Genomic DNA, 57671 nt, shown 5'->3' on the forward strand with positions numbered 1-57671 from the left:
GAGGAAGATACATATAAGAGAGTGGAGGGAAGTTATCATGAACTATAAACAAAAGCTTATACTGCCTATGTGTGCTGCCTTTTTACTGTATGGATGCAATTCAGCGGATGATTCAAATCAGGCCGATAATAATGCCGAGGACATGACTACAGCGGGACAAGGAACAGATACAGAGGTTGATCCGCAGGTGAAAGCGGAAGTTAAAGATGTAGAAGGTAAAACACTTGGAACGGTGAACTTTACCGCTGAAGAGAATTCTGTAGTGATCGAGACCGCTTTGGAAGGTCTTGAGCCAGGCTACCATGGATTCCATGTGCACGAGAACGCAGCATGTGAGCCGGATGCCAAGGATGGCCCTTTCACTACAGCGGGAGGACACTTCAACCCAACTGGTGAAACGCATTCTAAACACGCAGGTGATATGCCCCCTTTATATGTAAAAGAAGATGGGACAGCAAAATATACGGCAACATTGGATAACATGACAATAGACCAACTGAAGAAAGAAGAGCTGGCTGTAATCGTTCATGCTAACCCAGACAACTTTGCCAATATTCCTGACCGCTATGAAGCCAATGGGAAAAAAGGACCGGATGCAGATACTTTGAAAACTGGTGATGCAGGCGATAGACAAGCTTGCGGGATTGTTGTAAGTGCAGATGCAAAATAACATGAATGAAGAGCGATTCCTCTAAAGAGGAATCGCTCTTTTCATGCAGGTAAGACTGATGACCGCTAAAATCTAAAAGCGGAAACCATTCTTTTTACGTATTAAGAAGGTTTTTTCTATTGTGATATAGAAGTAAGAATGGAAGTAATATTGCAGTAAAAGCAGATGGCATTAAAGATCAAAGTTAATTCTTACAGTGGAATGAAGTCCAAGGCATAAGTTTAATATAGAAAAATAAGATTTGGTTTAATCGATAAAAAAACCCGAACAGGGATCATGTCCACTAATTCGGGTTTGCTAAAATCATTTTGCCATAATGGAATCTTCGATTAGCTGTAATCTCTCAGCCACTTCTTCTTCAGAAAGGTTATGCTCGACTACATAGCGATTACGCGGATGCACTCGGCATTCATGGGTACAGCTGCGCATATGTTTGTGTTCATTCTCTTCGCTGCAAAGGATTTTCTTGTTGCATTCAGGATTAGCGCAATTGACATAGCGTTCACAAGGTTCGCCGGAATAAATATCGCGTCCGACGATTACATGTTCCTTTTGATTGATAGGTACGGCAATCCTTTCATCGAAAACATACATTTGGCCATCCCATAGCTCACCTTGGACCTCGGGATCCTTCCCGTATGTTGCGATGCCGCCGTGCAGCTGGCTTACATCTTCAAAGCCTTCCTCGACTAGCCAGCCGGAGAATTTCTCACAGCGGATACCGCCAGTGCAATACGTTAGGATTTTTTTGCCTTCGAACATTTCTTTATTTTCCCGTACCCATTCCGGAAGTTCACGGAAATTCGTGATTTCTGGCTTGATTGCACCCCTGAAATGTCCTAAATCAAATTCATAGTCATTTCTGGCATCAAGGACGATGGTGTTTTCATCTTGCATTTGCTCGAAGAATTCCTTCGGGCTCAAGTATTTGCCTGTCGTCTTGTTCGGGTTGATGTCGTCTTCCAAGCGAAGCGTTACAAGTTCATTGCGTGGACGAACATGCATTTTTTTGAAAGCATGGCCTTCAGCTTCATCTATTTTAAACACGATATCGGCAAAGCGGGGATCGCTTTTCATCATGTCCATATATTTGTCGGTTTGTTCGATCGTACCTGAAACCGTTCCGTTGATACCTTCTGAAGCCACCAAGATACGGCCTTTCAATTCAAGGGCTTTACATGCCGCAAGATGCTCGGCTGCGAATACTTCGTGATTCTCGATAGGTACATACAAATAATAAAGTAATACTCTATATGGTTTTGTTTCCATTTTTTATTTACCACCTATGTTTTATATTTGCAAGATATAAAGGGTGATCATTTAGACACTTTTCTCTTACAGATAATCATTATACCAAGAAAACGTAAAAATGATAAGGGCATGAAGAAAAATCAAGAGGAGTTGTATCGAATGTTGAAAGAGTTAATGAGATACCCAATCATTCAGGCACCGATGGCAGGAGGAGCTTCCACTCCGAAGCTTGCGGCTTCTGTATCCAATGCAGGAGGATTGGGCTTTCTCGCAGCTGGCTATAAGACTGCGGAAGAGATGATGGACGAGATAGGGCAGACCCGTCAGTTGACTGAACGCCCTTTTGGCGTGAATGTATTTGTGCCAGGCAACGAGCCGGCGGATGAAAATATATTATCTGGCTATCGTGAAAAGATCGAAAAAGAGGCCGAGAGCGTTGGGGCTGAGATTGGAAAAGCCGATAGTGATGACGATGATTGGGGTAATAAACTAGATGTATTGAAGGAGGCTGGGGTCGCGGTCGTCAGTTTTACGTTTGGATGTCCAACGGAAGATGTAATAAGGGAGCTCCAAGATGTCGGTTCCCTTATAGCAGTGACAGTAACCAACCTTCAGGAAGCAAAAAAGGCGGCGGGAGCAGGCGCGGACGTTCTATGTGTGCAGGGGTTTGAAGCAGGGGGGCACCGGGCCAGTTTTGATGACCGCACAGAAGATGATTACGGCCTTTTAGTATTGATTCGGATGATAGGGGCTGAGCTGGACTTACCGATCATTGCCGCGGGCGGACTGATGCATGGAAAGGATATCGCAGCCGTGCTCGAAGCGGGAGCAACAGCGGCGCAATTGGGTACCGCTTTCCTTCGCTGTCCCGAAAGCGGGGCTAGTCCGGTCCATAAGGCGGCGCTGGGAAATCCCCGATTTACTAAGACTGCTGTTACCCGAGCCTTCAGCGGCCGAAGGGCACGTGGGTTGGTGAATCACTTTTTAACGGAATATGATAGCGTTGCACCGGTCGCCTATCCTTATGTCCATCACATGACCAAACAAATGCGAAAAGCAGCCGGACAAAAGAACAATCCTGAATTGATGGCTTTGTGGGCAGGACAGGGTTATAAGTTGAGCAGGGAACTTCCTGCATCGGAATTGGTTGAACTGCTTGTGGATGAATTAAACTGAGGAGGGTTTGGATGCTGATGGAGATAAGGGAATTATTCTTGGATGAGCCACCCCCGATGCATTTATTGCTTTTGGCAGATCCTTCAAGGAAATTGGTCGAGGAATATTTGGGAAGCGGAACGTGCTTTGTTGCCATGGGTGATAACCGGATGATCGGCGTTTGTGTTTTACTGCAAAAAGCCCCGGAACTGATAGAGATAATGAACATCGCGGTCGATGAACAGTACCATGGAAGAGGAATCGGCAGGCAATTGATTGAACATGCGATAGGCCATGCAAGGGAACAGGGATATAAAATGATTGAAATCGGAACGGGCAATTCGGGGATAGGGCAGCTTGCCCTTTACCAAAAATGCGGTTTTAGAATAACTGGGATCGATCGGGATTTTTTTACTAGAAACTATTCCGAGGCCATTTATGAAAATGGGATTCAGTGCCAGGATATGATTCGCTTGTCACAAAGCTTGGACTAAGCAGGGATCATTCAAGTCTGACGGAAAAGCTTTACAGACAAAAGGGTGCGTCGAATTGCTTAGGGGGTATGAACTTGTTCTTTGGTGATATGATTTATCTTCTTTTTGCTTTACTAATGCCATTTTTATTTGCGATTGGTGTTTTCATATTAATTCGATCAACGAAAAGGCAAAAGGATTCTTTATCGGAAATTCGTAAAGACTCACATGAAAAATAGCAGTAAGAGAAAAGAGTGCAAAACAATGGCACTCTTTTCTCATTTTCACCTTTCTAAAAAAGCTTCCAAATTCCTTTTCACACTGGGCCATTCATGCTCGAGAATACTATAGACCACCGTATTCCTGATCCTCCCATCTTGCAGCTTTTTCTCCATCCTCAAAATCCCTTCTTCAAGGGCGCCGAGCCTGGTTATTGCGGCACGTGATCTTTTGTTGCATTCGTCTGTCCTGAATTCAACCCGTTTCATTTGCCACTTTTCAAAAGCATGCTGCAATAACAAGTACTTACATTCAGTGTTAATGGCTGTTCGCCATTTGTCGGGATGATACCAAGTCGCGCCGATTTCCAGCGATTGATTATGAAAGTGAATATTCCTTAAGCTCGTGCTGCCAACTACCGAATCATCTGTCCGATCGATAACGACAAATGGATGATGAAGTTCCTGTTCCCTTGCTCGAATGCCTTCCTTTACATAGGAGATCGCCTCTTCATATGACAAAATCTTTGTTGCACTCCATGTCCATATTTCAGATGGCAGGGAAGCGGCGTATAGCGGTTCGATATGATGTTCCATTATCGGGGTGAGTATCACGTGTTTACCGTATAATTCGAAATGCTTCATAGTTTCCTCCTCTTGATTGATATCTTCATTATAAAAATATTCTGGTTCTGCAATAAGGACCAATGCTGATATAATTTATGGAACCAGTTTGAAGGAGGACCAAATGTTTGAAATCACTTTAACCCTAGATAAAACGAACAAAGAAGCTTTATATGTGCAATTGTATAAATACTTTATAAAGGAAATCCAGAATGGACAAATAAAGGCCGGAATGAAACTGCCTTCTAAACGAAAACTGGCCTTGCATTTAGGGATAGGCCTGAATACAGTTGATACGGCTTATCAGCAGTTGATGGCGGAAGGATATGTGGAAAGTCAATTAAGGAAAGGGTACTACGTAGCCGATTTAGAACCGATTTCAGCTTTGAATGAGCCATTGCCTGTAACAGAAGGGATAATGGACCCTCTGAATGAAAGAAATGAGATAGATTACAATCATGGCCGCGTGGACGTGGATTCTTTCCCGCATGCCGTATGGAAAAAGTGCTTGAATAATACGTTGTATCTACAGGAAAGGGAAATGTTCATGAGCGGTGATCCACAAGGGGAATGGGGGCTTAGGGCTGAGATTTCATCCTATCTATTCCAATCAAGAGGAGTTCGCTGCGGGGCTGATCAAATCATCATTGGGGCAGGTACCCAGTATTTCATCCATCTTCTGCGGTTACTACTTGGAAATGAGCGGGTATTTGGGTTGGAAGATCCTGGCTTTCATCGGGTAAGGGAGGTACTGAGGCTGGAGGGGGCGGTTACGGAATTCATACCTTTGGATGAAAGTGGAATGAGTGTGGACTCATTGAAAGAGAGTACAGCGGATGTAGCCTATGTCACACCTTCCCATCAATTTCCTTCCGGTATGATCATGCCGATAACTAGACGGGTGGAATTATTGAATTGGGCGGTGGAAAAAAAAGGTTATATTATTGAGGATGATTATGACGGGGAATTCCGGCATGCAGGCAAACCGATTCCGTCGTTGCAGGGGTTGGACACAAATGGAAGGGTCGTCTACCTAGGCACGTTTTCAAAGTCGTTCATCCCATCGATCAGGGTGGGATTTATGGTGTTACCCATGGAGTTGTCTTGCCGATTTCAGCAGAAGTTAATCGGATATAAACAGACCGTTTCCAGACTGATTCAGGAAACGCTCTGTCTTTTTATGAAAAATGGACATTGGGAACGCCATCTGAATAAAATGCGAACGATTTATCGTAAAAAGAATAAGGTGCTGCTGAACGCAATGGAAGCGAGCTTCCATGATCGTGTAACCATAATCGGTGAAAAGTCAGGATTGCACGTTCTTTTAAACGTAAAAAACGGAAGCAGTGAGGCAGAGCTCATCCAAAGGGCTGCCAGTGTAGGGGTTAAAGTCCACCCAACATCGGTTTATCATTCAAAGAAAGTGAAAGATCCGACTATTTTGATTGGGTACGGTGGTTTAACCGAAAGGGAAATCGAAGCTGGAATCCGGCTTTTAAAAAAGGCATGGCTATAGCTTGGTGTGAAAGTAAGGAAACTCCTTGCTTCACACTTATTCTAAAATGATACAAGCTACCCATTTTAGTTTCTTATATTATTGAGGATTTTAAGGACCGTCTGGAAAAATACTTCCTGTTCTTCTTCAGTAATGCCTTCCAAGGCCTTTCCTTCGATTTTTTCTGCAATCTTAAGACATTTTGTATGTACCTCTTTGCCCCGGGGGGTCAGTTCGATTCGTTTTTCCTGTTCATCTTTACCAGGAACTTGTTTAATCATATTATTCTGTTCCATGCTGTTGACCGAACGTGTGATGATCACACTGTCTACATCCAGGTAACTGCAAATATCGGGGATTGTGGAATAGCCACAGTTCTTTAAGTAATTCAGGATTGTCCACTGATTATGGTAAATTTCAAGGGCTGTAATTTGTTCATTCATTTTGCTGACTAATGATCTCGATACTTGTAAATATTGATGAAATAATTGAGTAGGGTTCGTCATATGATTCTCCTTTATAATGGTCGACCAGTCCATTATATTCTTTAATTCTTAAAAGTCTATTGTAAAGAATCATTTATTTCAGTCAATGTTTATTTTTGGAAGCAAAGCGGGGAAGGGTAAAATTCTGGCAATATGAATGAATTGAGGGAAAGCTCAGTCTTCCCAAATCTCAAACAACAAAGGGGGAAGCATCTGCACAATCACAAGCAGAACATCAATCATGATGGAATATATTTCAGCCTGGAGACAAAGTCGAGAATTCATGTTTACCTACAGTTTTTTTGTGGTTTGTCCATTTGGGCGTTTATTTCCGTTCCAGGCACTCGCTTTCCGCGGGCGGTCGGCCCTCGGCGCTTTTGCACCTGCAGGGTCTCCCTTGGAGGCGCTTTTCCCGCAGGAGTCCCGAACACCCGCTCCAATCAACTTTGTTATAAGATTTAGTTTAGTTAGAAACCATACCTGAGAGGTTGAAGGTGCTGCCGGTACATCAATTAAAGATAGATACACTTTCCGGATCCCTTTTAGTCTACTGCTTGTAATATATGATGGGAAGAATATATTACTCTTTGAAATGGTCCATAAGTGCCGACGAAATTGGTAAAAGTATAAAACGCGCTGAATGCAGTATATCCTGCAAACAAAAACCAGCCTCTAAAAAGTGGCTGGTTTTTGTTTAAAACTTCTCGCTGGTGGAGCGGTGTTTTGTTTCTTTTTTATTTCGTTCTTCTTGATGTTCATATTTAATTTCATCAATTGGTAAATCATCAATGGGCATGACCACTTGATCACGTTCCAGCTGTTTCTCCTGATTTTTCTTGAAGGCCTTGGATTTATCATTACGCTCCTCAAGATACTTTTCTTTATCTTTATTATCCAATGTGAATCCCTCCATCTCTTTGTATCTCTTTTTCCCCTTATTGAGAAAATAAAACGTATAAGCGAAATATATGTGTCCCCGTTTCATAAATATAAGGAGAACAGGAAGGTGCAAGGAGGGTTTGTTCAGTGAATGTCGCCGTCTTTTTTCGCTGGTTTTGGAGGGGAATACTCCTTCTAGTCATATTAATCGTCATTCCGTATTCATGGGCGTTGATTTTAGCGCTGCTCACCGCCATTCTTTTGGATGGATTGGTCCGCATGATTGGTGAAACGGCAAGGCTGCATCGTTTTTGGGCAGTGTTAATTTCATTTGTTTTATATGTAGGCGGGCTTATGAGCATCACTTATTATTCTTTTTCGGTATTAATCAAGAAGGTCATTGTCTATTCGGAAGAATTTCCCGGTTTCATACGTGAAGTGTATTTGACGGCTATATTGCCAGTCATTAGGCAATGGGAACGGTATTCGCAAACTTTGCCGACAAACCTCATTCAATCGGTAGAACAGACGATGGAAAAGGGAGTCATGGCTCTGGAGGGGTTCACAGAGGGCTTTGTTCAGGATATGGTCCAGTTCGTGACACTCATTCCTGGACTTTTCATTGACTTTTTAATTTACTTAATCGCTTTATTCTTATTCAGTCTTGAATTGCCTAAATTAAGAAAAAAGGCAGTCCTTTATTTAAAGACATCCACCTATCAAAAAATTTCGCTAGTTTATCAAGATTTAAGTATGGCAGCCGTAGGCTTCATAAAGGCACAAATCCTGTTGAGTTTAATAACGTTCATCATGGCTTATGGAGGACTATGGTTGTTAAATGTGAAGTATATGATTCCATTGGCACTGTTAATAGTGGTGGTGGACATTCTTCCTATCTTGGGGACGGGATCTGTGCTGGTTCCTTGGGCAGCGATCGTTTGGGCTCAAGGAAATCATCATCTTGGTGTTGGCCTCATCATTCTATTCCTGGTCATTACCATCATAAGAAGGACCATCGAACCAAAAATCTATTCAGCAAATATGGGGTTGAGCCCATTGGCATCGTTGGTCAGTCTTTATTTAGGGTTTAAGATGCTTGGTTTCCTTGGGCTTTTCCTTGGACCTTCGATACTGATTGTTTATGATACGCTAAAGAGGGCAGGTGTCATTAAAACCAACTTCAAAATATGAAAGATTATTAGATGTTTTTGGCCTGATTTCTTAAATTTGACATATCTTTTACCGCTTTACCTTGACCGTTGCAATGATTGCAGTCCCGGGAAAAGAATTGAAGATAACGGGTTTTCCCTTTCCCTTTGCAGTGCTGGCAAATGGTTATGAGTTTCATGATTCTTCACTCCTTCAAAAAGTATCGCTTTTTTAACAGTATGAAACAATAAAGGTAGAACTATACTTCATGTAATCATCCAATGTTAAATGAAGCAGGTTTTATATAATATGTATTTATTTTATTTCATGTACCAGTTGAAAAAAAAATAACCCCCGCTCCTATTGTATTAGGAACGGGGGTTATTATCATGAAACGATTTCGGTTTGTGATATGATCGGGAATTCTTTCACTTCGCTTACGACTTTTGCCTGTTTATATATTTCAATATAACGAATATGGTGATCTTCCATTTCCTTTATCCTGAAGTTATAGGGACCATAAGTCAGGATATCACCTTGTTTGGCCTCATAATCCTCTGTAAGGATCCATCCGCCCATCGTATCAATATCTTCATCATTGATATCCAATCCGAGTAAATCATTCACTTCACTTACTAATACCTTGGCATCGATGATGTAGTGATCTTCTTTTAATTTGCGGACATCGGGAACTTCATCCAGGTCGAATTCATCGCGGATATCGCCAACGATTTCTTCAAGGATATCTTCAACGGTAACCAAACCTGAGGTACCGCCGTATTCATCCATGAGGATGGCCATGTGGATCCGTTCCTTTTGCATTTTTAAAAGTAAATCGTGAATCGGGATACTGTCAATGACACGGATGATCGGACGAACATATCGGTCGATCGTTGACGCTGCCTGATTGTTTCTGTCTATCATTTCAGTGAATAGCTCTTTGATATTGACCATTCCGATAACATGATCCTTATCACCATCAATGACAGGATATCGCGTAAAATTCTCTTCCGCCATTACGGTGAAAAACTGCTGGATCGTATCATCTTTGGATACCGTGGCAATTTCTGTACGTGGAACCATGATTTCTTTTGCGATCCGATCATCGAATTCAAAAATCTTATTCACATATTTAAACTCTGATTGGTTAATTTCGCCACTTTTGTAGCTTTCGGAAACAATGATTCGAAGCTCTTCTTCTGTATGAGCCAAATCATGTTCGGAAACCGCTTTTAATCCTAGCATTCTTGTAAGCGTCCTTGCAGAGCCATTCAGTACCCAGATGAATGGATACATGACTTTGTTAAAGGCAATTAAAGGTTTCGAAACCAATAATGTTACTTGCTCCGCTTTTTGAATCGCCAATGTTTTCGGTGCCAATTCTCCAACAACGACATGTATGAACGTAATGAAAGAAAAGGCAATTGCAACCGAGAGTGCATGTGAAGCTGAATTTGGAAGATTCAATTGATTAAAGAGTGGGTGCAAAATTTTTTCAACTGTCGGTTCCCCAAGGAATCCAAGCCCTAGGGCTGTAACGGTAATTCCGAGCTGACAAGTTGAGAGGTATTCATCCAGGTTGGAGATGACCTTCTTTGCTGAAATGGCATTCCTCGTTCCTTCTTCAATTAATTGATCGACCCTCGTGCTTCTCACTTTAACAATCGCAAACTCCGTAGCTACAAAAAATGCTGTTAAAGCAATTAAAATGGCAATAAGAACCAAGTTTATTATGTCCAAATAGTCTCCCTTAACTCGCCTTCGAGACGAATAAGGAGTACACCTCCTACATTTTTAAAATATACAAGTATATTTTTTTTGCCGTGCTGAATATTTTCGGGATTGCTTCTGTGGCCATAGATGTGCAGCCGCTTGAACTCCCATTTCTTTTAGTGATGAAGAGAATAATAGTATATGCCGATTAGCGATGCGTAGACGGGAAATAGAAGAATTTCTGTCTGAAGGAGTGCAGCCATTTTCCAAAAGGACACATATCCGTTACGCAAAGCAGCGCCTGTCCGTCACAACGAACATTCTTTAATGCCCCATCAAATCACCTCAATCTAATTAATTTAAATACTTTCATTATAGAAAGAGTTAATCATTCAGTCAAACAGCTTACGGCACCTTAAATCCGGTAAATTGCTTGTAAAGGATCAGTTTGAGCTAATAAATAGCTGTTTTTGACTGTTTTCTCTACTTTATTGTAACATATTATAGAATATTCAGAAAAATGAGGGCCGTTTCATAAAAAATTGCTCAGTTTCATTATTTTTTTGCTGGTACAAACATATTCTATAGAAACCAAGACAAGTTTTAAATGCAAGAATTAAAGGGGGTGGCAGCCATGAAAATCATGGAACGGATGGCAGCGATCATTGCCGGCAGCATGCTTGTAGGTGTGGGAATCAATTTTTTTCTGATACCTTATCATTTATTGGATGGCGGCATGATAGGGATTGGGCTGATTTTTCATTACTATATAGGACTTCCGACAGGACTGGGTGTGATTTTGAGCAGCATTCCATTATATATATATGCTTGGTACTTTGAAAAAAAATTATTCCTGAACAGCTTGCATGGCTTGCTTTTTTCCTCTTTATGCATCGATATTTTTTCCGACGCTGTCACAGGATGGAACCTCCCCATTTATGTAAGTGCGATAATCGGGGGAGGGTTGATTGGACTTGGAATCGGTTTAATGCTTCGGTATGGGACCTCTACAGGCGGAACCGATATGTTGGCACAGATCCTTTCCAGGAAAAGTGGACTCAATGTAGGTCTGCTGATTTTTTTCATTGATGGGTGTGTACTGCTTTGCGGATTGAGCGTTGTGGGGACTTCAATCTTTTTATATTCATTTTTAACGATCATCGCGGTAGGCATGCTGACTTCAGTCACCGTAATGCGAACCATTTGATGTGAAATTATGTATAAAAATCTGAAAAAAGGAAAGGATGGGCAATATGAAGAGGACAGATTTTTAGTCTAATAAATAGTAAAGGGAAGTTCATATGAAAAAACTTTATATGTGTACTGCGTTGTTAGTTATGCTGGCAGGGTGTCAAGAGTCTGAAATGCCAGAGGATAAGGAAGTGAACAGTGCTGTTCCAGAGTCGATGGATGCATCAATTGTCATTAAAGGGAAAGTGGAGCCTGGAAAAGAAGTCATTCTTGAAACGGCAGTGAAACAGGGAAGCCAATTGGTGAATGAAGCTGATGAGGTGCTGTTTGAAGTGAGAAAGTCCGGACAGGATAAACGGGAAATGCTTGAAGCAAAGAATACTGGAAGTGGCATGTATCAAGTGATGCATACTTTTGAGGAACAAGGCAAATATATTGTAGTGTCCCATGTAACGGCTAAAGGCCTTCATGTAATGCCTGAAAAGGAAGTCGTCGTTCCAGGACATGAAAGTGAAGGTGCATCGGTTCACCCTAGTACGGATGTATCTATCGGGTTTCAAAGTAACCCTGTAAAGGCAGGAAACAGTTCGAACTTTGAAGCGACGGTTGAATTGAATGGGAAGCCGCTGACAAATGCAGATGTGAATTTCGAGGTGTGGAAGGAAGGCAGCGAAGAGAGTCATTTCACCAAGGCTGAAGAAGATGGGAATGGAACATATCTAAATAAGGTATCTTTCGAAGAAGCGGGAACCTATAAGGTCCAGGTCCATGTTGAAAAAGACGAAGTGCATGAACACCAACTGCAAACTATTCATGTCAATTGATTGTTTTTTGGATCGAATCGTTTAAATAGGTTTTATTACTTCGTTAAATGGGAAGTTAAAGGATAACGGTACAGCAGAAAAGGAGGGTAAGCATGAATAATCAAATAATCAACAAGTATAAAGATCTCGGGATTCATATTGAAAAAACGAAATCACGGCAGGAGATTTTCACTAATGTTTCACAAAATGATTCATCCTTACTCACTGCCGCTGTTTTTTCTCAAATTTCCCAAAAAGGGGAGCTAAAAGAATATTGATGTAAAGAGACCGGAGTACATAGCAGCTGGTCTTTTTTTGTGCAATCCTGAATGTGGTGCATTGTGAAACTGGATATGAAAAATCGAATAGAACGTTATGAGCTGAATAGGATAGAAGGACAAACAATTTGAAATTAGCGGTAAGGGGAGTCCGATAGCATGATATCACAGCTTATTATGACGATATTGAATTGGTTTGCGGAAATGGGCTATATGGGGATTTTATTGGGGCTGATGGTTGAAATCATACCGAGTGAGCTTGTTCTAGGATACGGTGGTTATGTGGTAGGCCTGGGGAAAATGAATTTTTGGGGAGCTGTTCTTGCCGGTGTGGCAGGCGGGACGATGGCACAATTATTTCTCTATTGGGCGGGGTATTATGGAGGAAGGCCCTTTCTCTTGAAATATGGAAAATATATTCTAATTAAAGAAAATCATATTGTACATGCTGAAGAGTGGTTTAAGCGGTATGGCGTGGGCGTGGTTTTTACGGCTCGATTCATTCCGGTTGTTCGCCATGCCATTTCCATCCCTGCCGGAATTGCGAGGATGTCAGTATGGAAGTTTATATTTTATACGGTTGCGGCTGTCATACCTTGGACCATATTGTTCCTGACCTTAGGAAGGATCCTCGGCGAGAATTGGCAGCAAATCCGGGAAATAACTGAACCTTATCTAATACCGGCTGCTGGTTTTTCCTTTATCCTCATCATGATGTATATCTTATGGAAAAAAAAGAGCACACCTCCAATCGTAACGGTCAAAAAAATGGGACGGTTTCCCGATAAATGAACAAATCGTTAAAAAACAGCCACGTAAAATAACCTTTTACGTGGCTGTTTTTGATCATTAACCTTGGGTACCTTCAAGAGGAAGATGTACGACCTTTTTTGTGACCTCGATGGAACGGATGGCGTGATCTTCCATTTCAATCACTTTAAAGCAGAATCCGTCTTTTTCCATGATGTCCCCTACCTTCACATCATAGTTTTCAGTAAGGACCCATCCGCCTATAGTATCGACATCATCTTCTTCCAAGTGAATGCCAAGAAGATCATTCACTTCCTTTACAAGAAGTTTAGAGTCCAAAATATAATGTCCTTCTTTAATTTTCCTGATTGAGGCAACTTCATCGATATCGAATTCATCACGAATTTCCCCAACGATTTCCTCGAGGATATCCTCGACTGTGACAAGTCCGGAAGTTCCGCCGTATTCATCCATCAAAATAGCCATATGAATGCGTTCTTTTTGCATTTTTAACAGCAAATCGTGAATTGGTATATTTTCCATTACCCGAATGATCGGACGAGCGTAATTTTCAATCGCTTTGATATGGATTTCCCGGTTCTTGATAAGATCCGAGAAAACTTCCTTTAAGTTCACTAGGCCGATGACATGGTCTTTATCACCTTCGACAACAGGATATCTAGTGTATTTTTCCAATTTGGCCACATCGACGAATTCCTGTACCGTTTCATCCTTGGATATGGTCATGATTTCTGTCCGTGGAACCATGATTTCCTTGGCAACTCGATCATCGAATTCAAAGATGTTATTTACATATTTAAATTCCGACTGGTTAATCTCCCCGCTTTTATAGCTATCTGACAGGATGAAACGCAATTCTTCTTCCGTATGGGCTATTTCGCTTTCGGATGCTGGCTTAAAGCCAAATAATCCGACAACGAATCGGGAAGAATGGTTCAAGGCCCAGATGAAGGGAAAGGCTATCTTATGGAAAAAAATCAGCGGGCCGGCAATTGCCAAGGTCACTTGCTCAGCCTTTTGGATGGCAACCGTCTTTGGAGCCAATTCACCTACAACCACATTCAGGAACGTAATCAGGGAAAATGAAATGACAAATGTCAGAATGCTTGTAACTTCCTGTGGGATATTCAAGGCATTGAATAAGGGCCCAACCATTTTGAGGACGGTCGGTTGTCCTAACCACCCCAGTCCAAGGGCAGTAACGGTAATTCCTAGCTGTGTCGCGGATAGGTATTCATCAAGATCGGATGTAACCTTCTTTGCCGCAATGGCTTTTTTGTTTCCTTCTTCAATCAGTTGATCGATCCTGGAGCTGCGAACCCTTATGATCGAAAATTCCGAAGCTACAAAAAAGGCTGTTAAAGCAATTAAAATAATGACAAATAAAAAACTTAATATGTCCAATTAGTGTGGGACTTTATTGAATCGCCAGATGTGCCGAACGATTTAATTATCCCAGTCACCTCCCAAAACCAATAATGAATGAAATGATATTAGTATATAAAATGTTAGATGGAAAAATAATTCGCTATCTTGTATGAAATCTGGTTTTTATTTTCAATCTATAGGATCATTCACCTCGATCAGTAGTGGAACCTTCCTATTAGTATAAGTAACTGGACGTCAATCAGTCAAAAATTTCACACTAAAACCCTAAGGAAAAAAGGATATTTATCCATTATTTAGTTTTTAATTGTATGGAAAAGGTCGTTAGGAAATCGGTAGAGTGACAGGATAATGTTCCTTGATGCTTTAAAACGATTTCTTTACAGACGAATAATCCCAATCCCGTTCCTCTTTTTTTTGTGGTGATGAATGGCTCAAAAATATTCGGCAGGACGTCGTCAGGTATCTTCGGCCCATTATTCGATATATTTAAAGTAAGAATGCCGGGTGGCGATTCAGAGCCTGAAATGTAAATGGATGGGGAAGGCATCCCTGCAACCACATCAAGAGCATTTAATATAATATTTAGTAAAACTTGACGGAATTCTTCTTTAGAACCCGAAATTACGGCATCCTCGGCAATATTGCATGTAATGGAAGCATTAACTTCCAAAATGCTGGGATATAAAAATTCGATCACCTCATTCACAAGCTGAGCAATGGAAAATAGATCAGGTTGTGTTGTTGAAGTCTCCTTTTTGGAAATATTAAGAAATTGCGTGATCCGGTAATTGAGCTGATCCAATTCCTTTGAAATGATATCAAGGTACTTTATCTCAGGTTGTTCTGCCTGTAATAATTGTATGAATCCCATGATGGAAGTCAGTGGATTTCTGAATTCATGGACAAAGCTTGAGGTCATTTGGCCAAGGAGCGTCAAACGGTCTTTATGGTTTGGGCTTATGAATTGATAGCGTTCTTCAAGTTCCATCGTTTTCAATTCGGTATAATGGGATAATGCAAAATGAATGAGTTTATCGAAGTAAACGTTTACCCGTTTTATTAGAGCCGATATTTCTTCTTTGTGTGCTCCGGAATTCAAAATGTGCTCTATGATGACGGATCTCCCGATGGTTGCAGTGGAAAAGAAATTTTCCATATCCAATTGCTTAGTAACGCGATCAGCCGCAATTTTTTCCCCTACGACCTTCAGTACATCGTCTATGTCAGTATCCGATTTTCCAACCTGCTCCATTAGCAAATTAAAAATATTTTCGACTTCTCCTTTGAAATACCCCAGATATCCGTCCGGTAAATGCAGCAACTCATCTTTCCATTTGGAAATGATACTGTTTTTTTGAGAAGATAAAAAGTGAATGGTCATTTCTCGATTAGATACCATTTTGCCCTCCATACTGTAGGAAAATGAATTTACTTTTGACCCAGAAAGTGCTTTATTTGAATAAAATTACAAAATATCAAAATAATTACAACTTGTTTTCATGATAACAGATTACTGTTCCTTTAACATGTGTCAATTGGATAAATATTCGGCAATCAATCAATAAATACCTTTTTTTGACACAGTTTTATTACAGTAATTACAGGAATAAATAACAAAAAAAGGTATCCGTAAAGTTAATGACGGTTACCTTTTTTATGAAATGCATATGGTTCGATGTGTACGATCACATGCTGGATATTATATTCCTTCAAAAGATTTTCTTCGATTCTAACTGTAATATCATGACCTTGAATGACGGTCAAAAGAGGGTTGACATGAACGGTAGTTTCGAGCAGGATTTCACTTCCGTGCATCCGTGCTTTAATTTCACTCATGTCTTTAACACCCTCTGTCAATATAATCGTTTGTCCGATCTTTTGCAGGAGCTGCTCGTCGAAACCATCGGTTAAAGAGATGGACGCATCACGAAAGATATCCCAGGCCGTTTTGCATATGATGACCCCAACGACTGCTGCAGCTATCGCATCCAGCCAAGGGATTCCCAACTTAGTACCGATGATTCCAATGAAAGCACCAACACTGACAAGGGCATCGGAACGATTATCCTGAGCAACGGCATAGATGGAAGAGCTGTTGATTTTTTTACTTAATGTAAGGTTATAACGGTAGATTCCGTACATGAAGATGGCAGAGAATAGAGCGACATAACCGGTCAGCATACTGGGTACGGTTGTTGAATCTTGGTGAAAGAAGGATTCAATGGCACTGTATACAACCTGAAGGCCCACAGTGATCATGATGAAGGCAGCTACCAATGACGCTACGGTTTCCGCCCGTAAATGACCATATGAATGATTATCATCAGGAGGTCTCTTTGAAATTTTCAAACCAATCAAAACGGCTATGGAAGCGATGATGTCGGTCGTATTATTTAAACCATCAGCCCAAAGCCCTTTAGAATCACCGAAATAACCAAATGACAATTTAAGAGCAGACAAGAATATGTAAGCGGCAATGCTTATGTAGGCGCCTTTTTCAGCTGATATCGAATGTTTATCCATGTCCATTCCCTCCCCAATGTAAATTAGGCTTTTAATGAAATCAAACCTTAGTGAGTCTATAGAAAAATTGTCGTATTCTAACTTGGTTATCGGCAGGTGTATTGAAAGTCTGTAAAGAAGTTGGATAAACGAAATGATATTTACATGAAATGGTAAAAAGGTGAGTTTCGATGACATGTACAGTTTTTCTTTAATTGGCATTTAAAGAAACTAATAGATATTCTAACCGATGATCGAAAATTAAATACTTCCACAAGGGAGCCTAAAGGCTGGGAGTGAACGGTTCTGGTTCAGCCATTTTGAACCTGATAGTCAGCACTGATGCTGGATGTGGTTTTGGGCAGCAATTAGCAACCCGGTGTTTTTCGGCTGCTCCGAATGTAATACTGAAAAAATCCTATTAACAAAAAGGCAGGATTCTATATGAATCCGGCCTTTTTCGGAGAATGTATGACTCGAACCACTCAGGTAGAAACCGTTCATTTTTCATTTTGCAATGAATACCGAACATGGTGCGTTTTTCGCAATGGAACTACTTGTACTGCCAAGGAAGAATTTTTCCAAACCGCTTTTATCGCTATTGCCGACAACGATAAGATCAGCTGAATTTCTCGCTGCAAAGTCACATACGCTATCTGGCGCATATCCTTCCAATAGTTCGAATTTCCCCGTCACTTGACATTCACTTAACAATCTCAACGTATTACTTTCTGCGTTCTGAATACTATTCTCGAGGGCGGAGGGGGTGTCATTTACCTTTTGATTTCTTGGCTGGTCAACCTCAACAACAGGATGTGTCTGGACTGGATCCACATAAAATCCGGCAGAGGGCACGAACCCCGGCGCGGAGGCGTTACCCATGATACGCTGTTCAACCTTATCATTTAGGACATGAACGACGGTCAACTCAGCTTTTGGAAATGCCTTTTTCAATGTTGCTCCATATTCGACGGCCCGTTTACTTTCTTCATTTCCATCAAAAGCGACGACAATATGTTTTAAGTCTTTCATTACTATCATCTCTCCCCTGTATAAGACCTTAATAGTGTTATACCCGCTTTTAAATGGCTTCACGCCTTTAATCGGTATATAGATTGCCTTTTACGGGTAAAGGATAGATATGAGCATAGTTAAAATGGTAGGATGAAAATTGGTCCTTCAGTTAATTGGCAGGCACAGACGATGAAGGGATATCATCGGTAAGGATGCCGATTCGCGTGTAAAGTGCTACAAGAAAAGAGCGCCTTTTATTCAATCGACGAGTTTTCTTTAACAAAAAGGGTAAAATATTTTTAATGAAACATGTCGCAGATGGGAAATTGGGGGTACAAATGAGAGGGTTAGTGAAATTAGGTCTAATTATAATATTGGCGATTGCAGTTGTAGGCGCCGGTTCACTATTGTATTTCAGGCAGGGTGCTGATATAAGTCATCTTGAAAATAGTCTTCAGCAACCGACAGGAATCTATGATCTGGATGGGAATCTAGCCAGTACGATCACGGCAAATAAATCCGAGGGCGTCTCGATAGATGAAATACCGGAACATATGAAACAAGCGGTGGTTTCCATTGAGGATCACCGTTTTTATGAACATCACGGCATAGATTATCAAGGGATCATGCGGGCTTTGGTTAAAAATGCGAAGGCTGGAAGTGTTGTTGAAGGCGGGAGCACGCTCACCCAGCAGCTTGTGAAAATCACGATGCTGGAATCGGAACGAACATTGAAGAGGAAGATAGAAGAGTTTTTTCTAGCCCAGGAAGTTGAAAATCAATATACAAAAGATGAGATCCTGGAAATGTACCTGAATCAAGTTTATTTTGGCCATGGGGCATGGGGGATCAAAAAGGCTGCAAATATTTATTTTTCCAAAGAGGTCTCTGAATTGACCGTTGCCGAGGCAGCTTTGCTGGCGGGAGTCATTAACTTGCCATCCAAACTTGATCCATACAAGAATTTGGACGGTGCAGTGAAGCGGCGTGATTTGGTTCTTTCGCGAATGGCGGAACATGGTTATTTGACGAAAGATGAAGAAGCGGCCGCAAAAAAAGATTCGGTGACACTTCTTATGGGGGAGAAGGAAACCGATCCATTAAGAGGTAAGTATCCTTATTATGTCGATCATGTTTTATCGGAAGCATCGAGTAAATATGGAATTAAACTTGAGGAGCTGCTTTCAAAGGGGTATAAAATTTACACGACCCTGGACCAGTCCATGCAGCAGGCTACAGAAAGCGTGTATGAGAATTCAGCCAATTTTCCGGTTGGAACGAGTACAGAGGAACTGGTTCAAAGCGGGTCTGTCCTTCTTGATCCTGAAACAGGCGGCATAAAAGCACTTGTCGGCGGGAGGGGTGAACACCAATTCATGGGATATAACCGGGCAACCCAACTGACAAGGTCTCCTGGTTCATCCATTAAACCGCTTGTCGTTTACACGCCGGCTGTTGAAGAGGGATATGATATCACTGACCCTTTAAAGGATGAAAAAATGAGCTTCGGTGAATATGAGCCAACAAACCTGAGTGGTCAATATAAAGGAGAAGTCCCCATGTATGAAGCGGTGATGAATTCCTTGAATGTACCGACGGTTTGGCTATTGAATGAGATTGGCATCGATAGGGGGCTTGATTCACTTAAGCGGTTTGGGATTCCATATGACAAGGATGATCGAAACCTGTCTATCGCTTTAGGAGGGATGAAAAAAGGTGTGTCCCCGCTGCAGATGGCAGGAGCCTTTTCTGCTTTCGCCAACGAAGGGGAACGGATGGAAACCCACGCCATTGTAAGGATAGAAAATGCCGATGGAAAAGAGGTTGCCGCCTGGAAAGAGAAAAGCACCAAAGTGACCTCTGTAGCCGCCGTCGACAAAATGAATGCCATGCTGCTTGGAACAGTGGAATATGGCACAGCGAAAAACGCGGCTGTTTCCGGTTATGAAATAGCAGGTAAAACAGGATCTACACAAGTTCCCATCGAAGGAGTATCAGGGGTTAAAGATCAATGGTTCATCGGTTATTCACCTTCGCTGGTCGGTGCTGTTTGGGCGGGATATGATAAGACGGACGCAAAACATTATCTAACGACACACAGCAGTCAGGGAAGTGCACTCATCTTTCAAAAAATAATGTCGAAAGCCTTACAGAATCAAGCTGCTCAATCTTTTAAAGCTCAAGATATCGGTCCGCTTATAGCAGAACAACAGGCACTTATAGCTGACCAACAGGAGAAGGAAGAAGAGGAGAAGAAGAGACAATATTGGATTGACAAAGGAAATGAAATACGGGAAGGCTTGAATAAATGGAGGGACTGGGAGGTTCCGTGGTGATTCCCAGGTCCGGGAGCATGATCAAGCCTTTCTAAATCAAATCAACAAAAAAGACTGTCAATCATTGACAGTCTTTCATCATTCTTAAAAAATGAGATTTGCTATTATGCCGATTACGACGATTGCGCCTATCACCATTAAAATGGTTCTCATATAAATACACCCTCTTCAAACGTAGTTGGAATCATTTAAATATTTACGGTTTGGTTCGATTGGAAACGAAATGCACTTTCATCATTTTCTTTACAAATAGCCTGTACTTTTTCAAGCATGGCGTGTACATTCTCGCCTTCAAGTATGACTTTCATCGTTGCACACTCTTGAAGAATGAGCACGAAGGATACGAAAGTCGAAAGTTTCTTGGCATCGACCAATTTATGGTTGCAGATAAAATATATATTTCCTTTAAATTCTTTTGTAACTTGATATAGGTTCATGATTTGTCGCATGGATAATCTTTTATTTGTTTGAATGTCAGAAGAAATCACTTTATTCATGTCGTTTACTCCTTTTGTTTTTATACTTTTGGAAAAGCATAATCAAGATGTCAATTCAGCTACAACGTTTAAAAATGAACAAGAATGTTTTGGACTTTTTTTATGTAATTGTTAGCGGGTCATGTTGTATATTTACCCGCGTGAAAGATTTTGAAACCTATTTGAAAATTTCAATTTTTGGAGGGGGAATGAACAATGCTCACGCTTATTAAAAATGGGGAGCTTTATGGACCGGAATATATGGGCCAAAAAGATATCCTCTTGGTTGGAAAGCAAATTGGCTTCATTGAGGACCAGATTGATGTACCTGCCAATTTCGTTGAAATGAAAGTGATTGATGCGAGTGGTCAAATTGTGGCTCCGGGTTTTATAGATGCCCACGTACATATTATCGGCGGAGGCGGGGAAGGGGGTTTTAAAACGAGGACACCTGAAATCCAATTAACAGATGCCACTTTAGCCGGTATAACGACTTTGGTAGGGGTCATCGGCACAGATGGTACGACAAGGACGATGCCTGCACTGCTCGCTAAAGCGAGAGCGCTTGAAGAAGAAGGAATTAGCTGCTTCGTTCAGACTGGTTCGTATCAAGTTCCAGTCAAGACGTTAACCGGAAAGATCGAGGATGATTTGATTCTTGTGGATAAAATTATCGGTGTTGGCGAAATAGCCATTGCCGATCATCGTTCTTCTCAGCCGACTGCAGCTGAACTCGCTAAACTGGCCTCGCAGGCACGTAATGGAGGTCTGTTATCCGGGAAAAGCGGTATCGTCAATATTCATGTCGGCGACAGTCTAGATCATTTGCACGTAATTGAAAAAGTTGTCGAGACAACGGAAATTCCGATCACTCAGTTCTACCCTACACATATAAACCGAAATCCGCATTTATTTAATGCAGGGGTGGAATATGCAAAAAAAGGGGGGTATATAGATTTTACGACAAGTACAATCCAGAAATTCCTTGAAGAAGGCGAGGTCAAAGCAAGTACAGCAATTAAAATGGCACTAGAAGAAGGCGTTGAAATCGGGCAGATCACCATAACTTCAGATGGGCAAGCCAGCCTGCCTGACTTCGATGGAAGCGGTAACCTGCGCGGTTTGAACATTGGTACATGCATGTCGTTATATGATTGTGTTGTCGATGCGGTCCTCGAGGATGGAGTGGCAATTGCCGATGCCCTACGAGTTGTGACGGAAAACCCGGCAAACATTTTAAAGCTTTCTGCAAAGGGAAAGCTTTCGGTAGGTAAGGACGCCGATATCATCATGATGAATCAACGAACTTTAGAAATAAATAGTGTTATCGCGATGGGGCAGATGATGGTCAAAGATGGCCATGCTGTCGTTAAAGGAACATTTGAAAAATAGACCTTTTCTACCTTTGGGTGCAATTCCCGTTGCGGGTCCTACCCCATCCTGAAATGCAAAAAGGGTAACATTGATCTAATTTCGGATTTCTGAAAGAGGGTATGTGTAATGATTTCAACTTCATGTACTCGCTTTCCGGGGGCGGGCGGGAGCCTCCTCGGCGCGCCTGCGGGGTCTCCCATGTTTTTCCCTGAACTCCTTAATGGATGGAAGAAATATGCGACACTCCTGCCGAAAAACTGGCTAGCCGAGACCCCACAGACGCTTGCGTCGAGGAGGCTTGGCAGACAGTCGGCGGAAAGGGAGCGGATTTCTGAAATCAACTGGAATTTTTAAAAGAAAAAACTGCAGTTTCGTCTTATTCCGAACCCTATTTAAGACTAGTTTATCTTTCATGTTTTTCCCTAAACTCCTTAATGGATGGAAAAAATATGCGACACTCTTGCCGAAAAACTGGCTAGCCGAGACCCCACAGAAGCTTGCGTCGAGGAGGCTTGGCAGACAGTCGGCTCAAAGGGATGCGGATTTCTGAAAACAACTGTCTGTTGAAAAAACGTAGGCAACTGATTTCTTGGAGTTTTTATACAGTCTAAGACCCATATATAATATAATGGGTCTTTTTTGTGCTGGATTTTTTTTGATGAAGGTTCTAAATCTGTCGGGAGCATATCACATTTTGAAGGTAATCATTATGAAATTCCCCATTAAAGGTTCTCGTTTTCAAAATGAAGGCGAAGTATCAGAAAACATCTTCTAAATAAAGGTAATATGTAAAAAATTCATTCTATTTAACATATTATTAAAAACATGGATGTATTATCCTTTTATATAAGGAAATGTAGTTTATGAAACAGCATTTAATCACAGACAGAAAGACCAATAAAAACATTTTGGGCTGTTATTTCATGACTGTTCAAAACCTAGGTAAGTTTGCGAAACAAATCTATCTTAAGGGGAGAAATGAAATGGAAAAGACGGGAAACCCAATAATGAAAGCGCATTCAAGCGGAGTTGAGCCGGAAATGTTTCGTGTATTGACTCCTGATGGGGAAATAATTGAAGCGATTGATGGAAAAATCGATAAATCACTTATGTTAAAGATGTATGAGAGCATGCTCCTGCTCAGAACATTTGACCGAAAATCAATAAATCTCCAGCGCCAAGGCAGGATTGGGACTTATGCACCTTTCGAAGGGCAGGAAGCGTCCCAAGCAGGAAGCGCTTTAGCATTGTCGGCAGGGGATTGGATGTTTCCCACATACCGTGATCATGGAGCGGCAATCATTCATGGACAGGAATTATACCGTGTTTTCCTATACTGGATGGCGCATTTTGATGGTTCGATTTGTCCAGAAGGAAAAAGGATATTGCCTCCAAGTGTTCCAATTGCCACTCAAATGGTTCATGCAGTTGGAACGGCTTGGGCAAGTAACCTTAAAGGCGAAAAGAATGTTAGCATCGCCTATTTTGGCGATGGTGCGACTTCTGAAGGGGACTTTCATGAAGCACTGAATTTTGCCGGCGTTTATAAAACCCCGACAATCTTTTTCTGCCAAAATAATGGCTACGCAATCAGTGTCCCTTTTGAAAAGCAATCGGCATCAAAAACAATATCCCAGCGTGCTGCTGCTTATGACATCCATGGGGTGCGGGTGGATGGAAATGATATTTTTGCCGTATGGATGACTGTAAAGGAGGCTGTCGAAAGAGCGCTTAAAGGGGAAGGGCCTACATTAATCGAAGCCATTACCTTTCGCTATGGCGCCCATACTACTGCAGACAATCCGAACATATATCGCGATCAGGACGAAATTTCAACGTTCTGGAGGGAAAACCGCGATCCTATTACACGCCTTAGAAAGTATTTGAATAAAGAGGGTCATTGGAATGAAGAGCAGGAAGAATTGGTGTTAAAGCAATTCAACGAACTGATCGATGCTCACCTTAAAAGGGCCGAAGCGTATCCGAAATCCGACCCGCTCGAAATGTTTAACCATGTATATGCTGAGGAGACATGGCATCTTAAGGAACAGAAGCAGGAATTGAACCAAATCTTAAGGAAAGGCGGGAGGAAATGATGGGCAAAAATTTAACGATGCTCCAGGCTATTACGGAAGCGCTGGACCAAATGCTGGATCATGATGATCGCGTGATGATCTTGGGTGAGGATATTGGTGTGAATGGCGGGGTTTTTCGAGCGACGGAAGGACTTTATGAGAAGTATGGAAAAGATCGAGTTGTGGATACGCCTTTAGCTGAATCCGGAATCATCGGCTCTGCCATTGGTTTGGCTCTTAACGGAATGCTGCCCATAGTGGAGATCCAGTTTCTCGCCTTTATTTATCCGGGGTTCGAGCAGCTCATTTCCCATGCTGCCCGTATGAGGTATCGTACTCGTGGGCAATTTGGGGTGCCCCTCGTAATCCGTACGCCATATGGTGCCGGAATCAGGGGTCCTGAACTTCATTCCGAAAGTGTCGAAACCTTCTTTGCCCATACTCCGGGTTTAAAGGTGGTTGCACCCAGTAATCCATATGACGCAAAAGGGCTGCTCATTTCAGCGCTCGAAGATCCAGATCCAGTGATTTTTTTGGAACCGACTAAATTGTATCGGGCCTTCAAGGAAGAAGTTCCCGATGAAATGTACCGAATACCAATCGGTCAGGCAAAAGTGGTCCAGGAGGGAAGCGACCTGACCATTTTTGCATGGGGGGCCATGTTAAGGGAGGCATTGAATGCCGCGAAAAAGATTGAAGCAGAAAAAGGCTGGAAGTGTGAAGTGGTCGATCTTAGAACTTTATACCCTTTAGATAGGGATGCGATCGTGCAATCCATTAAAAAGACAGGTCGTGCATTGATCGTCCATGAAGCCCATAAGACGGCCGGATTAGGTGCGGAAATTATCTCCATCATTAATGATGAAGCTCTTATTTACCTGAAAGCGCCGATTAAGCGTGTAACAGGATTTGATGTACCGGTTCCGCCGTTTACAATAGAAGATCATTATTTACCGACTGTTGACCGTGTAAAACAAGGAATTGTCGAAACGTTATCATTTTAATTGATTTAGGGAGAAAGAGAAGGAGGATGACGCATGATGGAATTTAAACTTCCTGATGTAGGGGAAGGGATGCATGAAGGGGAAATTATCCAATGGCTCATCAAAGAAGGGGATGCGGTAAAACAGGACCAACCCATTGTTGAGGTGCAAACGGATAAAGTCAATGCGGAATTGACAGCCCCGGCAGCGGGAGTGGTCAAGAAAATATTTTTTTCCGTTGGGGATATCGTGGAAGTGGGAACCACTATATTCACAATTCAGGAAGAGAACGATGTGCCAGTTCCGGATACAAACATTAGTGAAGAAGAAAACCAAGTCGGGCAATCCGGTGATGTAAAAGTAAATGCGGAGCATATTACGACTAAACAGCACCATCAGGCAGTGCGTGCGTTGGCAACCCCATTCGTGCGTCAAATGGCCAGGGAAATGAAGATTGATATCGAGAAGGTTAAAGGTTCCGGTCCGGCTGGGCGAATTACCGAAAGTGACCTGAAGCAGTTTAAAGAAAATGATTCGATTTCACGGGAAGATGCCAAACAGCATGATGACAAGACTGGTCAAGAGATGGCGCAGATGAAGGATGCCGTACTGGCAAATGGTTTGGAAAATGAGCGGGAAGAGCGGATTCCGCTTAAAGGCATTCGTAAAAAAATCGCTGAACATATGGTAAAGTCCGTTTCGACCATTCCTCATGTAACGCATGTAGATGAATTGGAAATGGACCGATTGAAGGAATTTAAAAGTCAATTAAAGGAGTACTCAGATGATAAGGATATAAAATTGACTTTTTTGCCGTTTTTCGTTAAAGCCATTGTCATCGCTTTAAAGGAGTTCAAGACATTAAATGCTTCAATTGATGAAAGAACCAATGAAATCATCCTGAAAAATTATTATCATATTGGGATTGCGACGAATACAAAAGAGGGTCTCATTGTTCCTGTGATCAAACATGCCGATCAAAAAACCATTTTCCAACTGGCTGATGAAATCAGGCAATTGGCAACCCAAGCCCGTGAAGGGAAGTTGAGTATAAACCAAATCACAGGCAGTACATTTACCATCAGCAATGTAGGACCGATCGGAGGGATGCACGCTACCCCGATCATTAACTATCCGGAAGCTGCCATATTAGCTTTGCATAAAATGGAACATCGCATGGTCGTTCGCGATTTGGAAGGTGTTATCCGTTTAATGATGAATATGTCTCTTTCTTTCGATCATCGTTTGATTGATGGGGTAACAGCGGTGCACTTTACCAATAAAATCAAGGAATTGCTGGAAAATCCAATTCGTTTAGTTGTGGAGATGAGATAAATGGTAGTAGGGGAAGTTGCTGTTGAGACGGATGTTGTCATCATGGGAGGAGGTCCGGGAGGATATGCTGCGGCTATCCGTCTCGGCCAGTTAGGTAAATCTGTCGTGCTGGTTGAAAAGGATAAGTTGGGCGGGGTCTGCCTTAATCGGGGCTGTATACCTTCAAAAGCATTGATTCACGCAGCTGATCAATACCATGGGCTTAACGATTTAGGGAAAATGGGAATCCGGCTGCCTCAGGAAAGAACCACTATGGACTTGGGGGTTTGGCAGGATTGGAAAGGGGGCATCATATCCCAGTTGGGGCATGGTATTGCCCATTTGTGTAAGGAAAACGGAGTGACGGTGGTTAAAGGCCAAGCAACTTTTTTATCTGATGACCGCATTGGAGTTGAAACCGGTGGCGATTTTGAAACCTACAAGTTTGAACAGGCAATTATAGCGACAGGGTCCAGGCCTTTCATTCCATCCTTCATAAAAGTTGATGGAGAATATATATTGGATTCAACATCATCTTTGCAGCTGAATGAAGTTCCAGCGAGCTTGTCGATCATTGGCGGAGGATATATTGGAATCGAGCTGGGTATGGCATTTGCAAAGTTAGGGACTAAAGTGACCATCATTGAGATGGCCAATCGCATACTCCCTCAAGTTGCTGAAAACCTGGTAAAGGAAGTCACCCGGAATGCCAAGAAGCTCGGGATCAATATCAAAACATCCTCGAGGGTAGAGAAAGCGAGTGTAGTGGATGGTCAAGTGCACCTTCTTGTTTCCTCGGAAGAACAGGGTGCGGAAGCGGTCGTGAGCGAAAAGACCCTGGTTACAATTGGAAGGATTCCTAACACGGAAGAAATTGGCCTGAATCGGGCTGGAGTGACGGTTGGTGAGAAAGGCCATATAGCAGTGGATATGGAATGCCGTACAAATGTGCCGCACATCTTTGCCATCGGTGATACTACGCCTGGTCCGGCACTTGCCCATCGAGCGTCCAAACAGGGAATCGTGGCAGCTGAAGTGATAGCGGGGCTGCCAAGTGCAGTTGACTCGCCTTATATTCCCTATGTAATCTTCTCGGAACCACAAATAGCTGGTGTTGGTTTAAGCCGTGAAGAAGCTGAACAACAGGGATACAGCGTAAAGGTTGGCAAATTTCCGTTCAGTGCCAACGGAAGGGCGCTTGCAATGAATGAAACGGAGGGGTTTGCAGAAGTCATCGTGGATGCCAATAGTCATATACTGCTTGGAATGCATATGGTAGGTGCTGATGCTTCCAACCTTATAGGTGAAGGTGTCCTTGCCCTTGAGCTGGCGGCTCGGGTCGAAGATATAGCCCTCAGCATGCATCCTCATCCGACCTTGACCGAGGGGTGGCTGGAAGCGGCTGAAGCAGTTTTGGGACATGCAATTCACATCGTAAATAAATAGGAAAAGGTAAATTCATGGGGATTACCAATGTAGTCCCCGATTAGAATGTTTTATCTTAATGGAGTCAAAGACCCGAAAGGCAAGGCTATCAGTAAATTCACTCCATTTGGAATTATGTCCCGGCGTTTGACCAAACAGGGGCCGTATTGGCCTGCAATGATTCCCTCTTGTAAAACCATCGGCATATTGATATCATTTTTACTTTGGGAAGTATAGAGTTTTCAATAAGCTTTGGATCCTTTCACTCCTAAACCATAACGGTTGATGAGATAACAAATCTATTCGCCATTCAACGATTAAATGGGTTTAATTTATACGAGAAAATTATGGAATGAAGGAGGCAAATGTAATGGAGTCAAATGGTGGGTCATTGCAAAAGAAATTATTGCCGAGGCATATTAGCATGATGGCAATGGGAGGGGCAATAGGTACTGGGATTTTTAAAGGAAGTGCCGAAACCATATCGTTAGCAGGACCAGGAGTCATATTCACTTATATTTTTGCAGGATTGTTATTGCTAGTAGTCATGGGTGCCATAGCGGAAATGGCAATTGTCTATCCAAATACGAATATGAAAGGCTTCGTTCAGAAAGCATTCGGTAAGCGCCTTTCCTTCATCGTAGGCTGGATGTATTGTTTTATGTGGCTGTCCGTTTGTGTCATTGAGGTAGTGGTGGCAGGAAGCTTTTTGCAGTATTGGCTCCCGGCAATCCCGCTATGGATATTAAGTTTAGGGTGTGCGGCCTTCATCATTGGGATTAACATGATGAATGTCAAAAATTATGGTGAATTCGAATTTTGGTTTGCCGGCATTAAAATTACAATGATCATCTTATTCATTATATTGGGAGCCTGTATTTTATTTGGTGTGATCCCAAGCGGCGGATCTAATTATCTGCAAAACTTCACAGGGCATGGAGGATTTTTCCCGAATGGGTGGATGTCCATCTTTTCGGCATTACTGATCGTCATGTTCTCCTATGGCGGTTCCGAGTTAATAGGGGTGACGGTAACGGAAGCAAAGGATGCAGAACGCATTTTACCTAAGGTCATTAAAAACTATATTTGGAGAGTTGTATTATTCTTCACCTTACCGATACTTGTAATCTGCGGTTTGATTCCGTGGAATGAAATTGGCGACCAGGCAAGTCCGTTTGTACAGGTTTTGTCAATGTCAGGTTTTCAGGGATCTGCACATATCATGAATAGCATTTTGATTACGGCCGTCTTATCTGCCGCTAACTCTGGAATATATGGGTGTACCCGAATGCTGCATTCTTTAGCTGCAGAAGGGGAAGCTCCCAAGTCGTTCTCTTATGTATCAAAAAATGGCGTTCCCTTGTATAGTTTGCTATTAAGTGCAGGTGTATTGGTCGTCGGCTCCATGATTACTTTCGTTGCACAGGACAAGGCATTTACTCTATTAATGGCGTTTCCGGGTTTTGTAGTATCACTTGTATGGATCAGCATCTGTTTAGCGCAGCTTAAACTTCGCAATTCATATCCCAAAGCTCCCAGTTTTAAATTGTGGGGATTTCCATATATAACCTTGTTTACCGTAATCACGTTAAGCATCATTTGTGTCACGTTCGTATTCAGTGATCAGAATCGAATCAGTATCATTACTTGCCTGATTGTGTTGGCTGCCTTAATCTTGATTTCAATTTTTAAATTTAAAAGAGTGGACAAACAGGAAACACCTATAATAGAAAAAAATATCGCTAAATAAATCCTCATAAAAGATACGACATGGGCAAAGGCGTCCATGTCGTATCTTTCATTACTGATCACTGATATTCTGCAACTTCATTTCGATTGGTCATCTCCAGATGTTTTCTTGATTATATGTTGTAAGGATGCTATGAATCTCTCGTTCTCAAGCGGAGTGCCGATTGTCACGCGGATGGTATTTTCATAGCCTAGCAAATGACCTGAACGGATGATGACACCCTGAACTAATAACTTCTCAAAAATGTCCTTGCCAGGCTGGTTCAATTTAACCATCAAGAAGTTGGCATGTGAAGGGAAGAATGCCAAACCCATCTTGCTTAGTTCATTTTCTAAATATCTTCTTCCTTCCTCATTCTTACGAACACAATTCTCAACAAATGGATGGTCGTCGAGGGAAGCGAATGCCGCAGCCTGTGCCAAACGATTGGTATTGAAGGGTTCCTTCACTTTAACTAGCTCTTGTATGATGGAAGCATCCATTAAACCGTATCCGATCCTTAAAGCAGCCAGTCCATAAATCTTTGAAAAAGTGCGTAAGATAACCAGATTTGAATGCATATTGAGAAGCGGTAAGGTTTCTAAATATTCTGCATCATCGACATATTCATAGTATGCTTCATCAACGATCAGTAAAATATGCTTCGGCACCTTCTCGATGAAGGAGCGTAACTTTTCTTTTTGAACGATCGTTCCTGTCGGATTATTGGGATTACAGACGAATATCATTCTCGTTTTTTCTGTTATGGCTTCATACATACCCTGAAGGTCATGTACACCATTGGTAAGAGGAATCTTTACAGGTGTGCCGCCGTCAATCAATACATTCGTTTCATAGCGTGGAAATGTCACATCAGCCATGATGACTTCATCATTTTGTTGGATATAGGTTCGTGTCAACAAACGTATCACTTCATCAGATCCATTGCCCAAAATGATATGATCTTTATTGATATTCAAGTTTCTTGCCAGTTTTTCAGCTAATGCAGGCGCCATGCCTTCAGGATAAAAGGAGGTTTGCTCCATTTCGTTAAGCATGGCTTCTTTTGCTAGAGGTGAGTAACCGAATGGGTTCTCATTGGATGCCAATTTAACGATCGTTTCAAGACCAAGTTCACGTTGCACTTCTTCAATTGGTTTGCCGGAAACATATGGGCTAATGCTTTCGATGTTTTGTCGAACCGGGATTTTCGTAAAGGTCAATGCAGGTTCCTCCCTTTGGTAAAGTTCTGAATTTTCTTTTTCTATTTGATTATTTTAATGATAGAATATTAACTGTTAAAATTACATACAAAAAAGAACGTATTTTTCGCTATCCATACAACATTTTAAAGAAATATATGCTTATATTCCTTCATTATGAAAGGCGGTTGCTTCATGGATGAAATAGATGTCAGTTTACTGGAACTTTTACAAAAAGATGGACGCATTACGATTAGTGAACTATCGAAGAAATTGGCTCTCAGTCGACCTAGCATCTCTGAACGAATGTACCGACTTCAAGAAAAGGGGATCATTGAGGGGTTCAGCGCAAGGGTTTCCCCTTTGGCAATAGGAAGGGGTGTACTTGTGTTCATTCAGGTGAGTGAACTTAAGGTTCCTGTTTCCGATTTTGAGCAATTAGTGAAAAATGATTTAGACATTATCGAGTGCCACCGTGTAACAGGAACAGTTGGATATTTTTTGAAAGCGGCTTTAGCTGATATGGACAGCATGAGATTACTGATAGATCGATTAATACCCTATGGACATCTGAATACATCTGTGGTTTTGACATCCCCGGTACCTTCCCGCTCCATTCTTCCAAGGATCAATGAAATGGAGGATCATGGTGCGAAATCCTAGGCGGTCATTCTACTGATGCTGGTAAAGGATTCGGGTATCCTTCAAACTAATGAAGGGTAGAATGCAGGTTTTTTACAGAAAGGAACGAGGCGGAAGGCCTGTTCCTTTTTTTGTGTTATTTTAAATCCATCAAAGCCCCGAAATATTGCTGGGCGGTTGTAAAACAAATGAATGCCAATAGTTCAGAAATTTCTTCATCACTGAACACTTCCCTCAATACTTGGAAAAACTTTTCCTCCGTTTTTTCACGTTGCAAGAGAAATACTTCCGCAAAGGCAATTGCATAGCTTTCTTTCATATCTTCCGGCTTTAGCGGAGTCCCTTTTGCCTGGCAGTATGAGCAGCCATTACCGTATGCCAGCACCCTTCTGACGTTTTCCTTCAATCTCTCCGAAAGTTTCCCATCTGCAGATATGCAATCTGAGAGATCCGACCATTTATGCGAAATCTCTTCAGAATGAAATAATCTTTGAAATGGACTGGAGCCCTGTGATGCTTTTTTTATTCTTGTCATGAACATCTCTCCTTTGAGATAATCCTAATATAAAAATCCAGGAATTTTAATTCCATTTGTAAAGAAATGCGGTTTAATAATGAACGAATGTAAAGGGAAAAAGGGGAATAATTTAAAAATGAAAATAGATGAGAAAGACCAGAGCATCCTTGCCGAATTAACGTTGAATAGCCGAATCTCCATGAGGGAATTGGCAAAGAAAGTAAACCTCTCGGCCCCCACCGTTGCCGATCGGGTTCGGCAAATGGAGTCGTTCGGGATCATTAAAGGGTATGTTGCCGAGATTGATCATAAAAAGATCGGTTTTCCAATTGAGTGTATCGTGGAAGCTACGATAAAAAATGGGGAATATGAGAAATTCAAAAAGTATATCTCCAAGGTGCCGAATGTGGACTTTTGTTATCGCATTGCCGGGCAGGCTTGCTTTATGCTGAAAATCCACACTCGGAGCCTTGAAGAAGTGGAGGAATTCATCAATCGGACCATTCCTTTTGCAGCAACGGTTACCCATGTGATCCTTTCGCAGGTGGAGCCGGAACAGGAATGAGTATTTTTATAGTGGAAGTAAAAGAGATCTATATATGCCGATCATTTTGAATGTTTCTAGAATTTAAAGGATAAAATCACGTGTCCATAAAGATATGACATATGTTTGCAGCGCCAGGTGTTTTTTTGCAATCAATGCTTTCGGTGATTCAAGAAAGAATAGGCTAATGGAATATGGGGTACATGTAATAATGGATAATAATCTTAAAAGGTGGGGTGAGTATCATGGAAGGAACCGACGACTACAAACCTGAACTGGCGAGGGAAGCAGTAAATGTGATTGAAAATGTAGCAGGAACACATCCTGGTTATCGGCGTGTGCATGCAAGGGGATATGTTTATGAGGGGGTTTTTACCCCAAACGGAAAAGCGTCCCCATTAACGGTGGCTTCGCATCTACAGGATGAAGCCGTGCCGGTGATCATTCGGTTTTCAAATAGCTCACCGATTCCAAGCCATCCTGATGCCATTTCCCCTGTAAAGGGCATGGCAGTCAAGTTTCATTTGCCGAATGGAAAGGTGTCAGATCTTATTACTGTGACCATTCCGTTATTCTTTGCGAAAACACCGCAAGCGTTTGTTGATATTGCTGGCTTTTTCCAATCTGCAAAGGAAGGTTTCCCCAATCTGAAAGAGCTTGCAAAAATCCTGTGGAAATACCCTGAAAGCAAGGCAAGCCTGCAAATGCTTAAAGAAATGCGTTCTCCAGCCAGTTTTTCAACGTGCCAATATTACTCCATTCACGCATTCTATTTCATTAACAAGGAAGGAAAGCGGCAGGCAATCAAGTATGAGTGGGTGCCAGATGCCGGCCTTAGTATGTTAGAAAAAGGAGAGGTGGCCGAGCATTCGCCGGAGTATCTGGATGAAGAAATGGAAAAGAGGCTTAAAGAAGGACCGGTGGGCTTTAAATTGAACATCCAAATAGGAGGGGAAAATGACCCGACTGACGATCCGACTATTGCTTGGTCGGAAGATAAACAGGTAATCACGATAGGGCATCTAATGATCTCCAAAAAATCGGAAGTGTGTAAAGATACATTATTGTTTGATCCAACCAATATTCCTGAAGGAATCGAATGCTCGGAAGACCGGATCTTGCATTTTCGCCATAGTGCGTATGCCGTTTCATATGAACGTCGGATAAATAACCAATGAATCAAATCAAGAAAAACCCCCTATTCCAAAGGGGTTCCCTCGAATGTAGACAAACTCGATGAAAATCGAGTTTGTCTACATTTTTTTTTCTTGTACATTGACTTTCATTCAAAATAGCTTCGGAATTCGTTCAATGCGTAAAACAACTAAAGAAGTTGAAACAAATATGGCTTACCGCTGGTTTTTAGGCAATGGTTCCATGATAAAGTGCCTCATTTTTCAACGTTCGGGATGAGACCAATCTGAATCCCGTTTTAAGTGAGTTACATTTTTCCGGATCTGAAAATAGTGTAGAGCATGAGTAAGAACATCAGGGTTGCAACGACAAAACCAATTTCGATAACCGGTATCTTCCAAAGGATCAAGGTTTCCCCGCCTATTGCAGAACCGATAATGAGACCGACCATGATTATGCTGAATGCAAGCAGGATGATACTGAACGACAGCCGGTTCGAGATTTGATCAAGCTTATGTAAAAAAACTTGAAGTTCGGGGATGTTGATATCGAGCCGCAATTTCCCTTTTTTAATGATACCTGTCACTTCCCTGATATCCTTGGGCAGTTCGGCAATGGCTTCAGCAGACTCGATGAATTGATTCCAGGCGTTCTTCGCAATGTTTTTTGGGTTGTAGCGTTCTTTAAAAAGCCTTTCCCCAAAAGGTTCAGCTGCCTTCATGATGCTGAAATTCGGATCTAATCCTTCGACAATTGCCTCCATGGTAAGCAGAGCCTTGCCGAGCATCGTGAATTCGGGTGGGATTTGGACCTGGTGACGATTGGCAACCGTGAACAGGTCATTGACTGCTCCGCCTAAGCTGATTTGGCTCAATGGGATATCATAATATTTATTTCGCAGTTCATCAATATCCTCCCTTAATGGGGCCATATCGATTTCGTCCGTCAAGAGACCCATATCTGAAAGCGTCTTGATCAATCCATTGGTGCTTCCGCGTTTCAGATTGATGACAAGCGAGGCGAACTGATATTTCGTTTCTTCCTCCAGACGTCCCACCATTCCAAAATCCATGAGTGCGACGACATTTCCAGGCAATATGATGATATTGCCTGGGTGGGGATCACCGTGGTAAAAGCCATCGATCAATATTTGATGAAGCATGGAGTTCGCTAATCTTTCCGCGATTTGCCGGCGATCATAACCTTCATCATCAAGCTGTTTATAATGATTGATCTTAATTCCCTGAATGAAATCCATTGTCAGGACCCTTTTTGTGGAAAACTCCCAATGAATCCTTGGTACCTTAAACCCTTGATCATCGATGAATTGCTTGGCTATTCTTTCCCCGTTTCGACCCTCGGAGTTATAATCAAGTTCTGCGCGGAGTGATTTAGCGAATTCATCAATCATTTTTCTGATTTGGTAGCGTCTTGCCCAAGATATGCGTGCTTCCATAAGTCTTGCCAAATCATCGAGAATTTCCAAATCCGTTTCCACAGTCGGAAGAATATCTGGCCGCTGCACTTTGATTGCTACGACTTCCTGTGATGGAAGCCGAGCAGTATGGACCTGTCCAATCGAAGCGGTTGCCAGTGGGGTTTCATTAAATTCAAGGAAAATGTTTTCCAAAGAATCACCCAATTCGGCCTCGACAATTTTACGGACCCTATCAAATGGAAAGGGGGTGACCTGGTCCTGTAACTTTTCAAGCTCGCGGACGATTTCTTCAGGAACGAAATCACGCCTCGTACTTGCAATCTGCCCAAGTTTAATGAATGTAGGTCCCAAGCTTTGTAATATCGTATGCAGCCGCTCTCCGATTGAGCGGAGGTTCAGGTTTTCATCGGGTTGGAGTTTCGATCCCGCTTTACTCTCGGATAATCCCAGGCGATAGATGAAGTAACCAAACCCATTTTTCAAAAAGGCATTAATGATTTCTTGGTAACGATGTGCGTGTTTCAGTCGCTTGCGAAACATTCAAGTACCTCCTGTCACGGTTGTAAGTTTTGGTTCTGTTTCTCCAAAATTACGATGCGGCGCTCCAATTCCTCGACTTCTTCTTTAGTTGCCAAGTTTAGGCCATTGAGCGCTTGATTGACTTTGGCCTTGACGGAATCGTCCAGCTGCTTTTGGGCTTGCTCCCCTTTTTCGACCCATTGCTTAATAAGGATCTTGGAGTCTTCTTTGCTGATATCGCCTTTTTTGACAAGAGAGTCCACCGCTTTTTCAATTTGCTCTTTTGTAGCAGCGGCTGCTCCTAATCCTAAAGAAAACACATTTTTTAATAAGTCCATTTTTACATTCCTCCAATATAAATTTTTACACTGTAAGAAAGATAATAGCGGATGCCTTTCACTCTAGTTCATTCTTGTTGTTACCATCTATCATACATCACTTTAGGGCAGCTACAAAAATATAAGGGTCCTGCGATTAGAAAAGAAGAAAAAGGATTTTTCGGAGGTCAAAGTTGTTTGAAGTGGAGCGGATTGGATATTATGATAGGGAAAAGCGGCTGTGAAAGTGAGGTTGGAATAATGGGTTTCAAAAATAAAACGGTGATTGTAACAGGTGCTTCGAATGGGATAGGGAGAGGCGTGGCAAAGGGATATGCAGAAAGCGGCGCTTCAGTCGTTCTCGCAGATTTGGACGAGCGGGAAGGGCTTCTGTGTGTGGAAGAGCTCAAAAGTAACGGTCATGAAGCCATGTTCGTTAAAACGGATGTACGCAAGGAAGCTGACATTCAACAATTGATGGATGTAACTCTAAAAACATATAAGACCATTGATATATTAATCAATAATGCAGGAAAGGCATTATTCAAATCGCTTTATGATCTGACGATAGAGGAATGGGACGATATGATGAATACGAATTTGCGCAGTGTTTTCCTTTGTTCCCGGGCCGCGGCAGAATCGATGCGGAAAAATGAAATGGGAGGTGCGATCATCAATATAGCCTCAACCAGAGCGATGATGTCTGAGCCTGATTCGGAATCCTATGCAGCAACCAAAGGAGGGATCAAAGCACTGACACATGCACTTGCCGCTTCTTTGGGCAAAGAGAAAATTACGGTCAATTCGATTTCACCGGGGTGGATTGAAACGGGAGATTATGAATCGCTGAGGGATGAAGATCACCTGCAGCATTTTTCCAATCGGGTTGGCAAACCGGACGATATTGCAAGGGCCTGTCTTTATTTGACGGCAACGGAAAATAATTTCGTTACGGGTGAGGATCTTATCGTCGATGGAGGCATGACAAGAAAAATGATGTACGAGGAGTAACTCATTTTTTTCGGTAGAGATATTGCAGTTCAGTCCCGAGCTCACGGTTGAGCAGCTGTTCCATTTCTTCAAGCTCTTTTATGCCGATAGGGCCATCGGCAGCTGTCCAGTGAACGGTATAAACAAAATAGTAATCTCTTATTTTCCGGAAAATAACAGGCGAATTCGGGAATCTATCAAAAATTGCCCTGATATTATAGCGTCTCATGTAGGACCACTTAACAAGCTGCATGTAGCTACCCATCCTTTTCAAAAGAGATCAATGACTGCCAGGGTGGCAGCCATTGGTCCGGTTCTTATTTATCGTTGAATAAATTGAATAAGCCTCTAGCTACGCTGCCTTCTTCGGATGATCCTCCATTTTGCGGCGCTGCAGCAAATACACGGCTGGCAAGCCGGCTGAATGGCAAAGATTGCACCCAGACTGTTCCGGGTCCTTTTAATGTTGCAAAGAATAAACCTTCGCCGCCGAACAAAGCGGTTTTCACACCCTTTACAGTTTCAATATTATAATCTACCCCGCTAGTCATTGCCACTAAACATCCTGTATCGACGCGTAAAATCTCCCCTGCTGCCAATTCCTTTTTATGGATCGTGCCACCGGCATGAACGAAGGTCATTCCATCTCCTTCTAGTTTTTGCATGATGAAGCCTTCACCGCCAAAGAAGCCTGCCCCTATTTTTCTCTGAAACTCAATTCCGACCGAAACGCCTTTTGCGGCCGCCAGGAATGCGTCTTTTTGACATATGATTTTCCCGCCCAGCTCGCTTAAATCCATCGGGATGATTTTACCTGGATATGGCGATGCGAATGAAACGTGTTTTTTATCTCGTCCTTCATTCGTAAAAGCCGTCATGAAAAGACTCTCACCAGTAAGTAGCCGTTTCCCGGCCCCGAATAGCTTACCCATCATTCCGCTGTCACCATTTGAAGACCCATCACCAAAGATGGTTTCCATCTTGATTTGATCTTCCATCATCATTAAGCTTCCAGCCTCGGCAATCACCGTTTCCTGAGGGTCCAATTCCACTTCAACAAACTGCATGTCATCTCCATATACCTTAAAATCTATTTCATGATTATTCAATTTCCATTCCTCCTATCCGCTTATTTTCATTGTAAAAGATAAACTCTTAACCTGCCAATATTATTCAGTTTTCTGCTGTAGTTTATATATTTTTTGTTTTCACGGGTATATCTAGTAAAATGTAGAAAGAAAAAACAGCATGACACTTAAGCTGAAATGAACCTTTTCTTAAGTGCAGGAGGAGACAGCCGTGGAGACTTACATACTATCATTGGACCAGGGAACGACAAGTTCCCGGGCCATTTTATTTAATAAAAGCGGGAAAGTTTTGCATATTGCCCAAAAGGAATTCACCCAGCACTTCCCGAATCCAGGATGGGTGGAGCATAACGCCAATGAAATTTGGGGCTCCATCTTATCGGTAATCGCTTCCTGTCTATCGGAAATGAATGTAAGGCCTGAACAGATCGCTGGAATTGGCATAACGAATCAACGGGAGACGACCGTGGTATGGGACAAGGAAACAGGTCAGCCGATTCATCATGCCATCGTCTGGCAATCCCGGCAGACAAGCGAAATTTGTACGCAATTGAAGGATGAATGCCTCGATGGCTTATTCTTGCAGAAAACCGGATTATTGATTGATGCATATTTTTCCGGTACAAAGGTGAAATGGATTCTCGACCATGTGGATGGGGCACGGGAAAAGGCTGAAAACGGAGACTTATTGTTTGGTACGATCGATACGTGGCTGATATGGAAACTTTCGGGTGGTAAATCACATGTAACAGACTATTCGAATGCTTCAAGGACGCTGATGTATAACATTCATGACCTGAAGTGGGACGAAGAGCTGCTGGAAATCCTGCAAGTGCCGCAATCGATGCTCCCTGACGTTCGTTCTTCATCGGAGATATACGGGAAAACAGCGCCACATCATTTCTTTGGGCATGAAATCCCGATTGCCGGAGCGGCGGGAGATCAACAGGCCGCATTGTTCGGCCAAGAATGCTTTGAAAAAGGAATGGCTAAAAATACGTATGGCACCGGATGCTTCATGCTGATGAACACAGGAGAAAAGGCAGTGAAATCAGAGCATGGCCTGTTGACCACGATTGCATGGGGGCTGAATGGAAAAGTCGAATATGCCTTGGAAGGAAGTATTTTTGTCGCAGGTTCGGCCATACAATGGTTAAGGGATGGACTGAAACTCTTGCATGATCCGAAAGACAGTGAAAAGTATGCTTTGCGGGTCACTTCAGCCGATGGTGTCTATGTAGTTCCCGCATTTGTAGGATTAGGCACCCCTTATTGGGATAGTGATGTCAGGGGAGCTGTATTCGGACTGACAAGGGGGACATCGAAGGAGCATTTCGTCCGGGCAACATTGGAAGCATTGGCCTACCAGACAAAAGATGTCCTTAGCGCCATGGAAGTCGATTCAGGGATTAACCTAAAGGCATTGAGGGTCGATGGCGGGGTTGTCAAAAACAACTTCTTGATGGAATTCCAAAGCGGCCTCCTGAATGTACCAGTCGAAAGACCCGTTATTAGTGAAACGACAGCGTTAGGAGCGGCGTATTTGGCGGGGCTCGCTGTCGGATATTGGGAAAGTCAGGAAGAGATTTCAAAGCTATGGGCAGTCGATAAGAAATTCGAACCCGAGATGGAAGAACAGGAACGGAAGGATTTATATAATGGCTGGAAAAAGGCAGTTCAGGCGGCAAGGGTTTTTAAATAGAGTAAGTAAGGGTATTAATAGGGGAGAGATGAATACAGAACGTACAAACTTAAAAAAGGGGTGGTAATATGTTAGTTAAGGATTTCATGATAAGGGAAGTCTTTGTAGCCCGTCCTGATTTTACATTAAAGGAAATTCTGCGGATCTTAATCGATAATAAAGTGGGCGGGGTCCCCGTTGTGGATGAACATGATAAGCTATTGGGAATGGTGACGGACGGGGATATCCTTCGTTACTTGACACCTGCAGAGGAAGCCATCATGGGGTATTTCACCTACATTACGGTTCTTCCCGGTGAAGAATTGGATGAAAAGGTTACATCCAAAATGAATGATAAAGTCTCACAAATCATTAAAAATAAAAGGATTACAAAGCTATCTCCCGAAGATCCGCTAGATGAATTGATAAAGGTCCTTTCCAAGCATCATTTCAAGAAAATCCCCGTCGTGGACAAAAATGATAAAGTCGTCGGCATCATCAGCAGGGGAGATGCACTTAGGGCCCTTTATAAGGAATTCGTTCAAAAGCTGGAATAAATGGGCATCATAAAAAGGCCTGCTCATAATAGAGCAGGCCTTTTTTGTATTCATCATTGAGTGCTTTCTACTGCTTTATCTGCATCAGATTCACCTTTTGCTCTTTTTTCCTTCAATTTAAAGTAGGCGTCCATTACGTCCCGCCCGATCCTTTTGTTAATATCATCAGAGGGCTTGCCTTGATACACCCATGGCACGACGACAGAGAATGCCACTTCCGGATTATTGTGAGGTGCATAACCTACAAGCGTCAAATTGATAGTCGGGACTGGCGCGCTATATTGATTTCTCCGCGGTCCGTCGTAAAAGGCCTCGGCAGTACCCGTTTTTGCTGCCGCACGGTAAGACTTCCCGCCGAAATATTTATATGCCGTCCCGCCTGGCTCCTGGGCAACCTGCCTGAATCCTTCCTGGACACGCTGCATCCAAACGTCTTTCCCGCCTAAATCGTTTAACACTTTGGGACTCATTGTTTTAAAGACGCTGCCCAATTCATTGTGTTCGTTGGATGGATTCCTGATTTCCCTGACCATATGGGGCTCAAGCCTTTTTCCGCCATTTGCAATCGTCGAAACATACTGTGCCAATTGCATAGGGGTATATGTATCATACTGCCCGATCGATAAATCCAGCAGCAATCCGTCTGTTGACATATCGACGCCTTTAAACCCTACGGATTCATTTGGCAGGTCGATGCCTGTACGGACACCCAATCCAAATTGGGCATAATGATTCCGCATGATGGCATAAGCTTCCCGATTGATTCCTAACGGCCGGTTAGGGATATAATGCCCGCCGGCAATTCTGATCGCCGTCATGAACATATAGACATTCGACGATTTCTTTAACGCAGAGACATCGGTTACATAACCCAAATCACTATAAGATCCTTTCGGAGGAGCTCCTGCTAAATGGAGTTTCCTGTCAAAAAAAGCTGACCCTGGTGCGATGGCTCCTGTCTGAAAGCCCGTATAGACAGTGGCCCCTTTGACAGATGACCCCATCGTATAGGATGTCGTTATGTTTCCAAGGGCAAAATCGTTCATTTCGGTCAACCCGGTTTTACTGTTGCGGCCGTATTGCCTGCCTGCCATCGTGAGCACCTCGCCTGTATTCGGGTCCATTAAAACGACGAAGGCACGATCCAATAAGTAGGTATTTCCCTTAGCCTTGGTTTTGCGCAATTCGTTCTCGAGGATTTTTTCAACCTGCTGTTGCAGCTCCATATCAATTGTAAGGACCAAGTCCTTTCCGCTTTGCCCTTCAGTGAGGGTATTCGTTTTGATGACTTCCCCTTTGCTCAGCACATTTTCAATCCGCGTCTTTTGACCGCGCAGGACATCTTCATATTGTTTTTCAATATAACTTTTTCCGACCCGGTCATTCCTGGTATAGTCGCGTGCCAGGTAATAGTCGATATTTTCACTGGGAATGCCTTCTTCGGAAGAAGAGACCTTGCCAAGAACCGAGCGGAGGGTCTCATCATACTTATAGGTCCTTTCCCAATCCGTCGTTACATCCACGCCTGGCATTTCATCCAAATGTTCGCTGACCCTGGCGAATTCCTTAGTGGTGACATCTTTATTCTTCACGATCGACGGTGCGAGGGCATAGCCGCTATTGAATTCCCGGAAGATGGCGATCACTTCCAATTCATCCTTGGAGAATTCCTTGATATTCTCATCGGTTACCCGCTCCATTTGAAGTTTGTATAAATCTTTTTGCTCCAGTTTCTTTTCGATGACTTTCTTCTTCTCTGCCTTGGTGATCAAGGCTTCGGCTTCTTTCGGATGCTTTAAAATCCAAAAATCCTTTTTATCCGGAAGGGTTACCTTTTTGGTATCTTTTTCTATCAAGGTGGCAAGGACCTCTGCCGTCTTCACCATATCTGCCGTTTTCGTATTCGGGTATTTCGTATAGGTGATGGCATTACGCGGCTCATTATCAACGACCGGATTCAAGTTCCGGTCATACATCTTGCCCCGGGGAACGGGGGTATTGGCCACATCGTTTTCCGTTCGGTCGACTTCGCGGAGGTAATCATCCCCATACACGATTTGGACGATGCCAAGCCGGATTATTAAGCTTGAAAATAAAATGAATATTAAAAAGAACATAAAATTCAGTCGGAAAGGAATTGGGGTTTTTTTCTTTTTTTCTTTGGCCATCATTAACATTCCTTTCTAGTAAAAGTAAAAAATAAGAAAATTCCTATCTCCAATGATATATAAAATTAACTTATTTTTCTATGCTTTATCCGTAAATTTATCTATATTTCCAAAAGAATGTTTTGGAGTTATATAATTCCTAGTAATCTTATAATTAGGAAAATTGATATAATAGATAAATAGAGGAAGAAGCGGTACAGCGGCAATCATTAGTAGGGATGCGTGGTTGGGGGGCTCCATAAAAAAAGGTGAACATAAACCAAGGTACTTGGAAAGAACTCTTTTACATGAACGATTAATGACTATAACCCTAATTCACTACAGCGACTTAAGTACCATGATTTTATTTTGCTTCATATTTCCTAACGGGAGTTTGAGTCGTGACAGTGATAATCCCATTGAAGTATCCGCATAGCTCAAGCCATTTTTCAGGGTAAATATAGTTGAAACGTTCAATGGTTTCCAGGGAGTGAAGCACAAGGCAATCGATTTGCCCCGTTTTTTTACTTTGTAAATTGGATAGAAGCTCATGCGGGATGGTGTAATAAGGGTGGATTTGATACGGATTGAGTATGACCGGGGAAATATTATTCTCTTCCATATACTTGTACGTCACGATCTTTTGGATTGCAAAGCTTTCATCCGTATGTAAATCCCCAATTTTGTAATTTGGATTCAATAGTACAATGCCTCTCATTTGATTCACCCATTCTTTTTGCTAACCATTCTTGCCAAATGGGGGATGGGATATTCAAAGTAAGAGGCATCATGCTAGAAAATGGCTTTCATTTCGTTAAGGGTTTTGAGCTGCTTGACATTTTCGAGCACCTCGTTGGTCAGGTCCTCCTTTTTAATGGTCGGTAAACTTCGTAAATCTTCCATGAAGCTTTCATTCGTGAACCAATCAAAGGAATGGGGAGGAAAGAATAGTTGATCTTTCCATGCATCATGAAGAGTCGGGCTGTAGATTTTATCATCTTTTGACGTGGATCCATCAGATGTATATATGCTTGCCCAGTAATCCTCTCTGGAACCCGTGTGGGGAATCTCTTTTGTAAAATGGCCAACACCGCGAAAAACCACCGGATGCTGAAAAAGAAGCCCATATAATAATTTCCCCGTTTCAATGCGCTGTTTCGGGTCGGCAAAGCGTTCGACGGTAAGTCCTGTCAAGGAATGAAGTCCTTTTTGCTTGTTTGCATAAGGAAAGATCACTTTCATGAAGCCTAAGTACTCCTGAAGCTGAAAATCAAGCCTGCGGAGGATTTCACCATGCCGGGTGCGTTTTAATATCCTTTCCTGAAGCATTCTTTGTTCATTAATGATAAGGGCCGTTGTCAAAAGGGGTGAATGGGGCTCTTCGATGAAAGATTCCCAAATCGGGGCCATGAATCTTGAAATGCGGAATACTGGTAAATACCTTCTTAGCGGAAGTTCTTTTTGTTTAGAATGTTCATATAAAAGAAGTTGGGGGAAGGCATCTGCAAATATGGCTGAATTGGCACGCTCAAGGAAAAGGAAAAATTTCTGCCGTTCCGCTCTGTCAAGTAGATGGGTCATGTTTGAACTTTTCAAGTCAGTCATATGGTATCCTCCATTCCTCGAAACCATATGTGCTAAAAAGGCCCAGTGAACCTCTGGATTGCGATTATAAAAGGCAAGATAGGCTTGAGTTCTTGTGATATTGTTCCGGTTCAAGGCAGCCGTTTCGGTTCGAATGCTTTTTATCAGGGCGGATTCCTCGGGGAAAAAAGCTTTTGACTCATCAACAGGCTGAAAGAGCTCTTTTTGTAAACGGGATTTTAGCGTGTCAAATCTTTCAGCATCGATGATCGGCTTTGTTTTGGCAGGGTGTTTACCCAACAGCTTTTTCAAATATTGGGAAAGCATACATTTCACCACGAATGTTTTTCGATCATTATATGCATAGCCATCAAGAAAGGGGCGTTGCATTTGCAACCCCCCTAGGTGATGTCATCTTTTTTTCTTCTTTTCCCGGTACAATAAAATATAATAAACTATCCAGAAAAGAAACACAGGAATGAAGGATAAAAATCTATATTGGACCGGTACGGCAAATAAGATGAAAATGGCTGATAATAAAAAGGGAACCGCCAGGAGTATATATTTTCTCCATTGCATATGCTGAACCTCCTTAGGTTGCGTCATTCTTATTAGAATAAAGGATTATCCATCAATAATCTAGAAAAGTCACAATTGACAAAAATATGCAAACGTAGTAATCTTTAAAAATAAGTTAAAAATTACCATTAATCAATGGAAAAGGAGGCGAACGTCATGACTAAATCAGTTAAGCACAGTGATGTCACAATTGAATATCATACGTCCGCCTGCCCTGATACCTTGTCTTTCCAGACATAGGATTCCTCGCTTCCATTCATGATTTTAAAGCGCAGGTTGTGGAATTTTCGCGGCCTGCGCTTTTATATGTGTTATTACGCATCTAAAAAAGCTTCCGCTAATCGGCGGGGGCTTTTTGGCATTTTGGATCCAGGTGCATTAGCACCCTTTCCATATAAAGGATAGGAGGAACTATAAATGAGACAAAAGACATTGGAAATCTTATTGCAGCCGGGAGATCCAGAAAGCGGTTAGCGAGCGAAGGGTTTGAACAAAAGGGAGGGGAATTCATGTTTGCGATTTTTAAAAAACTGTCCTGGTTCTTTAAAGAACAGTGGCAGCGTTACACCTTGGCGATTTTATTTCTATGTCTAGTGAATATCTTGGAGGTTATCCCGCCAAAACTTGTCGGGAATGCCATCGATGATATGAACAATGGCAGCATGACGCAGGAAGGGGTCATGAAATACGTTATTTATTTGCTCATGGTACTGATCGGCAGTTACCTATTTGGTTACTTATGGAGTTATCTGTTATTCGGCGGCGGAAACTTGGTCGAACGGAAACTAAGGTCAGGGTTTATGGGCCATTTGCTTAAAATGACGCCAAGTTTTTATGAAAAAAACCGTACAGGAGATTTAATGGCAAGGGCAACCAATGATTTAAAGGCAATATCCCTCACAGCTGGTTTCGGGATATTGACCCTCGTAGACGCGGTGCTGTTCACCATCACGGTAGTGGTCATGATGGGAGCCACGATCAGCTGGCAGTTGACGATTGCGGCGGTGCTGCCGCTTCCGATCATGGCAGTGCTGATGCAAATTTACGTGAAGAAAATTTACAAACGTTTTACGGATGCACAAGCAGCCTTTGGCACTTTAAATGACAAGGTCCTGGAATCCATTTCCGGTGTCCGTGTTATCCGGGCCTATGTCCAGGAACGGGAAGATGAAAAGCGATTTGAGGAAATGACCGAGGATGTATATGGCAAAAACCTAGCCGTGGCAAGAATCGACGCCCTCTTTGATCCGACAATCAGCATTATCATCGGCATCAGCTATTTAATCGGGTTGGGCTATGGGGCTTATCTTGTGTTTCAACAGGCCATAACGCTTGGCGGGCTTGTTTCGTTCAATGTGTACCTAGGCATGTTAATCTGGCCGATGATCGCGGTGGGTGAACTGATCAATGTCATGCAAAGGGGAAATGCTTCGTTAGACCGTGTTCAGGATACCCTTTCGTATGAAGCGGATGTGAAGAATTCAATGGGGATGGAGAGTATTACGAACCCGGGGAATATCCAATTCAATTCCGTGCATTTTACATACCCTTCCTCAACGGTTGTGAATCTATCCGATATTTCCGTTCAGCTTGAGCGCGGTCAAACATTGGGGATAGTGGGGAAAACAGGTAGTGGAAAAACGACATTCGTGAAGCAATTGCTGCGGGAATATCCTTTAGGAACAGGTGAAATCGCTTTTGCAGGCATGCCGCTGGAGCAACTGCACCTTGAAGATATCCGTAAATGGATCGGATATGTTCCACAGGACCATTTTTTATTCTCGAAGACTGTTAGGGAAAATATCTTATTCGGTAAAATGGATGCAACGGAAGGTGAACTGGCTGAAGCCATCCGGCTTGCGGATTTTGAGAAGGATTTAATGATGCTGCCAAACAGATTAGAGACACTCGTCGGTGAGAAGGGTGTCGCTCTGTCCGGTGGGCAAAAGCAGAGGATCTCGATTGCCAGGGCATTGATCAAAAATCCGGAAATCCTTATATTGGATGATTCCTTATCCGCTGTCGATGCAAAAACGGAAACGACAATCATCGAAAATATCCAAAATGAACGGGCAGGGAAAACGACCATCATCACAACCCACCGCTTATCAGCCGTTCAGCACGCGGACAGGATTATCGTATTGGACAGCGGAAAGATCATCGAAGAGGGGACTCATGCGGATTTACTGCTGAATGATGGCTGGTATAGCGAGCAATATGAACGACAGCAGGTTGACGAAGGAACGGAGGTGAAGGCATGAAGGTCGTAAAGAAACTTTTTAATTATGCTGCCCTTTATAAAAAATTGATCATTGGCGCCCTGATCATGCTTGCTCTTTCGGTAGCGGCCGATTTAACGGGTCCTTTCGTTGCCAAGAAAATCATCGATTCACATATACTTGGCATCGAATCTTCCTGGCATGAAGCAGGTAAAGGAAAAGATGCAGTTAAGTATGATGGAAATTGGTATAAACGGGCTGATTACTTTTCAAAAGGTGAGAAGAAAGGCAGGGAAGTCCATGTTCTGCAGGTTGGCAATCAATTTGTCTTCGTAGATGAAGCTGTCCCTATCGATGGGCGCAGAACCTTGGAGAACCAATCATTGATCATCAAGAAAGACGGGAAAGAGCAACGTGCGCAAGCAGTGAAATTGACGAGTCAGGAAGTGATGGGATTTTATCAACCGGAAATCCCGCGGATCATTAAGCTTGTGGCTTTTTATTTTAGCCTTGTCATCCTTTCCTCCATTTTTCAATATGGCCAGAGTTTTTATTTACAGAAAGCGGCGAACCGAATCATACAGAAGATGCGAAATGATATTTTTAGGCATATTTCCCGTCTGCCGATACGTTATTTTGATAATATGCCAGCGGGTAAAATTGTAGCCAGGGTCACTAATGATACGGAAGCGATCCGGGAATTATATGTAACCGTGCTCGCCAACTTCTTCTCGAGTACCATTAATATTTTCGGCGTTCTAATTGCTTTGTTTATTCTGGATCCACGAGTCGGTACCATTGGCCTTCTACTTATTCCGATCATCGTTATCTGGACGATGGTATACCGTAAATTCGCCTCGAAATATAATCACATCATTCGGGAACGGGTCAGCGATATTAATGGAATGATTAATGAATCCATTTCTGGTATGAGCATCATTCAGGCATTTGGACGTGAAAAGGAGACGAAGCAATCTTTTGAAAATCTGAACCGGGAGCATTTTTCCTATCAAAATAAAATGCTCCATTTGAATTCGTTGACGGGTGGAAACTTGATTGGCGTCATTAAGCTTTTGGCGCTGATGGCCTTCGTCTGGTATTTCGGCGGGATTTCCCTTACAGCGGGTTCGGCCATTTCCTTAGGGATGATGTATGCAATTGTTGATTTGATCAGCCGCCTGCTACATCCGCTTCACGGAATCGTCAATCAGTTCGCTAATCTTGAACAGGCGCTTGTTGCAGGGGAGAGGACGTTCAGCTTATTGGATGAGAAGGGATTGGCAGTCAGCGATGAAAACATATCCAGATACAAAGGAAACGTACAATTCGAAAATGTTTCTTTTGGTTATAAGGATAAAGAATATGTGTTAAGGGACATTTCCTTCTCCGCTAGACAGGGGGAAACGGTGGCTTTAGTTGGCCACACCGGTTCAGGAAAAAGCTCCATAATGAATTTATTATTCCGCTTTTATGACAGCAGTGAAGGTCAGATCAAAATCGATGGCAGAAATATATTGGATATCCCCCATCAGACGCTTAGGGAGCATATGGGGATCGTCCTTCAGGACCCCTATTTATTTACTGGCACCATCGCATCCAATATCAGTCTCAATCATAAAGGCATCACAAGGGAAATGGTTGAAAAAGCATTAAGAGATGTCGGGGGGGACAAAGTGCTGAAGCATCTTCCTTTAGGGCTTGACGAGCCCGTGATCGAAAAAGGCGGAACGCTGTCTTCCGGACAGCGTCAGCTAATCTCTTTTGCCCGTGCCCTTGCATTCAATCCGGCCATATTGATCTTGGATGAAGCGACAGCAAGCATCGACACCGAAACCGAGGCAATTATCCAGGAGGGTATGGAAGTGCTGAAAAAAGGGAGAACGACCTTCATCATTGCACATAGGCTTTCCACGATAAAAAATGCCGACCAAATTCTTGTACTGGAAAAAGGGCGGATTGCAGAGCAAGGTACACATGAGGAATTAATGCAACTGAAAGGGAAGTACTATCAAATGTATGAACTGCAGGCAGGTCCGCATAAAGGCATGGCTGGCTGAACACAATGGAATAAGGGTAGATCATCTAGATTAAACTATAATGAAGGTACCGACTTTTGGTACCTTCAAGCATAATGGTTGATAATAGTAATCATTACGTTTAAGATATACCTATACTGACGATGAGGTGATAATAGTGAAACAAGAAATTCATCCCGATTATCAACAAGTGGTATTCATGGATACCAACAGTGGGTATAAATTTTTGGCAGGCTCCACTAAGACGTCCAATGAAACAATCGTTTGGGAAGACGGCCAAACATATCCTTTATTAAAAGTGGAAATCAGCTCGGATACGCACCCTTATTATACAGGAAAGCAGAAGTTTGCTGAAAAAGGCGGACGGGTCGATCGCTTCCTGGATAAATATAATATGAAGAAATGAGAGTTAGGCCATCGGGAAATCGATGGTCTTCTTTTATTGATGGAATAAAAAAGGTGCCCATAAAATATGAGGCACCCATTACTTTAATCATTTTGCAGCAATTGCTTCCCCTTTGGCAATATTGACGAGGGCAGCTTCGAAGTCCTTGATTAAATCGTCCGGATTTTCCAGTCCGACAGAGAGGCGGAGCAAGCTATTCGTGATGCCTCGCTTTTCCCTTTCATCAGCAGGCATGGCCGCATGGGACATTTTGGCCGGGTAGGATAATATGGATTCTACCGCTCCCAGGCTTACGGCAAAAACAGGGAGCTCGACAGTGTTCACGAAGGAACGGAAGATTTCCTCACTTTCCAATTCAAATGAAAGGACCGCCCCTGCTCCGAGTGACTGGCCTTTCTGGATGGCGTGCTGTGGATGATCGGCTAGGCCGGGATAATACACTTTTTTCACCAAGGGCTGCTCCTTTAAGTAGGCTGCAATCTTTTCGGCCCCTTTTTGTGAATGTTCCATTCTAACTGACAAGGTTTTCAAGCCTCTCATTACGAGCCAGGCATCCTGAACACCAAGGACCGCTCCAAAGGAGTTTTGAAGCGAACCGAGTCTTGCCGCCAAATCCGGATCTTTCACGACCGCAAGCCCAGCTATCACATCACTATGTCCGGATAAAAACTTCGTCGCGCTATGAAGGACAACATCAGCGCCCAGGTTCAGCGGTTTTTGCAATGCGGGCGTCAAGAATGTATTATCAACAAAACTTAAGGCACCGGCTTTTTGTGCGATATCACATACAGCTTGAATATCGGTCACTTTAAGTAAAGGATTTGAAGGCGTTTCAATGTATATGGCCCTGGTATTTGGCTGAACCGCCGCTTTGACACTTTCAAGGTCCGTCATGTCAACGAAGGTATGCTCAATATTGAAACGGTTCAAAACGCTTGTGACCATCCTGAACGTTCCGCCATACACATCTTCGGAAATGACGATATGATCCCCGGCAGACAATAGCAGGAAGGCTGTTGAAATGGCAGCCATACCTGATGAAAAGGCAAAGCCGTGAGTGCCTTCCTCAAGTTCGGCAATGATGTCTTCAAGTGCCTCACGAGTTGGGTTCCCGCTTCTGCTGTAATCATATTTGCCGAATTGATCGATATCGGATTGATGGAAAGTCGATGCATGCTGGATGGGGACGCTCACACCGCCCGTTGCCGGATCGAATTTATGTTGATTATGAAGTAATTTTGTTTCAAAGCTAAAATCATGATCTGTCATCGTAGTGCCTCCCTTTTTACATGTGCGAATGCTTGCTGCAAGTCACCAATCAAATCGTCGCTATCCTCGATGCCAACGGAGAAGCGGAGCAGTCGATTACAAACACCGTTTGCCGTTCTGACCTCAAGCGGTATATCGGCATGTGTTTGTGTGGCAGGATAGGTGATGAAGCTTTCAACCCCTCCCAGGCTTTCTGCAAAGGAAATTAATGAGAGCGATTGTAAAAATGGGTTGACCGCCGCTTCATCAATGATGCGGAAAGAAATCATGCCGCCTCGGCCCGGATACAATACGTCCGTAACACAATCATGCTCCGATAAGTAATCTACAAGTATCTTGGCATTCTTTTCATGACGCTCCATCCGCAATGCCAGGGTTTTCATTCCGCGCATCAACAGCCATGAATCAAATGGGCTCAAGACAGCTCCAGTGCCATTATGATGGAAGGCAAGTGCATCACATAATTCAGCGCCGCTAGCAACGATCAGTCCGGCGAGCACATCATTATGACCACCGAGATACTTGGTTGCACTGTGGATCACAATATCAGCTCCAAGCAAGATTGGTTGTTGAATAAGAGGCGTGTAAAAAGTGTTATCAACGATTAGCAATAAATTATATCGTTTAGCCAATGCGGCAACGGCGCTAATATCCGTTTGCTGCATAAGAGGGTTAGTGGGAGTTTCGATGAAGATGGCTTTCGTGTGAGGAGTGATGGCTTTTTCGATATCCTCCAAACAACAAGTGTTTACATAGTCACACTGCAATCCCCATTTTTTAAAACCTTGTTCTAACAGCCGATATGTACCGCCATAAAGATCTTCACTGACAATCCACGCATCCCCGGATTTAAAAAGGGCGAGTATAGTGGAGATGGCGGCCATTCCTGAACTGCAGGCATAGCCTTGGTCTCCTTTTTCCAGATCGGCGATGGATCGCTCCAATAGCTGGCGGGTAGGGTTACCTGTCCTTGTGTAGTCGAATCCCGTCGATTGACCGATTCCTTCGTGGCGAAAAGCTGTTGAAAAGTATACCGGCGGATTGACTGTTCCTGTCGCCGTTTCACTGCGATTTCCTAATTGAGCAAGATATGTTTCAGGTTTATACATGGTTTTCACTGCTCCTTTGAGTTAAATAAAATAAAAAAAAGTCTTCTTTAAGAAGAAGACTTTGATTAAGTAGGGACGAGTCATTCTTCTTATCTTCCAAGTTCATAAACTTGTGGAATTAGCACCTTTTCATTGGTTTGAAACAAATGAAGGTTGCTGAGGTGTCATCGGGCCATTCCCTCTACCTCTCTCGATAAGAGTTTAGATTATTCAATTTCTTTTGAATTTACTATATATACAAAACACTGTCAAGGACATTTTGGGGATGATGATGTGTTGGTGTTCATGGCCAGGTCAATTGAAGCCTAGCGGTGCCTACACTTTATGTGTCAAAAAAGAATATCCAAATTTTCATCTAAATATGAATGGCCTAGGATTTTTCAGAAATATGGAAAGGGTCAGCGGGATATTTTTGCTTTAAAATAATAAAGTTTGTACAATGTATGGAGAGAAAGAATAATCCGACATTATTCATTTCATATGCAAAAATTCTTCAATGAATAGTGCAAACTTAGGAGGAGAACACATGGAATACAGAATCGAACGTGATACGATGGGTGAAGTGAAAGTTCCTGCTGATAAATATTGGGGAGCACAAACTGAGAGAAGCCGTAACAATTTCAAAATCGGTAACGAAAAAATGCCGATAGAATTGGTTCGTGCATTTGCATACGTTAAACAAGCTGCTGCAAAGGTGAACTATGATCTTGGCGATCTTTCCGAAGTTAAAAAGAACGCCATCGTCAAGATTTGCGGCGAAATCCTTGAAGGTACGCTTGATGAACATTTCCCGCTTGTAGTTTGGCAAACGGGAAGCGGTACGCAAAGTAATATGAATGTGAATGAAGTGGTCGCTAACAAAGGGAATGAATGGTTAAAAGAAAATGGTGAATCGGAAATCCTTCACCCGAATGATGATGTTAACAAGGCACAAAGCTCAAATGATACTTTCCCGACTGCCATGCATATTGCAGCCTTTATGGAAGTCGCTGAAAAATTGGTTCCTGCCATCAAAGCACTTCGTGATACATTCGATACAAAAGAAAAAGAATTTTGGGATGTCGTGAAAATCGGCCGGACACATCTTCAAGATGCTACACCCTTAACATTAGGACAAGAAATTTCCGGTTGGAAAGCGATGCTCGATAAAGATTTGGCGATGATTGAGGAAAGCAGCCAAAAACTATTGAACCTTGCTCTAGGCGGAACGGCTGTAGGAACCGGAATCAATACAAAGAAAGAATTCCCGGGACTTTCTGCCAAACAAATTGCAGCAGATACAGGATATCCTTTTGTCACATCTGATAATAAGTTCCATGCATTGACTAGCCATAACGAAATCGTCTACGCACACGGTGCTTTGAAAGCATTGGCGGCAGATTTAATGAAAATTGCGAACGATGTCAGATGGCTTGCAAGTGGACCGAGAAGCGGAATCGGAGAAATTGCCATTCCGGAAAACGAGCCGGGCAGCTCCATCATGCCAGGTAAAGTCAATCCGACCCAAAGTGAAGCGCTTACCATGATTGCGACACAAATCGTGGGTAACGATGCTACAATTGGCTTTGCAGCAAGCCAAGGTAACTTTGAATTGAATGTATTCAAACCAGTCATCATCTATAACTTCCTGCAAACGGTCAAATTATTGACGGAAGGCATTCATTCCTTCAACGATAATTGTGCGGTTGGCATCACTGCAAATGAAGATAAGATCAAAGAAAATGTAGAGCGTTCCCTTATGCTGGTAACAGCATTGAACCCGCATATCGGTTATGAAAAAGCAGCCAAGATCGCCAAAACTGCCTTCAAGGACAACTCCACGTTAAAAGAAGCGGCATTGAAACTGGAGTTCCTGACGGAAGATGAATTCAAAGCATGGGTCGATCCTGCTAACATGGTTAATAAATAATTGGTTGGAAGCACCCTCCCTCTAGCATTAGGGAGGGTGTTTCCATGTGTTAAAATACTGGAATCGACAAATACTGAAATCATAAGTATCTGGAACAGGAGGAAAAACAATGTCTATATGCCCGCTTTGCAACGGTCTAAGAAAAATTCATGTGGATTGCCCGGAATGCGGCAGTGAACTTGAGGATAAAGGGAAATTCAGGGATTATGCTGATGATTACAGTGCTTATATGGATATCGACATACTTAAAGAAAACGACGGATACCCTCAATCCCTTCAAAAAGGGCAATGTCCCCATCTCATGAAATGCCCTGAATGCGGACATGATGAAGTGGTATTGGTCCAGGAATGAATCGCCCTTTATTTTAATAAACGTAAAAAGACCCATAATGAATGGGTCTTTTCATGTTTAATTGGCAGATAACTTCATGCTTTCCTGCATCTGTTCATCTTCTTCAACTAAAATGCGATGTTCGGTCCCTTTATCAAAAAAGTGCGCTTTATTCATGTCGAGGGCAAGTTCGATCTTTTCGCCTGCCTGGATAATGTTATTGGCATCGACCCTTGCAACGAAGTCCTGCCCCTCTAAAGTGGAGTAGAGCATGATCTCCGCGCCCATGAGTTCGGCTACATCAATTTGGGTCGTGAATGTAGTGTTAGGGGACTCCGTGAAATAAGCTCCTTCATTATGGAAATCTTCCGGACGGATTCCAAGGATTACATCTTTTCCGACATATCCTTGATCACGTAGCATTTTCATCTTAAATTCAGGTATTTCAAGCGTTTGTTCGCCTATTTTGATTGTGCCTTCTTTTAATGTTCCGGTAAAGAAGTTCATGGCAGGCGATCCGATAAAGCCGCCGACAAACACGTTTATTGGTTTCTCATAAACATCCTTTGGAGCACCGACCTGTTGGATGATACCATCTTTCATTACAACAAGACGTGTCGCCATGGTCATTGCCTCTGTTTGGTCATGTGTGACATATATCGTTGTGGTGTCGAGCCGTTTATGCAGTTTAGCTATTTCCGCGCGCATTTGAACCCGAAGTTTTGCGTCGAGATTGGATAATGGCTCATCCATCAAGAAAACTTTTGCGTCCCTTACAATTGCACGGCCAAGTGCAACACGCTGGCGCTGACCACCTGAAAGCGCTTTAGGTTTCCTGTTTAGCAGCTCTTCAAGTCCGAGAATCCTTGCCGCTTCATTTACTCTTTGCTTGATTTCAGCTTTTGGCGTTTTCCTGAGCTTTAATCCGAATGCCATATTGTCAAATACAGACATATGGGGATATAAGGCATAGTTCTGGAAAACCATCGCAATATCGCGATCTTTAGGGGGGACATCATTGACTCGCTTGCCGTCTATGTATAAATCCCCTTGGGAAATGTCTTCCAGTCCGGCAATCATCCTTAATGTCGTTGATTTACCGCAACCTGAAGGTCCCACAAAAACGATGAATTCCTTATCGGCAACACGAAGGTTGAAGTCTTTAACAGCCGTCACCTTTTTATCATAAATCTTGAATATATGATCTAATACTAACTCTGCCATGAAAAATCCCCCTTTTAAACTCTTAGATTACTTGTACCAATTAGCTATAGTCTAAGCTATAGGTTTTGAAAAAAGTATGGGCATATTGCACAAAAAAGTGTTTACATTGGAAATTAATCATTTAGTAAAAGTATCAAGTATGCAGTAAGGGCATGACGGAAGTTTCTAATATCGAGACCAGTTTTTTCAGAGAATCTATCGATTCGGTATTGTAAGCTGTTCCGATGTATATAAAGCTGTTTGGCGGCATATGTGGCATTGGAGTTACATTCGATATATGTTTTAACCGTTTTGATAAGCTCAGTATCCTGCTTGGTCTTGCCAAGAATTTCATTGATAAACCAATTTGCATTCTTAAAGGATGGATCATTTATTAATGAGTATGGGATGATGTCTGCCAAATCAGTCACTTTTATATCCGGCAGATGCACCTGTGCCACTTCAAAACACTTTTTCTCCTGAGTCCAGTGATGACGAAGGTCTTGATCTACAGGGTGAAATCGCCCGGTGAACATACGGGTCTTTACATAAAAGTCACTTTCAAGTGTGGAAGTAATGGCGATCAGTTCTTTATTTGATAATGGTTCATCCTTGTCCGGTTCAATTAAGACGCCTGCTGTTTCATTTTCCCAAATAATAGCTGCGTCAGATGGAACGAAAGCGAGGAAGGCCCCTTCAAAATCGGAGTTGGAAAAATCAGCATGAGTCAACTTGAAATGAAGGAATCGAACATTCTCCCAGCTCGTTAAAGGCAATGGTGCATTCGGTTCGGATAAAAAATTTTTCCATGATGAGCCTGGATGTGCATTGAGGTTATTTGGGTTTATGGAAGGAACAAAAAGCAGTTCCAATAAACGGATTTCTTCTGCTGTGATTTCTGAACGGGGAATACCAAGTATACTTCTGAAGTCTTCGAACCAAACATAATTAGAAATATCATCAGTATCCTTTTTATTGGTAAGAGCGTTCGGGAATTTTTGTTTAAGATTTTCAAGCATCGGTTCCACCTTCTTTCTCCCTTTCCATATCATTATAGCGAAAAAGAATAAAGTTCAAAAGATTAGGATATCTTTAGTTTTTCCGAGAAGGGAAAACCAAAGAAAAGTTGCAAGTATTATTAATTTCAGGAGAGGGTATTGCGTATGCTTTATGGAATATCGTTTAAGAGGAGGAGATCATGAACATTTTAATATTGGGCGGTACACGGTTTTTAGGCCGATATATAGCAAAAGCTGCAATAGAGAAGGGGCATGATGTCACACTTTTTAATCGTGGAAATGACCCTTATGTTTTCCCCGAAATAGAACAATTAAAAGGGGATCGCGACGGTGATCTTGAAATGCTGAAAGGAAGACAATGGGATGCAGTCATTGATACATCAGGCTTTATCCCTCGAACTGTATCAAAATCTTGCAGGTTGCTTAATCAAGTTAAACATTATACATATATTTCAAGCATCTCAGTTTATAGTGATCCAACCGAACCAGGTATTGATGAAAGTGGAGAGGTTCATGCACTAAATGAAGATAAAGCAGAACCCACGGAACGGCTGGACCGATATACGGTGAATATTATGGTCCGTTAAAATCATTAAGCGAAAAAGCAGCTGAAAAAGAACTGCCGGGGAAAGTCTTGTCAATTCGTGCCGGGCAAATAGTAGGTCCATATGATTACACTGACCGATTGCCGTACTGGCTTAAAAGAATAGCGGAAGGGGGAGAAGTTTTAGCGCCTGGACGCCCTGGACGTCCAATCCAAATTATCGATGCAAGGGACTTGGCTCAATGGATCATCCAAATGATGGAAAGGGGCGTGACAGGTACGTATAATACCGTTGGGCCAGAATACACACTGACTATGGGGCAAATACTAGAAGACTGCAAAAAGGTAACAAGAAGTAATGCTGCCTTTACATGGGTCTCTGAAAAATTTTTAAATGACAATAAAGTAGAGCCGTGGGGAGACATGCCTTTATGGATACCGGAAGAATTCCCTTTACCAGGAGGTAAGGAACCTTTGAATGGGTTTTTGGCTGTCGACAACGATAAAGCAATCAATAATGGACTAACATTCCGTCCCCTATCAGATACTCTCGAAGATATATGGAATTGGGAAAAGGGCCGTCCGGAATCCGCCGATAGAAAAGCAGGCATGCACAGACAACATGAAAGTGATCTTCTTGGATTATGGAAACAGACAATAGGGTGAGACCTTCTTTTATTATACTGAAGTATTAATGGCACATTATGTATGCTTGGTGGAAAGGATGATTTTATACAATGAGGAATCAAAAAAAACGATGGGGTCAAAACCCCATCGCTTTTTTAGGAAGGGCTTGCATGGTTTGTAAGTATTTCAAGGTTTTCCATGGCGGCTGCCACTTTTTCCTTGTTGATATCAGGGAAAAGAAGATGGATGTCTTCACCTTCTTTGACAGAGTGGGCTGCAATCTGTTGA

Annotated in this window: 55 protein-coding genes, 2 pseudogenes and 1 riboswitch (1 of these 58 running past the window's edge); of the genes and pseudogenes, 30 read left to right on the plus strand and 27 right to left on the minus strand. The window is 42.5% G+C overall.

The annotated features are described in order from the left end of the window. The first annotated feature begins 37 nt into the window (after positions 1–37). The gene (locus tag AC3WLU_RS08290) at positions 38–670 is read left to right on the plus strand and encodes a superoxide dismutase family protein (protein WP_268564628.1); all 633 of its coding nucleotides are present in this window, start codon (positions 38–40) and stop codon (positions 668–670) included. A 303-nt stretch (positions 671–973) separates the two neighbouring features. Here the strand turns inward: AC3WLU_RS08290 and trhO are convergent, their stop codons facing one another. Beyond that, complete coding sequence (gene trhO, locus AC3WLU_RS08295; protein ID WP_063577162.1) at positions 974–1939, minus strand: oxygen-dependent tRNA uridine(34) hydroxylase TrhO; 966 nt, start codon at positions 1937–1939, stop codon at positions 974–976. A 144-nt stretch (positions 1940–2083) separates the two neighbouring features. Here trhO and AC3WLU_RS08300 point away from each other — a divergent pair, with 144 nt between their 5' ends. The 3 genes from AC3WLU_RS08300 to AC3WLU_RS08310 all read left to right on the plus strand — a co-directional run bounded on the left by AC3WLU_RS08300 (position 2084) and on the right by AC3WLU_RS08310 (position 3788). After that, entirely contained in the window at positions 2084–3097 is a 1014-nt protein-coding gene (locus tag AC3WLU_RS08300) for a nitronate monooxygenase (protein ID WP_403187335.1), read from the plus strand. A gap of 17 nt (positions 3098–3114) precedes the next feature. Beyond that, positions 3115–3570 carry a GNAT family N-acetyltransferase gene (locus AC3WLU_RS08305; RefSeq protein ID WP_413002294.1) on the plus strand — a complete coding sequence of 152 codons (456 nt, stop codon included), beginning with the start codon at positions 3115–3117 and terminating at the stop codon, positions 3568–3570. A gap of 74 nt (positions 3571–3644) precedes the next feature. After that, entirely contained in the window at positions 3645–3788 is a 144-nt protein-coding gene (locus AC3WLU_RS08310) for a hypothetical protein (RefSeq protein WP_492597098.1), read from the plus strand. 45 nt (positions 3789–3833) lie between these two features. On the opposite strand, the gene AC3WLU_RS08315 is transcribed toward AC3WLU_RS08310, so the two are convergent. Next, on the minus strand, positions 3834–4412 hold the full coding sequence (locus AC3WLU_RS08315) for a GNAT family N-acetyltransferase (protein ID WP_098865921.1): 579 nt from the start codon (positions 4410–4412) through the stop codon (positions 3834–3836). Positions 4413–4515: 103 nt separating this feature from the next. On the opposite strand from AC3WLU_RS08315, the gene pdxR reads away from it, so the two are divergent. Then, complete coding sequence (gene pdxR / locus AC3WLU_RS08320) at positions 4516–5907, plus strand: MocR-like pyridoxine biosynthesis transcription factor PdxR (protein ID WP_492597099.1); 1392 nt, start codon at positions 4516–4518, stop codon at positions 5905–5907. A 65-nt stretch (positions 5908–5972) separates the two neighbouring features. On the opposite strand, the gene AC3WLU_RS08325 is transcribed toward pdxR, so the two are convergent. The 3 genes from AC3WLU_RS08325 to AC3WLU_RS08335 all read right to left on the minus strand — a co-directional run bounded on the left by AC3WLU_RS08325 (position 5973) and on the right by AC3WLU_RS08335 (position 7269). Beyond that, complete coding sequence (locus AC3WLU_RS08325) at positions 5973–6392, minus strand: MarR family winged helix-turn-helix transcriptional regulator (protein WP_034314851.1); 420 nt, start codon at positions 6390–6392, stop codon at positions 5973–5975. A 270-nt stretch (positions 6393–6662) separates the two neighbouring features. After that, positions 6663–6899: a hypothetical protein gene (locus AC3WLU_RS08330; RefSeq protein ID WP_492597100.1), complete on the minus strand. Its 237-nt coding sequence runs from the start codon at positions 6897–6899 to the stop codon at positions 6663–6665. Positions 6900–7065: 166 nt separating this feature from the next. Then, on the minus strand, positions 7066–7269 hold the full coding sequence (locus tag AC3WLU_RS08335; RefSeq protein ID WP_057275739.1) for a YczO family protein: 204 nt from the start codon (positions 7267–7269) through the stop codon (positions 7066–7068). Between the two features lie 128 nt (positions 7270–7397). On the opposite strand from AC3WLU_RS08335, the gene ytvI reads away from it, so the two are divergent. Beyond that, entirely contained in the window at positions 7398–8441 is a 1044-nt protein-coding gene (gene ytvI, locus AC3WLU_RS08340; RefSeq protein ID WP_082854712.1) for a sporulation integral membrane protein YtvI, read from the plus strand. A gap of 7 nt (positions 8442–8448) precedes the next feature. Here the strand turns inward: ytvI and AC3WLU_RS08345 are convergent, their stop codons facing one another. Beyond that, complete coding sequence (locus tag AC3WLU_RS08345) at positions 8449–8598, minus strand: hypothetical protein (protein ID WP_170956573.1); 150 nt, start codon at positions 8596–8598, stop codon at positions 8449–8451. A 188-nt stretch (positions 8599–8786) separates the two neighbouring features. Continuing rightward, positions 8787–10139, minus strand: a complete 1353-nt coding sequence (locus AC3WLU_RS08350) for a hemolysin family protein (RefSeq protein ID WP_063577158.1) — start codon at positions 10137–10139, stop codon at positions 8787–8789. A 607-nt stretch (positions 10140–10746) separates the two neighbouring features. On the opposite strand from AC3WLU_RS08350, the gene AC3WLU_RS08355 reads away from it, so the two are divergent. From AC3WLU_RS08355 to uptA, 4 genes are all read left to right on the plus strand, one after another. After that, positions 10747–11319, plus strand: a complete 573-nt coding sequence (locus tag AC3WLU_RS08355; protein WP_222620123.1) for a YitT family protein — start codon at positions 10747–10749, stop codon at positions 11317–11319. 94 nt (positions 11320–11413) lie between these two features. Beyond that, positions 11414–12127, plus strand: a complete 714-nt coding sequence (locus AC3WLU_RS08360; RefSeq protein WP_057275742.1) for a FixH family protein — start codon at positions 11414–11416, stop codon at positions 12125–12127. A 92-nt stretch (positions 12128–12219) separates the two neighbouring features. Then, a complete protein-coding gene (locus tag AC3WLU_RS08365) occupies positions 12220–12384 on the plus strand; it encodes a hypothetical protein (protein ID WP_153246081.1) in 165 nt (54 codons plus the stop codon). Between the two features lie 162 nt (positions 12385–12546). Next, entirely contained in the window at positions 12547–13176 is a 630-nt protein-coding gene (gene uptA, locus AC3WLU_RS08370; RefSeq protein ID WP_063577829.1) for an undecaprenyl phosphate transporter UptA, read from the plus strand. A 57-nt stretch (positions 13177–13233) separates the two neighbouring features. Here uptA and AC3WLU_RS08375 read toward each other — a convergent pair whose 3' ends face one another. From AC3WLU_RS08375 to AC3WLU_RS08390, 4 genes are all read right to left on the minus strand, one after another. Then, positions 13234–14559, minus strand: coding sequence for a hemolysin family protein (locus tag AC3WLU_RS08375; RefSeq protein WP_413002197.1), 1326 nt, complete (start codon positions 14557–14559; stop codon positions 13234–13236). A 274-nt stretch (positions 14560–14833) separates the two neighbouring features. After that, on the minus strand, positions 14834–15943 hold the full coding sequence (locus tag AC3WLU_RS08380) for a sensor histidine kinase (protein WP_057275745.1): 1110 nt from the start codon (positions 15941–15943) through the stop codon (positions 14834–14836). A gap of 236 nt (positions 15944–16179) precedes the next feature. Continuing rightward, the gene (locus AC3WLU_RS08385) at positions 16180–17067 is read right to left on the minus strand and encodes a cation diffusion facilitator family transporter (protein ID WP_095678222.1); all 888 of its coding nucleotides are present in this window, start codon (positions 17065–17067) and stop codon (positions 16180–16182) included. Positions 17068–17553: 486 nt separating this feature from the next. After that, positions 17554–18078 carry a universal stress protein gene (locus tag AC3WLU_RS08390; RefSeq protein ID WP_063591904.1) on the minus strand — a complete coding sequence of 175 codons (525 nt, stop codon included), beginning with the start codon at positions 18076–18078 and terminating at the stop codon, positions 17554–17556. Between the two features lie 320 nt (positions 18079–18398). On the opposite strand from AC3WLU_RS08390, the gene AC3WLU_RS08395 reads away from it, so the two are divergent. Then, the gene (locus tag AC3WLU_RS08395) at positions 18399–20396 is read left to right on the plus strand and encodes a transglycosylase domain-containing protein (RefSeq protein WP_492597101.1); all 1998 of its coding nucleotides are present in this window, start codon (positions 18399–18401) and stop codon (positions 20394–20396) included. A gap of 188 nt (positions 20397–20584) precedes the next feature. Here AC3WLU_RS08395 and AC3WLU_RS08400 read toward each other — a convergent pair whose 3' ends face one another. Beyond that, positions 20585–20893: a hypothetical protein gene (locus AC3WLU_RS08400; RefSeq protein ID WP_034314818.1), complete on the minus strand. Its 309-nt coding sequence runs from the start codon at positions 20891–20893 to the stop codon at positions 20585–20587. 195 nt (positions 20894–21088) lie between these two features. Here AC3WLU_RS08400 and iadA point away from each other — a divergent pair, with 195 nt between their 5' ends. The 6 genes from iadA (at position 21089) to AC3WLU_RS08430 (ending at position 29793) form a co-directional block, all read left to right on the plus strand. Beyond that, a complete protein-coding gene (gene iadA / locus AC3WLU_RS08405) occupies positions 21089–22264 on the plus strand; it encodes a beta-aspartyl-peptidase (protein ID WP_400450565.1) in 1176 nt (391 codons plus the stop codon). A 965-nt stretch (positions 22265–23229) separates the two neighbouring features. Further along, complete coding sequence (pdhA, locus tag AC3WLU_RS08410; RefSeq protein WP_492597102.1) at positions 23230–24342, plus strand: pyruvate dehydrogenase (acetyl-transferring) E1 component subunit alpha; 1113 nt, start codon at positions 23230–23232, stop codon at positions 24340–24342. Beyond that, positions 24342–25325, plus strand: coding sequence for an alpha-ketoacid dehydrogenase subunit beta (locus AC3WLU_RS08415; RefSeq protein ID WP_057275753.1), 984 nt, complete (start codon positions 24342–24344; stop codon positions 25323–25325). Before pdhA ends, AC3WLU_RS08415 begins: the two co-directional genes overlap by 1 nt. Positions 25326–25358: 33 nt before the next feature. Further along, positions 25359–26639, plus strand: coding sequence for a dihydrolipoamide acetyltransferase family protein (locus AC3WLU_RS08420; protein ID WP_492597103.1), 1281 nt, complete (start codon positions 25359–25361; stop codon positions 26637–26639). Further along, positions 26640–28064: a dihydrolipoyl dehydrogenase gene (lpdA, locus tag AC3WLU_RS08425; RefSeq protein WP_492597104.1), complete on the plus strand. Its 1425-nt coding sequence runs from the start codon at positions 26640–26642 to the stop codon at positions 28062–28064. A gap of 349 nt (positions 28065–28413) precedes the next feature. Further along, positions 28414–29793, plus strand: coding sequence for an amino acid permease (locus AC3WLU_RS08430; RefSeq protein WP_492597105.1), 1380 nt, complete (start codon positions 28414–28416; stop codon positions 29791–29793). Between the two features lie 77 nt (positions 29794–29870). On the opposite strand, the gene hisC is transcribed toward AC3WLU_RS08430, so the two are convergent. Next, entirely contained in the window at positions 29871–30995 is a 1125-nt protein-coding gene (hisC, locus tag AC3WLU_RS08435; protein ID WP_413004844.1) for a histidinol-phosphate transaminase, read from the minus strand. Between the two features lie 174 nt (positions 30996–31169). Here hisC and AC3WLU_RS08440 point away from each other — a divergent pair, with 174 nt between their 5' ends. Further along, the gene (locus AC3WLU_RS08440) at positions 31170–31637 is read left to right on the plus strand and encodes an Lrp/AsnC family transcriptional regulator (protein ID WP_034314805.1); all 468 of its coding nucleotides are present in this window, start codon (positions 31170–31172) and stop codon (positions 31635–31637) included. A gap of 115 nt (positions 31638–31752) precedes the next feature. Here the strand turns inward: AC3WLU_RS08440 and AC3WLU_RS08445 are convergent, their stop codons facing one another. Continuing rightward, positions 31753–32151, minus strand: a complete 399-nt coding sequence (locus AC3WLU_RS08445; RefSeq protein WP_492597106.1) for a carboxymuconolactone decarboxylase family protein — start codon at positions 32149–32151, stop codon at positions 31753–31755. Positions 32152–32269: 118 nt separating this feature from the next. Here AC3WLU_RS08445 and AC3WLU_RS08450 point away from each other — a divergent pair, with 118 nt between their 5' ends. The 3 genes and pseudogenes from AC3WLU_RS08450 to AC3WLU_RS08460 all read left to right on the plus strand — a co-directional run. Then, positions 32270–32698 (plus strand): Lrp/AsnC family transcriptional regulator, encoded by a 429-nt coding sequence (locus AC3WLU_RS08450; protein WP_098187564.1) that lies wholly within the window; start codon positions 32270–32272, stop codon positions 32696–32698. 224 nt (positions 32699–32922) lie between these two features. After that, positions 32923–33855, plus strand: a complete 933-nt coding sequence (locus tag AC3WLU_RS08455) for a catalase family peroxidase (RefSeq protein WP_492597107.1) — start codon at positions 32923–32925, stop codon at positions 33853–33855. A gap of 97 nt (positions 33856–33952) precedes the next feature. Beyond that, positions 33953–34086, plus strand: a pseudogene (locus AC3WLU_RS08460) (transposase); the annotation flags it as partial. Positions 34087–34118: 32 nt separating this feature from the next. On the opposite strand, the gene AC3WLU_RS08465 reads toward AC3WLU_RS08460, so the two are convergent. Together AC3WLU_RS08465 and AC3WLU_RS08470 are read right to left on the minus strand one after the other, a co-directional pair. Further along, positions 34119–35789 carry an ABC1 kinase family protein gene (locus AC3WLU_RS08465; RefSeq protein ID WP_187050570.1) on the minus strand — a complete coding sequence of 557 codons (1671 nt, stop codon included), beginning with the start codon at positions 35787–35789 and terminating at the stop codon, positions 34119–34121. 14 nt (positions 35790–35803) lie between these two features. Beyond that, positions 35804–36106: a phasin family protein gene (locus AC3WLU_RS08470; RefSeq protein ID WP_098187558.1), complete on the minus strand. Its 303-nt coding sequence runs from the start codon at positions 36104–36106 to the stop codon at positions 35804–35806. Positions 36107–36346: 240 nt separating this feature from the next. On the opposite strand from AC3WLU_RS08470, the gene AC3WLU_RS08475 reads away from it, so the two are divergent. Beyond that, complete coding sequence (locus AC3WLU_RS08475) at positions 36347–37096, plus strand: glucose 1-dehydrogenase (RefSeq protein WP_098865946.1); 750 nt, start codon at positions 36347–36349, stop codon at positions 37094–37096. A 1-nt stretch (position 37097) separates the two neighbouring features. Here AC3WLU_RS08475 and AC3WLU_RS08480 read toward each other — a convergent pair whose 3' ends face one another. After that, positions 37098–37340 carry a protein YuzH gene (locus AC3WLU_RS08480; RefSeq protein ID WP_492597130.1) on the minus strand — a complete coding sequence of 81 codons (243 nt, stop codon included), beginning with the start codon at positions 37338–37340 and terminating at the stop codon, positions 37098–37100. Between the two features lie 52 nt (positions 37341–37392). Continuing rightward, complete coding sequence (locus tag AC3WLU_RS08485) at positions 37393–38184, minus strand: TIGR00266 family protein (RefSeq protein ID WP_057275762.1); 792 nt, start codon at positions 38182–38184, stop codon at positions 37393–37395. Positions 38185–38374: 190 nt separating this feature from the next. Between AC3WLU_RS08485 and glpK the strand changes: the two genes are divergently transcribed. Further along, the gene (gene glpK / locus AC3WLU_RS08490) at positions 38375–39865 is read left to right on the plus strand and encodes a glycerol kinase GlpK (RefSeq protein ID WP_492597108.1); all 1491 of its coding nucleotides are present in this window, start codon (positions 38375–38377) and stop codon (positions 39863–39865) included. Between the two features lie 68 nt (positions 39866–39933). Next, positions 39934–40401, plus strand: coding sequence for a CBS domain-containing protein (locus AC3WLU_RS08495; RefSeq protein WP_034314788.1), 468 nt, complete (start codon positions 39934–39936; stop codon positions 40399–40401). A 53-nt stretch (positions 40402–40454) separates the two neighbouring features. Here AC3WLU_RS08495 and AC3WLU_RS08500 read toward each other — a convergent pair whose 3' ends face one another. The 4 genes from AC3WLU_RS08500 to AC3WLU_RS08515 form a co-directional block, all read right to left on the minus strand. Next, positions 40455–42569 (minus strand): peptidoglycan D,D-transpeptidase FtsI family protein, encoded by a 2115-nt coding sequence (locus AC3WLU_RS08500; protein ID WP_492597109.1) that lies wholly within the window; start codon positions 42567–42569, stop codon positions 40455–40457. A gap of 343 nt (positions 42570–42912) precedes the next feature. Further along, a complete protein-coding gene (locus tag AC3WLU_RS08505; RefSeq protein WP_492597110.1) occupies positions 42913–43266 on the minus strand; it encodes a hypothetical protein in 354 nt (117 codons plus the stop codon). Between the two features lie 74 nt (positions 43267–43340). Then, a complete protein-coding gene (locus AC3WLU_RS08510) occupies positions 43341–44522 on the minus strand; it encodes a DUF2515 family protein (RefSeq protein WP_440439876.1) in 1182 nt (393 codons plus the stop codon). Between the two features lie 21 nt (positions 44523–44543). Beyond that, positions 44544–44711, minus strand: a complete 168-nt coding sequence (locus AC3WLU_RS08515) for a hypothetical protein (protein ID WP_153246154.1) — start codon at positions 44709–44711, stop codon at positions 44544–44546. A 509-nt stretch (positions 44712–45220) separates the two neighbouring features. Here AC3WLU_RS08515 and AC3WLU_RS08520 point away from each other — a divergent pair. The 3 genes from AC3WLU_RS08520 to AC3WLU_RS08530 all read left to right on the plus strand — a co-directional run bounded on the left by AC3WLU_RS08520 (position 45221) and on the right by AC3WLU_RS08530 (position 49372). Beyond that, a complete protein-coding gene (locus AC3WLU_RS08520; protein ID WP_239860466.1) occupies positions 45221–46972 on the plus strand; it encodes an ABC transporter ATP-binding protein in 1752 nt (583 codons plus the stop codon). After that, the gene (locus AC3WLU_RS08525) at positions 46969–48987 is read left to right on the plus strand and encodes an ABC transporter ATP-binding protein (RefSeq protein WP_492597111.1); all 2019 of its coding nucleotides are present in this window, start codon (positions 46969–46971) and stop codon (positions 48985–48987) included. The genes AC3WLU_RS08520 and AC3WLU_RS08525 overlap by 4 nt, the downstream gene beginning before the upstream one ends. 136 nt (positions 48988–49123) lie before the next feature. Continuing rightward, on the plus strand, positions 49124–49372 hold the full coding sequence (locus AC3WLU_RS08530) for a type B 50S ribosomal protein L31 (RefSeq protein ID WP_268936613.1): 249 nt from the start codon (positions 49124–49126) through the stop codon (positions 49370–49372). A gap of 87 nt (positions 49373–49459) precedes the next feature. Here the strand turns inward: AC3WLU_RS08530 and metC are convergent, their stop codons facing one another. Both metC and AC3WLU_RS08540 read right to left on the minus strand, forming a co-directional pair. Continuing rightward, on the minus strand, positions 49460–50641 hold the full coding sequence (metC, locus tag AC3WLU_RS08535; protein ID WP_492597112.1) for a cystathionine beta-lyase: 1182 nt from the start codon (positions 50639–50641) through the stop codon (positions 49460–49462). Next, positions 50638–51750: a methionine biosynthesis PLP-dependent protein gene (locus AC3WLU_RS08540; protein WP_034314771.1), complete on the minus strand. Its 1113-nt coding sequence runs from the start codon at positions 51748–51750 to the stop codon at positions 50638–50640. Before AC3WLU_RS08540 ends, metC begins: the two co-directional genes overlap by 4 nt. An 86-nt stretch (positions 51751–51836) precedes the next feature. After that, a riboswitch (SAM riboswitch) is annotated at positions 51837–51950 on the minus strand. Between the two features lie 326 nt (positions 51951–52276). Here AC3WLU_RS08540 and fumC point away from each other — a divergent pair. After that, positions 52277–53659 carry a class II fumarate hydratase gene (gene fumC / locus AC3WLU_RS08545; protein WP_048687419.1) on the plus strand — a complete coding sequence of 461 codons (1383 nt, stop codon included), beginning with the start codon at positions 52277–52279 and terminating at the stop codon, positions 53657–53659. Between the two features lie 109 nt (positions 53660–53768). Further along, positions 53769–54011 carry a hypothetical protein gene (locus tag AC3WLU_RS08550; protein ID WP_492597113.1) on the plus strand — a complete coding sequence of 81 codons (243 nt, stop codon included), beginning with the start codon at positions 53769–53771 and terminating at the stop codon, positions 54009–54011. 57 nt (positions 54012–54068) lie between these two features. Here the strand turns inward: AC3WLU_RS08550 and AC3WLU_RS08555 are convergent, their stop codons facing one another. Beyond that, positions 54069–55214, minus strand: a complete 1146-nt coding sequence (locus AC3WLU_RS08555; protein ID WP_098185206.1) for an ABC transporter ATP-binding protein — start codon at positions 55212–55214, stop codon at positions 54069–54071. A 113-nt stretch (positions 55215–55327) separates the two neighbouring features. Then, on the minus strand, positions 55328–56212 hold the full coding sequence (locus AC3WLU_RS08560) for a PucR family transcriptional regulator (protein ID WP_057275772.1): 885 nt from the start codon (positions 56210–56212) through the stop codon (positions 55328–55330). 179 nt (positions 56213–56391) lie between these two features. Between AC3WLU_RS08560 and AC3WLU_RS08565 the strand changes: the two are divergent. After that, positions 56392–57422: pseudogene (locus AC3WLU_RS08565) on the plus strand (NAD-dependent epimerase/dehydratase family protein). A gap of 116 nt (positions 57423–57538) precedes the next feature. On the opposite strand, the gene AC3WLU_RS08570 reads toward AC3WLU_RS08565, so the two are convergent. Beyond that, positions 57539–57671, minus strand: partial view of a hypothetical protein gene (locus AC3WLU_RS08570; RefSeq protein ID WP_492597114.1) — the 3' portion only. 113 nt of this gene lie beyond the right edge of the window; 133 of the gene's 246 nt are visible here — the last part of the coding sequence; its start codon lies beyond the right edge, outside the window; the stop codon is at positions 57539–57541.

The organism is Peribacillus sp. FW305-BF15 (assembly GCF_058783805.1).

Coding starts and splice junctions, on each gene's coding strand:
- AC3WLU_RS08505 (WP_492597110.1), bottom strand. CDS start 43,266: ATGAGAGGCATTGTACTATTGAATCCAAATTACAAAATTGGGGATTTA.
- AC3WLU_RS08390 (WP_063591904.1), bottom strand. CDS start 18,078: ATGAAAGACTTAAAACATATTGTCGTCGCTTTTGATGGAAATGAAGAA.
- AC3WLU_RS08470 (WP_098187558.1), bottom strand. CDS start 36,106: ATGGACTTATTAAAAAATGTGTTTTCTTTAGGATTAGGAGCAGCCGCT.
- AC3WLU_RS08395 (WP_492597101.1), top strand. CDS start 18,399: ATGAGAGGGTTAGTGAAATTAGGTCTAATTATAATATTGGCGATTGCA.
- AC3WLU_RS08480 (WP_492597130.1), bottom strand. CDS start 37,340: ATGGGTAGCTACATGCAGCTTGTTAAGTGGTCCTACATGAGACGCTAT.
- AC3WLU_RS08380 (WP_057275745.1), bottom strand. CDS start 15,943: ATGGTATCTAATCGAGAAATGACCATTCACTTTTTATCTTCTCAAAAA.
- AC3WLU_RS08450 (WP_098187564.1), top strand. CDS start 32,270: ATGAAAATAGATGAGAAAGACCAGAGCATCCTTGCCGAATTAACGTTG.
- AC3WLU_RS08560 (WP_057275772.1), bottom strand. CDS start 56,212: ATGCTTGAAAATCTTAAACAAAAATTCCCGAACGCTCTTACCAATAAA.
- AC3WLU_RS08315 (WP_098865921.1), bottom strand. CDS start 4,412: ATGAAGCATTTCGAATTATACGGTAAACACGTGATACTCACCCCGATA.
- AC3WLU_RS08445 (WP_492597106.1), bottom strand. CDS start 32,151: ATGACAAGAATAAAAAAAGCATCACAGGGCTCCAGTCCATTTCAAAGA.
- AC3WLU_RS08345 (WP_170956573.1), bottom strand. CDS start 8,598: ATGAAACTCATAACCATTTGCCAGCACTGCAAAGGGAAAGGGAAAACC.
- AC3WLU_RS08520 (WP_239860466.1), top strand. CDS start 45,221: ATGTTTGCGATTTTTAAAAAACTGTCCTGGTTCTTTAAAGAACAGTGG.
- AC3WLU_RS08555 (WP_098185206.1), bottom strand. CDS start 55,214: ATGGCAGAGTTAGTATTAGATCATATATTCAAGATTTATGATAAAAAG.
- AC3WLU_RS08325 (WP_034314851.1), bottom strand. CDS start 6,392: ATGACGAACCCTACTCAATTATTTCATCAATATTTACAAGTATCGAGA.
- AC3WLU_RS08510 (WP_440439876.1), bottom strand. CDS start 44,522: ATGCAACGCCCCTTTCTTGATGGCTATGCATATAATGATCGAAAAACA.
- AC3WLU_RS08455 (WP_492597107.1), top strand. CDS start 32,923: ATGGAAGGAACCGACGACTACAAACCTGAACTGGCGAGGGAAGCAGTA.
- trhO (WP_063577162.1), bottom strand. CDS start 1,939: ATGGAAACAAAACCATATAGAGTATTACTTTATTATTTGTATGTACCT.
- AC3WLU_RS08400 (WP_034314818.1), bottom strand. CDS start 20,893: ATGAATAAAGTGATTTCTTCTGACATTCAAACAAATAAAAGATTATCC.
- AC3WLU_RS08465 (WP_187050570.1), bottom strand. CDS start 35,789: ATGTTTCGCAAGCGACTGAAACACGCACATCGTTACCAAGAAATCATT.
- AC3WLU_RS08500 (WP_492597109.1), bottom strand. CDS start 42,569: ATGGCCAAAGAAAAAAAGAAAAAAACCCCAATTCCTTTCCGACTGAAT.
- AC3WLU_RS08525 (WP_492597111.1), top strand. CDS start 46,969: ATGAAGGTCGTAAAGAAACTTTTTAATTATGCTGCCCTTTATAAAAAA.
- AC3WLU_RS08430 (WP_492597105.1), top strand. CDS start 28,414: ATGGAGTCAAATGGTGGGTCATTGCAAAAGAAATTATTGCCGAGGCAT.
- lpdA (WP_492597104.1), top strand. CDS start 26,640: ATGGTAGTAGGGGAAGTTGCTGTTGAGACGGATGTTGTCATCATGGGA.
- AC3WLU_RS08385 (WP_095678222.1), bottom strand. CDS start 17,067: ATGGATAAACATTCGATATCAGCTGAAAAAGGCGCCTACATAAGCATT.
- AC3WLU_RS08355 (WP_222620123.1), top strand. CDS start 10,747: ATGAAAATCATGGAACGGATGGCAGCGATCATTGCCGGCAGCATGCTT.
- AC3WLU_RS08495 (WP_034314788.1), top strand. CDS start 39,934: ATGTTAGTTAAGGATTTCATGATAAGGGAAGTCTTTGTAGCCCGTCCT.
- pdxR (WP_492597099.1), top strand. CDS start 4,516: ATGTTTGAAATCACTTTAACCCTAGATAAAACGAACAAAGAAGCTTTA.
- AC3WLU_RS08440 (WP_034314805.1), top strand. CDS start 31,170: ATGGATGAAATAGATGTCAGTTTACTGGAACTTTTACAAAAAGATGGA.
- AC3WLU_RS08360 (WP_057275742.1), top strand. CDS start 11,414: ATGAAAAAACTTTATATGTGTACTGCGTTGTTAGTTATGCTGGCAGGG.
- AC3WLU_RS08415 (WP_057275753.1), top strand. CDS start 24,342: ATGGGCAAAAATTTAACGATGCTCCAGGCTATTACGGAAGCGCTGGAC.
- AC3WLU_RS08365 (WP_153246081.1), top strand. CDS start 12,220: ATGAATAATCAAATAATCAACAAGTATAAAGATCTCGGGATTCATATT.
- AC3WLU_RS08305 (WP_413002294.1), top strand. CDS start 3,115: ATGGAGATAAGGGAATTATTCTTGGATGAGCCACCCCCGATGCATTTA.
- metC (WP_492597112.1), bottom strand. CDS start 50,641: ATGACAGATCATGATTTTAGCTTTGAAACAAAATTACTTCATAATCAA.
- AC3WLU_RS08290 (WP_268564628.1), top strand. CDS start 38: ATGAACTATAAACAAAAGCTTATACTGCCTATGTGTGCTGCCTTTTTA.
- AC3WLU_RS08475 (WP_098865946.1), top strand. CDS start 36,347: ATGGGTTTCAAAAATAAAACGGTGATTGTAACAGGTGCTTCGAATGGG.
- AC3WLU_RS08540 (WP_034314771.1), bottom strand. CDS start 51,750: ATGTATAAACCTGAAACATATCTTGCTCAATTAGGAAATCGCAGTGAA.
- AC3WLU_RS08550 (WP_492597113.1), top strand. CDS start 53,769: ATGTCTATATGCCCGCTTTGCAACGGTCTAAGAAAAATTCATGTGGAT.
- pdhA (WP_492597102.1), top strand. CDS start 23,230: ATGGAAAAGACGGGAAACCCAATAATGAAAGCGCATTCAAGCGGAGTT.
- AC3WLU_RS08515 (WP_153246154.1), bottom strand. CDS start 44,711: ATGCAATGGAGAAAATATATACTCCTGGCGGTTCCCTTTTTATTATCA.
- fumC (WP_048687419.1), top strand. CDS start 52,277: ATGGAATACAGAATCGAACGTGATACGATGGGTGAAGTGAAAGTTCCT.
- AC3WLU_RS08420 (WP_492597103.1), top strand. CDS start 25,359: ATGATGGAATTTAAACTTCCTGATGTAGGGGAAGGGATGCATGAAGGG.
- iadA (WP_400450565.1), top strand. CDS start 21,089: ATGCTCACGCTTATTAAAAATGGGGAGCTTTATGGACCGGAATATATG.